This window comes from Parashewanella tropica (assembly GCF_004358445.1).
Classification (GTDB): domain Bacteria; phylum Pseudomonadota; class Gammaproteobacteria; order Enterobacterales; family Shewanellaceae; genus Parashewanella; species Parashewanella tropica.
The window spans coordinates 1796745-1854415 of the sequence record NZ_CP037951.1 but is presented as its reverse complement, the minus strand read 5'-3'; the positions used below and the strand labels follow the sequence as shown (position 1 = coordinate 1854415).

Annotated in this window: 54 protein-coding genes (2 of these 54 cut by a window edge); 22 read left to right on the top strand and 32 right to left on the bottom strand. The window is 39.7% G+C overall.

What is annotated here, in order from left to right; genetic code table 11:
• The 5 genes from pepN to E2H97_RS07875 form a co-directional block, all read right to left on the bottom strand.
• Positions 1 to 1850, bottom strand: partial view of an aminopeptidase N gene (gene pepN / locus E2H97_RS07895; protein ID WP_133406646.1) — the 5' portion only. It extends 703 nt beyond the left edge of the window; the window shows 1850 of its 2553 coding nt (coding positions 1-1850); the start codon lies at positions 1848 to 1850; its stop codon lies off the left edge, out of view.
• Positions 1851 to 1940: 90 nt separating this feature from the next.
• Positions 1941 to 3986 (bottom strand): carboxy terminal-processing peptidase, encoded by a 2046-nt coding sequence (gene prc / locus E2H97_RS07890; protein ID WP_133406645.1) that lies wholly within the window; start codon positions 3984 to 3986, stop codon positions 1941 to 1943.
• Between the two features lie 24 nt (positions 3987 to 4010).
• Positions 4011 to 4679 (bottom strand): RNA chaperone ProQ, encoded by a 669-nt coding sequence (gene proQ / locus E2H97_RS07885; protein ID WP_133406644.1) that lies wholly within the window; start codon positions 4677 to 4679, stop codon positions 4011 to 4013.
• A 250-nt stretch (positions 4680 to 4929) separates the two neighbouring features.
• Positions 4930 to 5388, bottom strand: a complete 459-nt coding sequence (locus E2H97_RS07880) for a GAF domain-containing protein (protein WP_133406643.1) — start codon at positions 5386 to 5388, stop codon at positions 4930 to 4932.
• A 26-nt stretch (positions 5389 to 5414) separates the two neighbouring features.
• Entirely contained in the window at positions 5415 to 5690 is a 276-nt protein-coding gene (locus tag E2H97_RS07875) for a YebG family protein (protein ID WP_133406642.1), read from the bottom strand.
• A gap of 149 nt (positions 5691 to 5839) precedes the next feature.
• On the opposite strand from E2H97_RS07875, the gene E2H97_RS07870 reads away from it, so the two are divergent.
• From E2H97_RS07870 to E2H97_RS07860, 3 genes are read left to right on the top strand one after another with little or no spacing between them, the layout of a single operon-like run.
• The gene (locus tag E2H97_RS07870) at positions 5840 to 6478 is read left to right on the top strand and encodes a paraquat-inducible protein A (protein WP_133406641.1); all 639 of its coding nucleotides are present in this window, start codon (positions 5840 to 5842) and stop codon (positions 6476 to 6478) included.
• Positions 6465 to 7109, top strand: a complete 645-nt coding sequence (locus E2H97_RS07865; protein ID WP_425466802.1) for a paraquat-inducible protein A — start codon at positions 6465 to 6467, stop codon at positions 7107 to 7109. Before E2H97_RS07870 ends, E2H97_RS07865 begins: the two co-directional genes overlap by 14 nt.
• Positions 7096 to 9711 carry a PqiB family protein gene (locus E2H97_RS07860; RefSeq protein ID WP_133406640.1) on the top strand — a complete coding sequence of 872 codons (2616 nt, stop codon included), beginning with the start codon at positions 7096 to 7098 and terminating at the stop codon, positions 9709 to 9711. Before E2H97_RS07865 ends, E2H97_RS07860 begins: the two co-directional genes overlap by 14 nt.
• A gap of 61 nt (positions 9712 to 9772) precedes the next feature.
• Here the strand turns inward: E2H97_RS07860 and E2H97_RS07855 are convergent, their stop codons facing one another.
• Positions 9773 to 10138, bottom strand: coding sequence for a diacylglycerol kinase (locus E2H97_RS07855; RefSeq protein WP_133406639.1), 366 nt, complete (start codon positions 10136 to 10138; stop codon positions 9773 to 9775).
• A 214-nt stretch (positions 10139 to 10352) separates the two neighbouring features.
• On the opposite strand from E2H97_RS07855, the gene E2H97_RS07850 reads away from it, so the two are divergent.
• On the top strand, positions 10353 to 10652 hold the full coding sequence (locus tag E2H97_RS07850; protein WP_133406638.1) for a hypothetical protein: 300 nt from the start codon (positions 10353 to 10355) through the stop codon (positions 10650 to 10652).
• A 377-nt stretch (positions 10653 to 11029) separates the two neighbouring features.
• Positions 11030 to 12445 carry a 16S rRNA (cytosine(1407)-C(5))-methyltransferase RsmF gene (rsmF, locus tag E2H97_RS07845; RefSeq protein WP_133406637.1) on the top strand — a complete coding sequence of 472 codons (1416 nt, stop codon included), beginning with the start codon at positions 11030 to 11032 and terminating at the stop codon, positions 12443 to 12445.
• Between the two features lie 241 nt (positions 12446 to 12686).
• Here rsmF and E2H97_RS07840 read toward each other — a convergent pair whose 3' ends face one another.
• Positions 12687 to 13469, bottom strand: a complete 783-nt coding sequence (locus E2H97_RS07840; RefSeq protein WP_133406636.1) for a TatD family hydrolase — start codon at positions 13467 to 13469, stop codon at positions 12687 to 12689.
• A 60-nt stretch (positions 13470 to 13529) separates the two neighbouring features.
• Complete coding sequence (locus tag E2H97_RS07835) at positions 13530 to 14567, bottom strand: AI-2E family transporter (protein WP_133406635.1); 1038 nt, start codon at positions 14565 to 14567, stop codon at positions 13530 to 13532.
• Positions 14568 to 14750: 183 nt separating this feature from the next.
• Between E2H97_RS07835 and E2H97_RS07830 the strand changes: the two genes are divergently transcribed.
• Positions 14751 to 15650, top strand: a complete 900-nt coding sequence (locus E2H97_RS07830) for a TIGR01777 family oxidoreductase (RefSeq protein ID WP_133408591.1) — start codon at positions 14751 to 14753, stop codon at positions 15648 to 15650.
• Positions 15651 to 15657: 7 nt separating this feature from the next.
• Here E2H97_RS07830 and E2H97_RS07825 read toward each other — a convergent pair whose 3' ends face one another.
• Together E2H97_RS07825 and E2H97_RS07820 are read right to left on the bottom strand one after the other, a co-directional pair.
• Entirely contained in the window at positions 15658 to 18120 is a 2463-nt protein-coding gene (locus E2H97_RS07825) for an ABC transporter permease (protein WP_133406634.1), read from the bottom strand.
• Positions 18120 to 18818, bottom strand: coding sequence for an ABC transporter ATP-binding protein (locus E2H97_RS07820; RefSeq protein WP_246029070.1), 699 nt, complete (start codon positions 18816 to 18818; stop codon positions 18120 to 18122). The genes E2H97_RS07825 and E2H97_RS07820 overlap by 1 nt, the downstream gene beginning before the upstream one ends.
• Positions 18819 to 18846: 28 nt before the next feature.
• Between E2H97_RS07820 and E2H97_RS07815 the strand changes: the two genes are divergently transcribed.
• Positions 18847 to 19443, top strand: a complete 597-nt coding sequence (locus E2H97_RS07815; protein WP_246029085.1) for an arylesterase — start codon at positions 18847 to 18849, stop codon at positions 19441 to 19443.
• 135 nt (positions 19444 to 19578) lie between these two features.
• On the opposite strand, the gene ushA is transcribed toward E2H97_RS07815, so the two are convergent.
• The 12 genes from ushA to trmJ form a co-directional block, all read right to left on the bottom strand.
• On the bottom strand, positions 19579 to 21339 hold the full coding sequence (ushA, locus tag E2H97_RS07810) for a bifunctional UDP-sugar hydrolase/5'-nucleotidase UshA (protein ID WP_133406632.1): 1761 nt from the start codon (positions 21337 to 21339) through the stop codon (positions 19579 to 19581).
• A 273-nt stretch (positions 21340 to 21612) separates the two neighbouring features.
• Positions 21613 to 23292, bottom strand: a complete 1680-nt coding sequence (locus E2H97_RS07805) for a hypothetical protein (RefSeq protein WP_133406631.1) — start codon at positions 23290 to 23292, stop codon at positions 21613 to 21615.
• A gap of 184 nt (positions 23293 to 23476) precedes the next feature.
• Positions 23477 to 23908 (bottom strand): nucleoside-diphosphate kinase, encoded by a 432-nt coding sequence (gene ndk, locus E2H97_RS07800; protein WP_133406630.1) that lies wholly within the window; start codon positions 23906 to 23908, stop codon positions 23477 to 23479.
• A 143-nt stretch (positions 23909 to 24051) separates the two neighbouring features.
• Positions 24052 to 24390 carry an ISC system 2Fe-2S type ferredoxin gene (gene fdx / locus E2H97_RS07795; RefSeq protein WP_121839902.1) on the bottom strand — a complete coding sequence of 113 codons (339 nt, stop codon included), beginning with the start codon at positions 24388 to 24390 and terminating at the stop codon, positions 24052 to 24054.
• A gap of 12 nt (positions 24391 to 24402) precedes the next feature.
• Positions 24403 to 26265: a Fe-S protein assembly chaperone HscA gene (gene hscA / locus E2H97_RS07790; protein ID WP_133406629.1), complete on the bottom strand. Its 1863-nt coding sequence runs from the start codon at positions 26263 to 26265 to the stop codon at positions 24403 to 24405.
• A gap of 202 nt (positions 26266 to 26467) precedes the next feature.
• On the bottom strand, positions 26468 to 26995 hold the full coding sequence (gene hscB / locus E2H97_RS07785; protein WP_133406628.1) for a co-chaperone HscB: 528 nt from the start codon (positions 26993 to 26995) through the stop codon (positions 26468 to 26470).
• A 179-nt stretch (positions 26996 to 27174) separates the two neighbouring features.
• Entirely contained in the window at positions 27175 to 27498 is a 324-nt protein-coding gene (iscA, locus tag E2H97_RS07780) for an iron-sulfur cluster assembly protein IscA (RefSeq protein WP_121839899.1), read from the bottom strand.
• A 15-nt stretch (positions 27499 to 27513) separates the two neighbouring features.
• Positions 27514 to 27909, bottom strand: a complete 396-nt coding sequence (gene iscU / locus E2H97_RS07775) for a Fe-S cluster assembly scaffold IscU (RefSeq protein ID WP_133406627.1) — start codon at positions 27907 to 27909, stop codon at positions 27514 to 27516.
• A 12-nt stretch (positions 27910 to 27921) separates the two neighbouring features.
• Positions 27922 to 29136: an IscS subfamily cysteine desulfurase gene (locus E2H97_RS07770; RefSeq protein WP_133406626.1), complete on the bottom strand. Its 1215-nt coding sequence runs from the start codon at positions 29134 to 29136 to the stop codon at positions 27922 to 27924.
• 87 nt (positions 29137 to 29223) lie between these two features.
• Positions 29224 to 29685, bottom strand: a complete 462-nt coding sequence (gene iscR / locus E2H97_RS07765) for a Fe-S cluster assembly transcriptional regulator IscR (protein WP_121839896.1) — start codon at positions 29683 to 29685, stop codon at positions 29224 to 29226.
• Positions 29686 to 29939: 254 nt separating this feature from the next.
• Positions 29940 to 30761 (bottom strand): serine O-acetyltransferase, encoded by an 822-nt coding sequence (gene cysE / locus E2H97_RS07760; protein ID WP_133406625.1) that lies wholly within the window; start codon positions 30759 to 30761, stop codon positions 29940 to 29942.
• A 167-nt stretch (positions 30762 to 30928) separates the two neighbouring features.
• Positions 30929 to 31648 carry a tRNA (cytosine(32)/uridine(32)-2'-O)-methyltransferase TrmJ gene (gene trmJ / locus E2H97_RS07755; RefSeq protein ID WP_133406624.1) on the bottom strand — a complete coding sequence of 240 codons (720 nt, stop codon included), beginning with the start codon at positions 31646 to 31648 and terminating at the stop codon, positions 30929 to 30931.
• 296 nt (positions 31649 to 31944) lie between these two features.
• Here trmJ and nirK point away from each other — a divergent pair, with 296 nt between their 5' ends.
• The 8 genes from nirK (at position 31945) to ggt (ending at position 40108) form a co-directional block, all read left to right on the top strand.
• Positions 31945 to 33105 carry a copper-containing nitrite reductase gene (nirK, locus tag E2H97_RS07750; protein WP_133406623.1) on the top strand — a complete coding sequence of 387 codons (1161 nt, stop codon included), beginning with the start codon at positions 31945 to 31947 and terminating at the stop codon, positions 33103 to 33105.
• A gap of 67 nt (positions 33106 to 33172) precedes the next feature.
• Complete coding sequence (locus E2H97_RS07745) at positions 33173 to 34048, top strand: hypothetical protein (protein WP_133406622.1); 876 nt, start codon at positions 33173 to 33175, stop codon at positions 34046 to 34048.
• A gap of 13 nt (positions 34049 to 34061) precedes the next feature.
• Entirely contained in the window at positions 34062 to 34703 is a 642-nt protein-coding gene (locus tag E2H97_RS07740) for an SCO family protein (protein ID WP_133406621.1), read from the top strand.
• A 12-nt stretch (positions 34704 to 34715) separates the two neighbouring features.
• Positions 34716 to 35177 carry a copper chaperone PCu(A)C gene (locus tag E2H97_RS07735; protein ID WP_246029069.1) on the top strand — a complete coding sequence of 154 codons (462 nt, stop codon included), beginning with the start codon at positions 34716 to 34718 and terminating at the stop codon, positions 35175 to 35177.
• An 89-nt stretch (positions 35178 to 35266) separates the two neighbouring features.
• Positions 35267 to 36019, top strand: a complete 753-nt coding sequence (locus tag E2H97_RS07730; RefSeq protein ID WP_133406620.1) for a Crp/Fnr family transcriptional regulator — start codon at positions 35267 to 35269, stop codon at positions 36017 to 36019.
• Positions 36020 to 36124: 105 nt separating this feature from the next.
• On the top strand, positions 36125 to 36928 hold the full coding sequence (suhB, locus tag E2H97_RS07725) for an inositol-1-monophosphatase (protein ID WP_133406619.1): 804 nt from the start codon (positions 36125 to 36127) through the stop codon (positions 36926 to 36928).
• A 117-nt stretch (positions 36929 to 37045) separates the two neighbouring features.
• Complete coding sequence (locus E2H97_RS07720) at positions 37046 to 38218, top strand: NnrS family protein (protein ID WP_133406618.1); 1173 nt, start codon at positions 37046 to 37048, stop codon at positions 38216 to 38218.
• 156 nt (positions 38219 to 38374) lie between these two features.
• The gene (ggt, locus tag E2H97_RS07715; RefSeq protein ID WP_133406617.1) at positions 38375 to 40108 is read left to right on the top strand and encodes a gamma-glutamyltransferase; all 1734 of its coding nucleotides are present in this window, start codon (positions 38375 to 38377) and stop codon (positions 40106 to 40108) included.
• A 5-nt stretch (positions 40109 to 40113) separates the two neighbouring features.
• On the opposite strand, the gene E2H97_RS07710 is transcribed toward ggt, so the two are convergent.
• The 4 genes from E2H97_RS07710 to E2H97_RS07695 all read right to left on the bottom strand — a co-directional run bounded on the left by E2H97_RS07710 (position 40114) and on the right by E2H97_RS07695 (position 44600).
• The gene (locus E2H97_RS07710) at positions 40114 to 41730 is read right to left on the bottom strand and encodes a GMC family oxidoreductase (protein ID WP_133406616.1); all 1617 of its coding nucleotides are present in this window, start codon (positions 41728 to 41730) and stop codon (positions 40114 to 40116) included.
• Positions 41727 to 42218: a sugar dehydrogenase complex small subunit gene (locus E2H97_RS07705; protein WP_133406615.1), complete on the bottom strand. Its 492-nt coding sequence runs from the start codon at positions 42216 to 42218 to the stop codon at positions 41727 to 41729. Before E2H97_RS07705 ends, E2H97_RS07710 begins: the two co-directional genes overlap by 4 nt.
• 73 nt (positions 42219 to 42291) lie before the next feature.
• Complete coding sequence (locus E2H97_RS07700) at positions 42292 to 43545, bottom strand: NAD(P)/FAD-dependent oxidoreductase (protein ID WP_246029068.1); 1254 nt, start codon at positions 43543 to 43545, stop codon at positions 42292 to 42294.
• Positions 43546 to 43559: 14 nt separating this feature from the next.
• Entirely contained in the window at positions 43560 to 44600 is a 1041-nt protein-coding gene (locus E2H97_RS07695) for a proline racemase family protein (RefSeq protein ID WP_133406613.1), read from the bottom strand.
• A 208-nt stretch (positions 44601 to 44808) separates the two neighbouring features.
• On the opposite strand from E2H97_RS07695, the gene dapA reads away from it, so the two are divergent.
• The 6 genes from dapA to E2H97_RS07665 all read left to right on the top strand — a co-directional run bounded on the left by dapA (position 44809) and on the right by E2H97_RS07665 (position 50688).
• Positions 44809 to 45720 (top strand): 4-hydroxy-tetrahydrodipicolinate synthase, encoded by a 912-nt coding sequence (gene dapA, locus E2H97_RS07690; protein ID WP_133406612.1) that lies wholly within the window; start codon positions 44809 to 44811, stop codon positions 45718 to 45720.
• A gap of 27 nt (positions 45721 to 45747) precedes the next feature.
• Positions 45748 to 46746 carry a 4-hydroxyproline epimerase gene (locus E2H97_RS07685; RefSeq protein ID WP_133406611.1) on the top strand — a complete coding sequence of 333 codons (999 nt, stop codon included), beginning with the start codon at positions 45748 to 45750 and terminating at the stop codon, positions 46744 to 46746.
• 15 nt (positions 46747 to 46761) lie between these two features.
• Entirely contained in the window at positions 46762 to 48309 is a 1548-nt protein-coding gene (locus E2H97_RS07680) for an aldehyde dehydrogenase (NADP(+)) (protein WP_133406610.1), read from the top strand.
• A gap of 106 nt (positions 48310 to 48415) precedes the next feature.
• A complete protein-coding gene (locus E2H97_RS07675) occupies positions 48416 to 49087 on the top strand; it encodes a GntR family transcriptional regulator (RefSeq protein ID WP_133406609.1) in 672 nt (223 codons plus the stop codon).
• A gap of 40 nt (positions 49088 to 49127) precedes the next feature.
• Complete coding sequence (locus tag E2H97_RS07670) at positions 49128 to 50204, top strand: ketoacyl-ACP synthase III (protein ID WP_133406608.1); 1077 nt, start codon at positions 49128 to 49130, stop codon at positions 50202 to 50204.
• Positions 50205 to 50400: 196 nt separating this feature from the next.
• Positions 50401 to 50688, top strand: coding sequence for a hypothetical protein (locus E2H97_RS07665; protein ID WP_133406607.1), 288 nt, complete (start codon positions 50401 to 50403; stop codon positions 50686 to 50688).
• Positions 50689 to 50691: 3 nt separating this feature from the next.
• Here the strand turns inward: E2H97_RS07665 and E2H97_RS07660 are convergent, their stop codons facing one another.
• Positions 50692 to 51258, bottom strand: a complete 567-nt coding sequence (locus tag E2H97_RS07660; protein ID WP_133406606.1) for a hypothetical protein — start codon at positions 51256 to 51258, stop codon at positions 50692 to 50694.
• Between the two features lie 184 nt (positions 51259 to 51442).
• Here E2H97_RS07660 and E2H97_RS07655 point away from each other — a divergent pair, with 184 nt between their 5' ends.
• A complete protein-coding gene (locus E2H97_RS07655) occupies positions 51443 to 53521 on the top strand; it encodes an ankyrin repeat domain-containing protein (RefSeq protein WP_133406605.1) in 2079 nt (692 codons plus the stop codon).
• A gap of 48 nt (positions 53522 to 53569) precedes the next feature.
• On the opposite strand, the gene E2H97_RS07650 is transcribed toward E2H97_RS07655, so the two are convergent.
• The 5 genes from E2H97_RS07650 to nadE all read right to left on the bottom strand — a co-directional run.
• Positions 53570 to 54190, bottom strand: a complete 621-nt coding sequence (locus tag E2H97_RS07650; RefSeq protein ID WP_246029067.1) for a thiol:disulfide interchange protein DsbA/DsbL — start codon at positions 54188 to 54190, stop codon at positions 53570 to 53572.
• Between the two features lie 14 nt (positions 54191 to 54204).
• Positions 54205 to 55023, bottom strand: coding sequence for an SDR family oxidoreductase (locus E2H97_RS07645; RefSeq protein ID WP_133406604.1), 819 nt, complete (start codon positions 55021 to 55023; stop codon positions 54205 to 54207).
• 13 nt (positions 55024 to 55036) lie between these two features.
• Entirely contained in the window at positions 55037 to 56242 is a 1206-nt protein-coding gene (locus tag E2H97_RS07640) for a cyclic di-GMP phosphodiesterase (RefSeq protein WP_170308262.1), read from the bottom strand.
• 77 nt (positions 56243 to 56319) lie between these two features.
• A complete protein-coding gene (locus tag E2H97_RS07635; RefSeq protein ID WP_133406602.1) occupies positions 56320 to 56793 on the bottom strand; it encodes a DUF2919 domain-containing protein in 474 nt (157 codons plus the stop codon).
• A 299-nt stretch (positions 56794 to 57092) separates the two neighbouring features.
• Positions 57093 to 57671, bottom strand: partial view of an ammonia-dependent NAD(+) synthetase gene (gene nadE / locus E2H97_RS07630; RefSeq protein ID WP_133406601.1) — the 3' portion only. The gene runs 270 nt beyond the window's last position; only the last 579 of its 849 coding nucleotides appear in the window; its start codon lies beyond the right edge, outside the window — the gene reads right to left on this strand; its stop codon occupies positions 57093 to 57095.

Below are 57671 nucleotides of genomic sequence, written 5' to 3'. Positions count from 1 at the left end.
TCAACTTGTTCAACAAGAGAACTTATCGATGGAACGGACATCACTTCGGCAATCAGCTCTTCATCTAGGTTTTCATCAAGAATAACGCCCTTGAAAGCATCTTGAACTATGGAGTTCAGTTGCATGGTTTTGCCTTCTGATAATGCTTTAACATTATCCCATACAGCTTTACTGAATAATGATACCGACGCTTCCCAACGTGCGACTTCACTATTTGCATAGCGCATTAAATGGGCAAGATGTTCGTCTTCATACTGGTATTCGAGTTTTACTGGTGCTGAAAAATCTTGCAGTAACGAAACCACTGGTTTTTGTTCTAGACCATCAAATGTAAATGTTTGCTTATGCTCGGTAAAGTTAAGGACTTTTGAAGTAATACTGTTACCTTCAGCGTCGAGTAACTCAACATCAAACGGAATGTGCATAGGCAAATCATTATTACCCGCAATCTCTGGGCGAGACTGAGTCAAGGTTAATTGATAACTGCCATTTTCGAAGCTTTCGTTTACCGCTACGGTTGGCGTGCCAGCTTGGCTGTACCATTGGCGGAACTGTTTTAAATCAACACCAGAAGCATCTTCCATTGCCGCGACAAAGTCATCGCACGTTACAGCTTGACCATCATGACGCTCAAAATATAACTTCATTCCAGCTTGGAATTTCTGTTCGCCCAATAATGTGTGCATCATACGAATAACTTCAGCACCTTTGTTATAAACCGTCACAGTGTAGAAGTTATTCATTTCAATGACGGACTCTGGGCGAATCGGGTGTGCCATAGGTCCTGCATCTTCAGCAAATTGATGATTACGGATAACTTGAATAGCTTGAATACGGTTTACAGGACGAGAGCCAACATCAGAACTGAATTCTTGATCACGGAATACCGTTAACCCTTCTTTTAAACTCAATTGGAACCAGTCACGACAAGTGACACGGTTACCCGTCCAGTTGTGGAAGTACTCATGACCAATTACAGACTCAATGCCATGGTAATCATCATCAGTAGCGCTTTCTTTATCCGCTAACACATACTTAGTGTTAAATACGTTCAGACCTTTATTTTCCATTGCACCCATGTTGAAGAAATCAACAGCGACAATCATGTAAATATCTAAGTCATATTCAAGATCAAAACGCTCTTCATCCCATTTCATGGATTTCTTTAGCGATTCCATTGCATGGTGAGCTTTATGTAAGTTGCCTTTATCAACAAATACTTGCAGTTTTACATCACGACCAGAACGAGTAATAAAATTATCTTCTAATAGATCAAAATCACCTGCTACTAGAGCAAAAAGATAACTTGGTTTTGGGAAAGGATCTTGCCAGCTTGCAAAGTGACGTCCGTTTTCTGTGTCCCCTTTTGCGGTTAAATTACCGTTACTCAGTAAAAACGGAAATTCGGCTTTATCAGCTTCAACTCGTACATCAAACTTAGCCAAAACATCAGGGCGATCTAGGTAATAAGTAATACGACGGAAACCTTCGGCTTCACACTGTGTGCAATAAGCACCGTCTGACATATATAAACCTTCAAGCGCCGTATTTTCAGCAGGCTTAAGATGAGTAATGATTTCTAGCTCAAAATTATCGAGTTCAGCCTCAATAAAAAGTTGCTTATCTTTGACTTGGTGAGTGGCTGATTGCCCGTTAATTTTAACACTCACTAATTCAAGCTCGTCACCTTCAAGTACTAATTGAGTGGCTTGTTTTGATTTTCTTTCAACTTGACTGACCGCTACCACTTCTGTGGTTGGGATGTTCAGCTGGAAGTCTAATGATAAGTGATTAATCGTGTAATCTGGTTGCTTATAATCTATTAGGTACTTAGCCTGAAGTTCTGACATGATTACCCTCTTTCGTTATTTAGTATTGTTAATTTGTATGAAACCAAAAACGCGCCGAAGCGCGTTTTTAAATGTTGTTCTGGTTGAAGCTTAGTTCTTTTTCAAGTCATCGACTAAATTGAGCGTGATGTCTGCTGTTTGCTCAAGCAGTACATCTGGCAGCTCATCTTTTTCATCAAGCTTAGCCAATTCATCTAAATCTTTAACTGGCTTTTTGCCCATGGCAATTCGTCTTTCGTTGGCACGCTTTAACGCTTTAGCGTCTTCTTCTTCCTGCTGTGCTTCTCGCTCTGACTCAACAAGTGAAACGCTCTTTTCATCACGGTGTTTGCGGAATTCAGCAATATCTTCTTTGATATATTCGAATTCAACATTCCCCTTAACACGCTGCTGATATTTAGCGATTAAATCTTTGATGATTTTAGGCGTAATATCATTCACTTTGTTGTAGTTTGCTACAGGAACTTGATCCCAAGGCAATGCATTGTCTTCTTTAGACTCACCATATTCACCCGGCTTTAAAGCACTTGGGTACATGATATCTGGGGTTACGCCTTTTAGCTGAGTACTGCCACCATTAATACGATAAAACTTAGCAATGGTGTATTGCACATGTCCAATTGGCTTTTGATACATATCGTAAATACGAGATAATCCACGATGTTGCTGAACCGTACCTTTACCAAAGCTTGATTCACCAACAATTAATGCTCTGCCATAATCTTGAAGTGCTGCTGCGAAAATTTCAGAAGCTGATGCGCTGTTACGATTAATCAAAACCGTTAGTGGACCATCGTATAAGGTCACACCATCATTATCACGATTCTCAACGATTTTACCATTGGCATAACGAACCTGAACTACAGGTCCCATATCAATGAATAAACCAGTTAGTAACGTCGCTTCAGTAAGTGCACCACCACCATTATCACGTAGATCAATGATGATACCTTCAACTTTCTTTTTCTTAAGCTTGGCGAGTTCTTTAGCTACATCACGAGAAAGATTCATATAAAAACCAGGAATAGTGATAACACCAACCTTACGGTTTTTAAACTGTGGCGAATCACCTTCAATTACCTTAGAGCTTGCAGCGCGGTCTTCTAAACGGATCTTGTCACGCGTAATGGTAACTTCGATAGGCTTGGCATTAGAGCCTGCTTTTTTCTGCAAGATTTGCAGAGTAACTTTACTACCCTTAGGCCCTTTGATCTTATCGACGACATCATCTAAACGCCATCCGATAACATCGATAATTTTTTCACCTTCTTGCCCTACACCAATGATTTTATCACCGTCTGCAAGCTTACCGCTTTTGGATGCAGGACCACCTTTAACTAGGCTACGAATCACTGTGTAATCATCGTCTTGTTGTAAAACGGCACCAATACCTTCAAGGCTCAAATTCATTTCTTGCTGGAAACGTTCGGCATTTCGAGGTGAAAGATAACTGGTATGAGGTTCAACAGTGCGAGCAAATGCATTCATAAACATTTGGAACACATCTTCACTGTTAGTTTGTGACAGACGCTTTAAGGCATTGTTGTAACGCTTAGTTAAAACCTCAACGATTTCAGGCCATTTTTTATCTGTCATGGCTAGGTTGAGCGCATCAAACTTTACACGTTCACGCCATAATTCGTGAATTTCACTTTCACTTTTTGGCCAAGGTGCATCTTCGCGATCGTAAACATACTTATCACCGGCTTTCTCAAAGTTAAATGGCTTTTTTACATCCAACAGTGATAATGCGTAAACCAAAGCATCATAGCGACGCTCTTGGGTTACGTCATACATTTTATAAGCTTTGCTTAGATCACCGCTTTTCAGCATATCATCAAAGTCGTCTTGATATTGTTTAAAACCATCAACGTCTTTTTGGGTTAATACATTGCGACGGGAATCTAGATAAGATAAATAACGATCGAAAATTTGCTCAGAAAAAGCATCATCCAGCACAAAATGGTGATAGTGAGAACGTAAAAACAAATCTGTAACACGCTTACTTGCAACTTTGTGCTGAGGTTCTTGCTTTAGTTGGGGTAACTCGCTGACTTGAATTTTAGGAGCTGTGGCTCCAACATTAAATCCGACCAACAGTGCGGCCAGAGTCACGGCCAGTTTAATTTTTCGCATCAACAAGTTACTCCTTTGTTTCTGTTACAGCAAAATATGTTCGGCTTTCACTTTTACGCTTAGGCCGCTGTCAAGATGAACAGTCACATCATCTTTATTAATGTCAGAAATGGTTCCTTTTACTGGAGACTTCCCTAACTTAACATTGACACGTTGTTCTTTTGCAAGTTGGCTTAGTTCCGCCTGAACTAAGTTAACCGCTGGCTCAGCTTTTTTGGCTGGGCGATTCGATTTAGATTGAACTTGCTTAAAGTTACGATCTTTTCTCGGGCGTTTGGTGTTATTTCTAGGTGATGCTTTTTTATCAGCTCTATCACCACGTTGCTCAGCTGCTTTTGCTTCACGCTGTTTACGTCTTTCTTTCGCACGCTCTTGGCTTTCTTTTAGAGTTTGCTGCGCATGTTCAATGTGCTGCTCTTCTAATTCTCCACATGCATTACCTTCAAGGTCTACTCGAACAGCACCTTTTTTGATGCTTTTTAGGTAACGCCAGCTGCTGGTATAACGACGTAATGCAACTCTTAATTGAGTCTTGCTGATTTTTGACTCTTCCGCCAGTTTTTCAGCTAAATCTTGAAATAAACCAATTTTTAATGGTTTTGCTTCACCTTCAGCAATAAAACACTGAGGAAAAGTCTCATATAAATAAGCCAAAATGGCATTTGTGTCGGTCAACTTATCTGTTGATTCCATTATAACTTCCACGTTTACAAGGACATGAGCCGCATTTTATCAATGTAAATCGGCTGAGGTCGTTTATCTTAAAGCTTATGCTCAATCAACTTTACGCTTACGATTCAATCAACATTGATATAACCATAAAGTACAAAATTAATTACTCAGTTTGCTTGGAGTAAATATAACAATCAACCACAAGCAAGCCGCCTATTATAAGGTGCATCTGAACAATTGCGACTATGTTTTATTAAATTGCGCCCACTTTTTATCCAAATAGGCAAGTTTCTAAACTTGAAAGCAGCAATTCTAGGCCTTTCTGGTCATCTTCATCAAACCGCGAAAAGACTGGACTATCAATATCTAAAACTCCAATAACCTCTTTTCCATGACGAAACGGGATAACAATCTCTGAATTACTGGCTGAATCACAGGCGATATGACCTTCAAATTGATGAACGTCATCGATACGTTGAGTGGTATTTTGTTCAGCAGCCGTCCCACAAACACCTCGTCCCATAGGAATTCTGACACAAGCCACTTTCCCTTGAAATGGCCCCAGTACTAGCTGTTGATTTTCTTTGAGGTAAAATCCTACCCAATTAATGGTTTCAAGATGTTCGTTAAGTAGTGCGGAAAAATTTGCCATAGCGGCAATCTGATTAGTCTCACCTTCAAACAAAGCCAAAACTTGGCGGTTCAGGATATCGTAGAACTCTGACTTCATAGCGCTCTCTATTGAAATTGATTTAATTATGCCGCTTGTTTCTTTTCGGCTTTTTTCGCAGGTGATTTATTTGTAACACCACCTTTAAGTAGGGATAGTAAATCATCTTTATTAGAAGCTAAATAGTAAGCCATATCTTCAAGCTGTTTTTCTTCGATCTCAACTTCAGACTTTTCAAGAAAAGGGACTAGACTATCTGCGATATCCAACATTTTGTCGTATGCATCAGCTTCTTTTTTTGTTGTAAACGTCATCTTTTCTACACCTTCTCTAACCACTACAAATTGAGTTATTACCGCCATGATTTCCTCACACTGTATTTATGAACAGTAATAGAGTCGCAAAAGCTTAAGATTATTGCAACCTTTGAAAGAGAAGTTGTTAGATCATTATGATAAAACTTTGTTATTATTAAGCCATTGGAACTTTGGATTTTATTGGACAACGATTGGTGAGCAATTCTGCTACTCCTAAGCCGCAATCAGTTATTTTGTGTAAATCTTGCGATCTTGCAGTAACTCGTCGCGCCTTACCTTCAAATGTAAGAGCCCTCTGCCCTCGGTGCCATAGTGCGTTATATTCCGAACCTTTTTGTACAATTAATGGTGTTTTAGCCCTTTGTATCACCGCACTTATTTTATTCGTCCCAGCTAATTTGTATCCTGTTCTTGAGTTACATTTCTTCGGAAGTATCCGAACATCGACAGTTTGGGAAGGGGCATACGCCGTAATTGAACAAGGTTTTTACATCGTTGGAGTGGCTGTGGCTCTTGGAGCGATTATTGCGCCAGGAGCATTGTTACTTTCAATTTTGCTTCAAGTTTTAATTGTTAAGTACGGTCTTCATAAGCCGAGAATGCGTAAATATTTTCGATCTATTCTGAAAAAACATACTTTAATTAAACAATTTTCCATGCCTGAAATTTACGTTATCAGTATGTTTGTAACCGCCTTTAACTTGGGCGACTTTGCTGATATTTATCTGGGTATTGGCACATTTTGTTATGTGATGCTTTTTATATTGATGCTTTTTTTACAGCGAGAATACAATATTGACTATATGTGGGAGCAGTTACATGAATTCCAATAAGTCAACATACGAATCAATGACTCAAGGCAGCCATTTAAACCTATTAAGCTGCCCTAAATGTCAAATGGTTTGCTCTAATGAACTTGAAAAATGTCCTCGTTGTGAAAATGAGCTTGCTGTTCGTGACAAGTCCAGTTTACAAAAAGCTTGGGCTCTTTTGATCACAGCAGCGATTCTACTCATACCTGCAAATATTTACCCCATTAGTATTATTACCAAACAAGGTAAAGAAACTCACGATACGATTTTTTCTGGGATTTTACATACCATACATTTAGGTATGATCCCTATTGCAATCATATTATTTATCGCAAGTATTCTCGTTCCTTGGTTAAAAATTATTGGCTTAGCGACTTACTTGTCCGCCATAAGCTTTAACTTACCATTATCGAAACGATTTCTAATGAAGGGTTTCCATATCATAGAATGGATTGGCCGCTGGTCTATGCTTGATTTGTGCGTGATTTCACTCACAGTTGCACTCGTCAATATGGGGCAGTTATTAGACGCAAAACCTGGAATAGCAGCAACTCCTTTTGCATTAGTGATTTTATTCACTCAATTAGCTGCAAAAGTATTAGACACACGACTCCTTTGGGATCGATTGGAAAGCAATCATGACTCAGACTGAATCACCTAAAATAGTTAAAAAGAAATTATTTTCACCTGTATGGCTTCTACCCGTTGTCGCCTTATTACTGGGTATTTGGCTCCTTGCTAAGGGGATAAAAGATGCGGGTGAAGAAATCACCATTCATTTTCCAAATGCTACAGGGATCCAAATAGGAAAAACACTGGTTAAATACCAAGGGGTTAATGTAGGTAACGTTACTGATATTGCCATCGATGATAAACAGAAAGGTGTCATCGTTACGGTCAATATGAATTATCGTGGACAACCATTCTTAAAAGATAAAACCCAATTCTGGTTAGTTAGCCCTAAAGCGAGTATCACAAAAATCGAAGGATTAGATACGTTATTTTCAGGAAACTATATTGCCTTAAAGCCAGGTGAAGGTGAGAAAAGAACCGATTTTGAAGCAGTGCCTGAAGCACCACCTCAAATGCCAGCCAGTGAAGGCATGTTGTTAACCTTATACGCTGACGATTTAGGTTCAATTGATATCGGTGCCCACATTTTTTATCGCCAAATCCCTGTCGGCAAAGTAGTGAGCTACCGTCTAGATAATGCGGATAGAGTTGCTATTAGCGTATTTATTCAAAAGCGTTTTACGAATTTAATCAAACAAGATTCAAAATTTTGGAATATTTCTGGGGTAAAAGTTGATGCTTCTCTTGCTGGTGTAAAACTGGAAGCAGAAAGCCTCGCTTCATTGATAGAGGGCGGCATTACTTTTAGCTCACCTAAAGACAGCCTGTTAGCTGAATCAGGACAAATTTATAATCTTTTTGATTCAAAAGAAGAAGCACTTGGTGGTCAATCATTTATTTTGACCAGTGATAACTCACATGGCTTAAACAAAGGAAGCATGATTGTTTATCGTGGTGTATCTATAGGTCAAATCAATAATAAGCGAGTTACAGATAAAGGCGTTGAATTAGATGCTCGCATTCATTATCAATATGCAAACCTGTTAACGGCAAGTGCTAAGTTTTGGCTTGCGGGAGCAAAGTTATCACTTTCTGAATTCAAACACCCAGAACGACTAATCACAGGTCCTGTTGTTCAATTTTTCCCAGGGAAAGGAGCAAGTAAGAAAGAATATACTTTATTAACTTCGATCCCTGAAGTCGCAAAGCAAAAAAATGTCCCGATTGAAATTTCAAGTGAACAAAACTTTGGGCTCAAAAAAGACACCGTTATCAAATATCGAAACATAACTATCGGTAAAGTAAATGCTGTAAAACTGAGTAAGAACTTTCAGAAAGTACACATTTCTGCTGAAATTTTTCCTGAATTTAAGGCGTTATTAAAATCGGGTTATTATTTTGTACCTCAATCTGCTCTTGAAGTTAACGCGTCTCTGGATAATGTTTCTGTAAAAACGGCTGATTTATCCTCTGCACTTTCAGGTGCTTTAAATCTAGAAACAGACTTAAAGAGTTCAAATAACTACTCTAGTCATTTCAATCTTTATGCATCGAAAGAAGAGGCAAAAAAAGAAGCGACTAAAAACCAATATCTTTTTATTTCACTAACCAGTCCAGATGCTGCTGATTTGCAGAATGGCTCTCCTATTTACTATAAAAAAATGCAGATTGGATCTGTACGAAATATTCGCTGGACAAAACAAAATGATGAGTTCGATATCGTAGTTGGTATTCATAAAGATTTTAATAGTCTCATTAATTCTAAGACCGTGTTTTGGAAAAATAGCGCAGTATCGGTAGATGCCAAATTATCAGGGATTAAGGTTAATGTAGCCCCATTAAAAGGAGCAATTAAAGGGAGTATCAGTCTTGGGCTTGCGGAACACTCATCCAAAATAAAGCGCAAGCCGCTTTATGCCACAAAAACGCTAGCAATGGCGCAAGCAACTCCAATTGAAATCACTTTTAATACAGGTACTCGGCTTACCAAAGGCGCCGCAATTAAGTTTCAAAGTCACCCTATAGGAATGGTAGCAACGGTTCGGCTCAATAAAGATTTGAAAACAGTTACCGCAACCGCTTTCCTGTATTCTAAGTTTGCAAATCACTTCAAACGAAGAGACACACAGTATTACATTGTTGACGCTCAAATTTCTCTTGCAGGTATTAAGTCGCCAGAAACATTAATTTCAGGTGCGTATATAAGCGCAATTCCAGGACAAGCACATCAAATAACAAGTGAATTTAAAGGAGAGCTTTCGGAAGAGGCGCTTGCTCTTATTCCACAAGGTGCGACAGAGATTACTTTGGTAAAAGACGAGCTAGGTTCTATCCAAGTAGGAACCGGTATTTATTTTAGAGGAATTAAAATTGGTCAAGTTGATGGCTACCGACTTGCAGTGAACGGTAATCAGGTTCGGATCAAAGCACACATTAATAGTGATTACCGCCGCTTTATCAATAAATCTAGCCGTTTTTGGGAACAATCAGGTATTAAAATTGACGCCGGAATTTTTTCAGGCGTTCACTTGAGTACGGGTTCATTTGAGAACATTCTGGCTGGTGGCATTTCCGTTGCTACAGAGCAACTAACCAATACAAGCAATGAATTAGCTGAAACAGAGTCCTTTGAACTGTATCCAGAATCAAACCCAGACTGGTTGGAATGGAAATTTAACTAAAGCTTCAATATAAAAATGGCTCGCAAACGATAGCGAGCCATTTAAAGCCTTTCCCTCTGCTTTAATTAAAAAGCACGTAAGCCCATATTAATCCAGCGATAGCAAAACTGATCATCACAGCTAAAGAGCCTAAGTCTTTTGCAAGCCCTGATAAATCGTGATGTTCATAACCTATCCTATCAACGACTGATTCTATAGCTGTATTTACGATTTCTGAAAACAGTACGAATAACAACGTTGACCATAAGATAAAACGTTCCCCCCAAGTAATATCAAGTGCAAAAGTGATCATCACTAACACTAAACTTAGAACTAATTCTTGTCTGAAGGCAGCTTCATTTCGCGCTAACCAAACTAAAGCACGTATTGAATTTGAGAAAGCAAGTACGATTCGTTTTAGTCCTTTAGGTTTATTCGAGTAATCCATAACTCATCCTTTGCCTGCATGGAAATAGTTTTTTTGACCATAAAAAACACAAAAACATAATAGTTCAAGTCACAACAAAGCGCTTGATCTATTTTGTCAAAGTAGATAGTTTTAATTTAACAGGGATTTAACAACAAGATTGATATCATTTGTTAATGCTTAACTACCATTTCCCTTTAATCCAATGTAAAAGTCATTATATTAAGGACGTAAAATGAGAAAGACTTTACTCATATCAATGTTATCGGTTTTAGCTATTGGATGTACCAACGCCACTAGCGGTGGCTCGTATGCATTTCACAATGTGGACAAACAAAAAGATGGTACTTGGCACCTAAGCCTTGTTGGAGATATTGCATACAGTAAAAAAGAACTAATAGAAATAACAAAAGTGAAGGCAACAGAAGTCTGCAACAGTCCAAATATTAGTCTAGATTCGAAAGAAAACACTTTTGATGTAGGATATTACAATATTAAATATCCAAAGATTGATAGCATCGTAACTTGTTTATAGTCTTTATAATATGCAATTGAGCCTTTTCGGAGGCTTTTATGCTTTCTACGTTCAAAATCAATTACTTCCTTAGAAAATAGAATAATCGCTATCCATTAGCCTAAAAACATCATTTGAGCACGCTCTCAAGCGCAGATAAAACGCTTGATAGCAAGGCGAAGCTTGCAGGAAGTAGTTAATCTACTTGCAAAAGTTTCAACGCAGCTAGCAGATGTTTTAGCCAGCTTGTGAGCGTGAAGCGATTCGCCTAACAGATGAATAACCGAAACAATAAAACCATTGATTTTTATGTGGTTATCGGAAACTCTAGCGTTCAACTGATGTTTTTAGGACTAATCGCTTCGTGGTACAATTTACCTTTTGCACGACTTTGAGCAATGAATAAAATCAGCGAACATTTTATAAATCACATTCGTCAGCAACTTCCCAGTCATTTATCACTTGATGATTTCCTTACTATTAATGATAAGCCTCTTAGGTTTTCGGTCCGGGTTAACACCTTAAAAATTTCAATTAAAGATTTCAAAGAGTTAATGTCAAATAAAGGTTGGGAGCTCTCTCCTATCCCTTGGTGCGATGAAGGCTTTTGGGTAACCACGCCATCCCAGCAAGATATTGGTAATAGTATTGAGCATTTACAAGGTCTATTTTACATTCAAGAAGCAAGTTCAATGCTTCCGCCGACAGCCTTGTTCGATACAAAAAAGGAATTTGATTGTGTGCTAGATATGGCAGCGGCTCCAGGCTCCAAAACCACTCAGATTGCTTCATTGATGGAGAATAATGGCTTATTAGTTGCCAATGAGTATTCTTCAAGTCGTGTAAAGATGCTTCACGCTAATTTAGTCAGAATGGGAGTATACAATACAGCAATTACGCATTTCGATGCTGAAGTCTTCGGACAATACTTATTTGAATCATTCGATGCCATTTTATTAGATGCACCATGTGGTGGTGAAGGCACTGTTCGTAAAGACCCAAATGCTTTGAAAGATTGGCACTTAGAAGATGTACATTCAATCGCAGAAAAGCAAAAGCAATTAATTCTATCAGCATTCGAGGCACTTAAAGTAGGCGGCACATTAATATATTCAACCTGTACTTTAAGCCGTGAAGAAAACCAAGAAGTTTGTCTCTTCTTAAAAGAAACATTTGATGATGCGGTTGAATTTGTTTCATTAATAAATCTATTCGAGGGTGCAGAGAAAGCCACAACAAGTGAAGGGTTCTTACATATCTGGCCACAGATTTATGATAGCGAGGGTTTCTTTGTCGCGAAAATTAAAAAATCCAAAGCAGTAATAAGAAGTAAACCTGAGCCCCGAATTAGCAAAAACTTCCCCTTTAAAGAACTTTCTCCTAAACAAGAAAAAGACATTAGGCATTGGCTAGTCGATAATTATTCTATTTCTATTCCTTCATCATTGTTTTTGGTTATTAGAGATAACCAATATTGGCTCTTTCCTAAAGGCATAAAACCTTTTATTGGAAAAATTCGCTTTCAGCGTATTGGATTAAAAATAGCTGAACAAAAAGGGAAGCATTTAAAAATAACTCACGAAGCTATTTCAGTTTTGTACCGATATCAAACTGGTACAATTGACCTAAATGAGGAGCAAGCTGCTGAATATTTCAAAGGGCGTGATATTCAATTAGACAACAATTCGAAACCACAAGGTGAAAAGATAGTTTGTACAAATAAAGTGGCGTTGGGATTAATTAAGCACCTAGGAACAAAATTAAAAAATAATTTACCAAGAGATTTAGTCCGAGACAATGCAGTAAAACTCTAGTGTCTTGGTATTAATAAATAAACTATAACATTTTGTTAATGTTTATTTATTGTGCAAATAATTATATTTGTTCTAGGATTACTATATCGGAATTCTCGATGGTAGAAATTCTGCCATCGAAAACCGCGTAGCGCACGGCTCGAAAGAGCCATTTCCCAACGCCCAATTCTATATGGATTGGGCTTTTTTTTATTTATATGAGTTTAGAAATTATCTAAACAAAATGGATTGTTCGAAAAGGCTAAATTAATTCCTTAGCGTCTTTAAATAAATTAAAAAAGTTCTCACCGGTATATTCGACTAAATCCTGATATTTTTCCCCACGTAGTTCAGCGACAAACTCAGCGACATCACGAACAAAAGCTGGCTGATTTTCTTTACCTCGATGTGGCACTGGAGCTAAATACGGAGAATCCGTTTCAACCATCAACCTGTCTTTTGGCACTTTACGAATAACACTTCTTAATTCACCTGCATTTTTAAAAGTAACAATGCCTGAAACAGAAATGTAGAACCCCATATCAATCGCAGCTTTTGCCATTTCCCAACTCTCAGTAAAGCAATGTAATACGCCACCTACTTTATCGGCATGACCAGCTTTTAACATGTTAAGTGTGTCTTCTCTGGCATCTCGAGTATGGATAATAAGCGGTTTGTTTACTTTCAAAGCCAGATCTATTTGTTGCTCAAAACAAGATTGTTGTTGGGGTTTTGTTTCAGGAGAATAGAAGTAATCTAGACCGGTTTCACCGACTGCGACTACCCTTTCATCTTGTGCTGATAACAATAGTTGTTTTGAATCTAAACCTGAATCGACATCCAACGGGTGAACACCTGCGGATAAAAAGACATTAGGAAAGGCCTGCACCTTTTGTTTCATCGCCGTAAATTCGTTTTGACGAACATTAACACAAAGCATGTACTCTACATCACGCGCTTTGGCAGCATCCATGATTTGTTGCAAACAGACATCATCTGGTGCTGCTTTTAGTCGATCTAAATGGCAATGTGAATCAATTAACACGTTATGCATTTCCTACAAATTAATAAAACGGCGCAAGGATACAGTTGTCGAAATTCAAGGTCAAACTTCCTCAACATCATCGGACAACAATACGGCTAACCAATTACCACTGTCACTTGATTCTAGGCCAATTTTTACAATCATAGTTAAAGGCACTGATAACAGCATCCCAACCGAGCCCAATAGCCAGCCCCAAAAGATCAAAGATAAGAATACAACTAAGGTTGATAGTCCTAAGCCTTTACCTAGAAATCTAGGCTCAACGATATTACCCATGACCATATTGACCGCGACATACAACACAGTAACCCCACCTGCAGCTGTAGGACCTAATTGAATTAATGCTAAAGAAATAGCTGGAATGGCCGCAATTATTGAGCCTATATTTGGAATATAGTTGAATAAAAAGGCAACAACAGCCCACAGCATGGCGTAATCAACACCAATTAAATACAGCCCCACACCTACAATTGTACCAGTGGCTAAACTTACTAAGGTTTTAATCACCATGTATTGATTTACTGAGTTTAAAAACTTATCAATTTGCTGTAAGCGCATTTCAGGATCATCAAGCGCGAAATGAAGACGTTTTGAAATTGAGCCAGCTTCAAACAACATAAATACAACCGTTAGCATGATCAAAAATGCATTTGCCATTACGTTACCAAGCCCAGATAACATATTGGTAGTAACAGACAAAGCCACACCAGGATCAAAATAATTGACTATTTGGTCTTTAGAGATTTGCACATTATATTTTTGTAGCAATTCTATTACCCAACTGAACTGATCTATCAGTTGTCCACGGTATTGAGGTAGTTGTTTTGAAAACTCATTTATTGAGCTACTTACCACGCTCGCCAACCACATTCCTGCCAATACAATCGACAGAATTAATAAAATCACCGAAAGCCACTTCGGAATACGCCATTTTGACATCCATACAATGGCAGGATTACAAATTACAGCAATAAATATAGATAAAACAAATGGAACAACAATAGTACTGGCTGTTTTTACACCTGCTAATACCACTACTAAACTCGCCAATAAAACAAACGTTTTTAAGGCTGTAGTATTTTCACCAAATCGAGGCATCCCTTTTATCTCATATCAAATTTGTGGATGGTAATTGTAAACTGAATTTCAAAAATTAATCATCATTTTATTTTTCTATTATCTGCATAACTGAGTATATGCACTACAATTTAAGTTCGGAATAATGAACGAACGCCAACGGAACGGCGTATATTGTCTTGAATTTAGTCGTATTGAGGCATGATGAAAATTTTAATTACTGGCGGAACTGGCTTTATTGGTCAGGCCTTGGTGCCTTTGTTATGCACCGAACATAAAGTCACTGTTTTAACTCGTAACCTTAATAATGCAAAAGCAAAATTAGGGGATATCCCTCGTTTCATTTTGAATTTAGACCAATTCAAAAACCTTGATAATTTTGATGTGGTAATTAATTTAGCTGGTGAACCCATTGCCGATAAGCCTTGGACTCGAGAACAAAAAGCCAAGCTTTGCCACAGTCGTTGGGATGTGACTGCAAGATTAGTGGACCTATTCCAAAACAGTGAAAACCCTCCTCATTGTTTGATCAGCGCCTCAGCAGTTGGTTATTACGGTCGACAAAAAGTCACCCCAATAGACGAAGATTCAGCACCTCATAATGAATTTACTCATCACTTATGCCAAGAGTGGGAGAGATTAGCATTACTCGCACAAACAGAGCTCACTCGTGTATGCACTATGCGAATTGGTGTCGTTTTAGATAGTAGTGGCGGTGCGCTCCAACGAATGTTAACACCATTTAAATTAGGGCTTGGCGGAAAAATAGCTTCTGGACAACAAGGAATGAGTTGGATCCATCGGCGTGACGTTATTCGAGTCATCCAGTATTTAATGAACACACCATCATGCCAAGGTGTTTATAACACAACGTCACCAAACCCAGTGAGCAATAAACTGTTTTCGAAAACATTGGCAAAGTCGCTCCATCGACCCGCTCTTTTTCCGTTACCCCGTTTTGTAGCTGAAAAAATGTTTGGGGAAATGTCTGACATCCTTACCGAGGGACAGTATGTCGTCCCTCAACGATTATTGGATGAAGGCTTTAAGTTTAGTTATCCAACGATTGATTCAGCCATGACGCAAATATTCCCAAAACAGTGAGGGCTTATTAGCCCTCTTTCAATAGATTTGAGCAACTTTGAGTAAGTAGATGCCAGCAACACCATAAACCTAGGCTGGCAACCACTGCTGCACCTGACAACGGCGCTAGCCACCACCAATTCCAATGCATGTAAGTCGTTAATTCAAAAACTTGGGTTTTTAATAGATATAGAGCAAACTCTGTTACCCATACTGCCAATAACCCAGAAATCGCTCCTAATAACGCAAATTCAAAAAATGTCGATAACCGTAAAAGCCAACCTGAACCACCAAATGTGCGAAGTACTGCGAGTTCTCGTCGACGACTTGCCATCCCCGCTTCTGTTTGAGCTAATAACACTAACGCGCTAGCCAGCAACACCAATACTAAAACTAACGTTAAGGAAAGAGAAACTTGTTCAATAATCTCTCTCAATTGTCCGACCATGGCACCAACATCAATAATAGAAATAGTTGGAAATTGTTTGATCAATTGAATGATTAGCTCATTATTACTGGTTTTGTTTTGATCCAAATAAAAACTGGCAATCGAAGTATAATCAAACGAACCTAAGGCTTGCTTTGAAAAAATAAAGTAAAAGTTTGGCTGTAAGGTCTCCCAGTGGACCTTTCGTAAACTGGTGACTTTTGCTGTTACAGGCTGATTTTCAATCATAAAAGTAACAGTATCACCCAGTTTTAGATTAAGACGTTCAGCCACTTCAGACTCAACTGAAACGTCATTGGCTTCGCTATTAAACTTACCAGCTACAATTTCATTGTTTGGTGGAAGAGTATTACGCCAAGTTAGATTCAATTCTCGGGTAATGCCTAAACGCCCTTCTTCACCTGCTTCTTGTTGTTTTCGAGTCACGACTTTTTCCCCATCAATCGCACTCATACGCCCACGAATCACAGGGTAAATATCCGTCGATTTTACTCCTTTATCATTAAAAAAGTCTTCTAAAGGCTTTGAGTCTTCAGGCGCAATATTCACTAAGAAGTAGTTAGGCGCTTCTTTGGGTAATTGTTGCTGCCATTCATTCAACAAGTCTTGGCGTAATGCAAAGATGATAAGTAACAGAACCAATGCACTACTAAAACCGACTAATTGCACGGCATTTTGTTTGGCTCTTCTTCTTAATCCTGCAAACGCTAACTGTACGGGATTGCTGATTTTCAAGCCTGAACTATGCCCTAAACGGATCATAACAAATCCAACAACTAGCAAAAGCACAGCAAGCATCACCACACTCGCCATTACAATCAAAGTCAATGTCAGACTTTTTGAATACAAATAGCCTAATAAGCCCAGTGCTAACAAACTCAAAACGATATTAAACCACTGCCCAACGGTATGGCTCTCTAGTTGTCGTTGAAGCACTCGTAGTGGTGGAATTTTCAAAAGGCGCATTAATGGATATACAGAGAACATGAATGCACTCAGTAAGCCTGTCACAACACCTAAAATAACCGGTCGCCAAATAGAGGGATCGTAAGCGGCAATATTCTCGGGTAAGAATTGCGTCAATCCAATATCTAATAGCCAGCCACCTAATAAACCTAAAATTACCCCCAAAAAAGATACAAACAGTAAATGAAAGGTAAATATAAAGCGGATTTGTTTGGCACTAGAGCCAAACGTTTTTAGCATCGCTACAACATCATAATGCCGCTGACAATAACGCTGAGCTGCGATTCCAATAGCAGTACAAGCCAAAGCAATACCGAGTAAACTCGCAAGTAACAAGAAACGCTCTGCCCGTTTAATTGCCCCAGCTAGTGGTGAGTCTCCGCTTTCGACATCTCGCCAACGCTGCGTTGTCAGAAGTTGAGGAGTAACATAATCCTCAAATTCTTTAAGTTGATCAGGCGTACCAGTAAACTGATATCGATAATCAAGTCGACTTCCTGGTTGAACGATTTGAGTTTTCGCGACATCTTCCATCCGCATTAACACTACCGGCGATGATGCAAACGGATTAAAGCCAGCGTCTGGCAAGCGCGAAATGGCTTTATCCATTTTGAAAGTGGCGACACCAATTTCAATTTGCTTGGGATTCCCTAAAAGCCCTGCTAAACGCGTTTCGTACCAAACCGAGCCAAGCGGGGGCAACTGATGTGTTTCACCTGTAGTAAGCTCAATATTGCCTTTTAAGGGGTAAGTGTCTGAAACCGCTTTAACTTCTACTAATTGCAGGTCATCACCAGAGTAAACCATAGAATTAAACTCTAGATTAGTCGCATGCTTTAAACCCAGTTCTGTAGATTTTTGTAAAATTGCAGGTTTAAGTTTCTCAGGAGAATCAATGATTCTATCTGCTGCTATAAATTTACTCGCTTCACCAGAAATTGCCGTTTGCAGTCGTTCACTCACTCGAGACAAACCACTTACTGACAATACTGCCAAAGTGATGGCTAATAAAATGAGAACCAATTGCCCTTGTAAAAGTTCACGCTTAAACAAGCGCCATGCTAAATTTAATTCCATTAAGCCACCTGCTCTTCAACAAGTGAACCATCATGCATGGTCAGTTGACGCTGACATTTTCGAGCAAGATCCATGTCATGAGTAACAATAACCAAGGTAGTATCACTTTCTTGGTTCAGCTCAAACAACATTTGTTCGACTTTACTGCCATTAGCTTCATCTAAATTACCGGTAGGCTCGTCGGCGAACAAAACTTTAGGTTCACAAATAAATGCCCGAGCAATCGCAACTCTTTGCTGCTCTCCACCAGAAAGTTGTTTCGGAAGATGATTAAGACGATGGGATAACCCTACTTTTTCAAGCATGGCTAATGACTTTTCTTTGGCGTTTGGAACGCCAGAAAGCTCCGCAGGCAACATGACGTTTTCTAGAGCCGTAAGCGTATCAACCAACATGAAAGATTGAAAAATGAAACTTACTTTTTCTTTTCTCAGTGCCGCTTTTTGCTCTTCATCTAACTTAGACAAACCCACACCATCTAAATAGACCTCTCCTGACGTTGGATTGTCGAGTGCCGCAAGTAAACCGAGCAAACTGGATTTACCTGCTCCAGATGGGCCGACAATAGCTATACTTTCACCATGCTTGACTTCGAGGTCAATGCCCTTGAGGATAGTCAGCATTCCTTCTTGTGTTTTTACTGATTTTTCGAGGTTAACAACTTTTATGGCTGGTTTGTTCTCTACACTTTCACTCAAGGCTCAATCCTTATTCTCTCGTCTTAAAATCTCTGTCGCTATATTAGCAATATTTACTACGATATTTGCAACCCTTCCGGCTCACGCTGCAACTGTTTTAATTTTGGGTGATAGCTTGAGTGCTAGCTATGGAATGGATAAAAACGAAGGCTGGGTAGAAAAACTTAAAACTGAATTGCCGCAACATACAATTATCAACGCCTCTGTAAGTGGCGAAACCACTGCAGGTGGACTACGTCGTCTACCTTCTGTTTTAAAATCGAGTCGACCAGATTTGGTACTGATTGAGTTGGGTGGTAATGACGGACTCCGTGGCTTTTCCACTAAAAAACTGAAATCAAATCTTACAAAATTGATCTCATTATCTGAGCGTTCGGGCGCGAAAGTCCTAATGAGTGAAGTGATGGTGCCACCAAACTATGGACCTAGATATAGCAAAAGCTTTAATGCGGTTTACCATGACATTGCTGACGATGAAAATATTATGCTGATGCCATTTTTTATGACAGAAATTGCTCCTAATCCACAGCTAATGCAACGAGATGGAATTCATCCGAATCAAAAGGCGCAATCTAGAATTGTTGAATTTATAAAACCATGGATAGAAAAAGCCTTAAAAAAGTAAACAGCTGACACTTCGGAGTAGGTTGAGTGTTAAGAGCTTTCAACCTTGAAACACCGCTCTTAACTGATCAGAAATAAGATACAAAAACGGCGATATTTCAAATATCGCCGTTTTATTTAAACCATATGGTAAGCCTTAATTGAGCTTACAGCCTCGAACGTCTTTACTGTTTGAATAAATAACGTCAGTTGTTGATGGTTCAAACTCATCAATATTGATGGTTTTTGTGTTGTTTTCCGACTTTTCAGTAAGGAATTGATACATGACTTTTTCATCGATTAAGCCTGAGTTATCAATCACCTCAGCATCAGGATATTGTTTCGAAGATCCAACTAAAATCGGGAAACCGTCACCACCCGCAGCATTAAAGCCCGGAACAGTAAAGGTATAAGTATCATTCTTACTAAACGTTTTGCCGTTAATTTCAGCTATATTTACTGTCTTACGCTTACAGTTAACATTCATTTTTAAACCAATCAGCTGGGCGTAAGCACCAGATTCTATCTGATTCGAAGCCACTTTCCCAAGGTAGTCGGCAACATCTTCACCCTTCATAGTAATTTTATAAACTTCATTACCGAAAGGCTGAACCGTTAATACGTCCCTATAGGAAACATCGCCTTTTTCAATCGAATCACGTACACCACCAGAGTTCATAATACCGAAATCAGCGTTATGAGCTTCTTTATGAGCCGTCGCAATTAACTGACCCAAGTTAGTTTGTTGGAAACGAACCTTTTTGCGGTCACCATCTAGTCGTTTGCTAATTTTGGCGATTTTTACATCCAGCTTTTCTTGACCTTTATCTTGGTAAGGTTGCAGCTTTGCCTTCACTTCAGGGTCTGGCTCAATATAATCTTCAATAAACTTACGCTTACTATAAGAATCTTTTTCAGTGATATTCACTGGAACTAATTCATAATTTGCGAGATGAAGCTTGTTATCGAAATATTCAAAATCTGCTCTGCCTACGTATTTTCCCCACTCGTAGGCTTGCATAATGAAAGTACCGTTTTGGATATCAGGCGTACATTCCTTACCCGCTTTAAAATTTGAATAGCGGTTTGAAAACGGCTCCATACAAACTGGATTTTGAGAATGGCCACCAATAATGGCTTGAAGATCACCCTTGTTTAACCCACGCGCTAAAGAAACATCACCAGGTGCATTACTACCGTGATTCCCAATAATAAAGTGACCCATATGAGTTACTGCCATGATTAGGTCAGCTTTATTACCTTGTTTAATTTCTTGGATGACTTGCTTCATCTCAGTTAGGGGATCTGTAAAGGTTAGACCTGCAATAAACTGTGGGTTACCAAGTTTAGCCGTATCTTTTGTTGTAAGTCCTACAACAGCCACCTTTAAAGGGCCAACGTTAAAAATCTTATAAGGCTCAAAATAACGAACAAGCTCGTTCGTGTTTGGGTCGGTTTTATAGATATTGGCAGAAAGCATAGGAAACTCAGCAAGCTTTCTCTGCATTTCAAGCACACTCAGTTCATTATCAAATTCATGATTACCAACAGCCATAGCATCATATTTCATCAGGTTCATACCGATGAAATCAGGTACCGCATCTTGCAAGTCTGATTCAGGAACGCCAGTATTAATATCACCACCAGAAAGCAGCAGTACATCGTTACCTTGTTTGCTCACTTCTTCGCGGATCGATTTTATCAATGATGCTCTGGCAGGCATGCCGAACTCATTGTGCTTATTGTGCCAAAAACGACCATGATTATCGTTTGTGTGCAAGATTGTGAATTTTACACATTTATCCCCGAAGTCTTCACACCTTGGCTTATCGTTTGCCTGATAGTGTTTAAACCCTAGAAATATCACAGAGAAACAAAAGGATGCAGCTACAAATCCTTTAACTAACGTGGTACTCATTTTTCGACCTTCTCTATTTTTGATTATTTAGAGTATTTTGAAGTCGACAAGATATCAGCAACACATAAAAGCGCAATACTAAAAGTGAATATTTTGTTAGCTTTTGTAGACACTGTTAACCATTACGCATATTTTGGAGCGATAAATTTACCTTAATATAAGATCTCACTTGTGAGGTGAACTTTCCGTGCATAACCGAAACTGTCAATCTAAAAAGACTGAGGGCAACTGTTCAAGATTCAGGGAATTAAACCCAGAGGTTACAATGAGTAACTAACGGCAATTTTTCAGGCTGGTGGTACACCCATCACCATTCCCACCGATAATTTTATTAACGGTAAGGTCATTGTAGATACCACAGATTGCACTGCAATCAGAAAGAGAAGTATTATCCTGTAGCATTAATCGAGTATTGTCGTCGGAAACTCTTATCAAACCTAAATTATTTAAACCTTCTAACGACTTCAAGCTTTTATTTCTTGATACATATAAGCTGCCTTTAGCTAAAAGTAAGTTCTTCAAACTTTCGATTTGAGTCAATTTAGAGTCATTAGTAACCGTGACTCCACCTCCGACTTTTTGTAATTTAGAGAAATTATCTAAATTAGTTACCGATGTATCACTAACCTCAAAATCTTTGTTGACCTCTGCCAAAGAACTAAAACCTTGTAAATCTTGAAGCTTGTCTGAGTATTCTATTGAAAAGGATCCATTGACAGTATTTAAATTTGAGAATCCTTTTATGCTAGTTAAGTTATCATTGAATGATACTTCCAAATCACCACCCAAGTAGCTCAAAGCTTGAAACCCTTCAATAGACTTTAAAAACTCACTATCAGCTGTTCCACCATCTACCACGCCTCCTATAGTTAGATCCTGCCCAATGCGGGTTAAACTATTTAAGTTATCAATTGCAGCTATTCCATTTCCATGAATTACCATATTTCCTTCTATAGCAGTCACATTATTTACACCAGTAATATCCGTCAATAATGGATTACTAATCAAATCAAGATCACCAAAGACATGAGTGATGTTTGTTAAAGCACCGATATTTGCTAATTTAGCATTCTTCGAAATTGAAATATCACCTGAAACAGTCGTTAAGCTATCCAGCCCTGATAAGCTCTCAAGGGAATCGTTCTGTATTATGTCTAAATCTCCCCAGATTTCGTTTATGCCAGATAGTGGTGAAAGATCTGAGATATCAGAGTATGCAATTTGTACGTCTTTTGAATTGATATAATGGCAATTTTTATATTTTTGTCCAAAGTAGTTAACGTCATCTTGAGATCGCAATACCAACTCGGGAAATATGGTTAACACCCCATTTTTGCATATATCATCTGGTACTGAGGTAGAATTATTTGTTAACAATAACGAGGAAGGTTTTAGCATTGCCGCTGACTTAACAAGCTGGCTTTTACTATTCCAGTTAATTATGTCATGCGATGTTAAATTCCCCAAAAGCGTATGTATAGTATCCTGCTTCTTTTTTGAACGAATATCTTGCCAAGATAAAGTAACCTGCTTTTCGTCAACTAGAATTTTGGGGGATACACCATAAACATCCTTGGGCAATAAATTTCGTTCGCTTTGCCATCTCACCCTCCCGTTATTAATATCTCCGCGTTTAACAATAACTTGACTCAAATTATTTGAACTCGGTTTTACATAGGTAAGAAATACTGTATTTGAATCAGGAGTGATAACAACATCAGGACTTTTCCCATGTCCAATCTCAATGACTTGATGCCAGCTAATTTGTTTCTTAGCAATATTTCCAACTTTATAAAAAATCTTTGGGTTAACGGTATTTTCCTCAAAAACAGCAATAACTGTCGACTTTGCAGCAGAAACTTGTTCACTGTGTTGCTGTGTAACAGAAGCCTGAGTATTTACAGAAAAAAGTGCAATTAATGAAACGAGGACACTTAGGTACTTTCTAGACATGACAACTTAACTCCGATAAGTAGCGGTACCCATCTAGAATCAATAGGTAGAATCAGGAGCAGCTTAGAAAATTTGGTATTAGAAACCTAGTTAATTTGAATTAAACAAAATTAATATAATTCACGTAGATTTGCATAAAAAAACCCGCACGTGGCGGGTTTTAAAATTCGTATAATCGTTAAAATTAGCGAGTACGTGGGCAGAGTTCTTCTGGGCTGAAGAAGTAAGCAATTTCACGTGCTGCAGATTCTAGAGAATCAGAACCGTGTGCTGCGTTTTCATCGATGCTGTTAGCGAAATCTGCACGGATAGTACCTTCAGCAGCTTCAGCTGGGTTAGTAGCACCTAGGATATCACGGTGAGCTAGTACAGCGTTTTCGCCTTCAAGTACTTGAACCATGATAGGACCAGAAGTCATGAACTCAACTAGAGCACCGAAGAAAGGACGCTCGCTGTGCTCAGCGTAGAAACCTTCAGCTTGTTCTTTAGTTAGGTGCAGCATTTTTGCAGCGATAACTTTTAGACCAGCTTCTTCGAAACGGCTGTAGATTGCACCGATTTTGTTTTTAGAAACAGCATCTGGTTTTACGATAGAAAAAGTACGTTCGATTGCCATCTTAAGCTTCCTGTAATTAGCAATATTTGAAATTCGCGCGGATTATACGAGATTTTTTCAAAGAATCCTACTTTTATCACAGTTTTCAATTTACAAAAAAATACCAGCTAACTTGTAGCTGGTATTTTTATGAAGATAATGGACTAATGCCCTTCACTCACAATGTTGATCGTGTACTGAGGAATATCCACCACCATATCACTATCAACAACCTTTGCTTGGCATGATAAGCGGCTTTCTGGCTCTAAGCCCCACGCTTTATCAAGCATGTCATCTTCAAGATCGTCACTTTCTTCAAGTTCGTCAAAACCTTCACGGATAACTACGTGACAAGTGGTGCACGCACACGATTTTTCACAAGCATGCTCAATGTGAATACCATTTTTAAGGGCTACATCAAGCACTGTTTCACCAACTTCAGCTTCTACAACGGCTCCGTCAGGACAAAGCTCTTCGTGTGGAAGAAATACAATTTGTGGCATAGCGTTTACGTCCTAAAGTTCATCTACTGAGTGGCCAGTCAAAGCGGCCTTAATTGAGTTGTCCATACGTTTAGCGGCAAAAGCTTGCGTTTGTACATCTATAGCTTCAATCGCTTTTTCAATGGCATCTACATCGTCGGCAGCTGCGCACTGTGCCAAACTTGTCATTCCGGATTCTACTTGCTGACGCTCTGTTTCAGTAAGTAAATGCCCGTCTTTTTCTAATGCTGAATTCAGACTTTCTAACACACGTTGTGCCTCAACCTTTTGCTCGGTCAGCATACGGCGCTCAATGTCTTCTTTGGCGTGAGCCATCGAATCTTTAAGCATGGTAGCGATTTCATTGTCAGATAAGCCGAACGATGGCTTCACTTCGATGCTGGCTTTTACTTCGGTAGACTTTTCCATGGCAGTCACACTGAGCAAACCATCAGCATCGACTTGATAAGTCACGCGAATGTGAGCAGCACCTGCGGCTAATGGTGGGATGTCTGTGAGTGCGAATTTAGCCAGAGAGCGACAATCATCAACGAGCTCACGTTCACCTTGCACTACATGGACCATCATCGCAGTTTGACCATCTTTAAAGGTGGTAAACTCCTGAGCACGAGCGACTGGAATGGTAGTGTTTCTTGGTACCACTTTTTCCACTAATCCTCCCATGGTTTCAATACCCAAAGACAATGGAATGACATCAAGCAACAATAAATCTGATTCAGGCTTGTTACCCACTAAAATATCAGCTTGAATGGCTGCGCCAATGGCAACTACGCGATCAGGATCGATTGAAGTTAATGGCACTTTGCCAAAAAACTTTTCAACTTGTTCACGCACAAACGGAACTCGTGTAGAACCACCAACCATAACCGTTTCTAGCACTTCATCAACGCTAACATCAGCATCACGCAAAGCACGACGACAGCTAGCAATGGTCTTTTTGACCAATGGAAGGATCAGTGCGTCAAAATCAGTTTTACTGATTTCAGCTTCAAGCTGTTGCTCATTATCTAATGTTAGTGATGCAGTTACTGAATCACTATCGGTTAAGGCTTCTTTAATACGACGAGATTCGATTTGTAAACGACGAGATTCAGTCGTGCTTAACTCGGAAAGCTGCCAATGTTTAACAAGGTGGTCTTGTAATAAGTGATCAAAATCATCACCACCAAGCGCAGAGTCACCACCTGTAGCAAGTACTTCAAACACGCCTTTATTCAAGCGTAAAATCGAAACATCAAAGGTGCCGCCGCCTAAGTCATAAACAGCAATTACACCTTCTTGCTTGGTATCTAAACCGTAAGCAATAGCTGCCGCTGTTGGCTCATTCAATAGACGTAAAACGTTAACACCTAATAATGAAGCCGCATCTTTGGTGCCTTGGCGTTGAGCATCATCAAAATAGGCAGGAACAGTAATTACGACACCTTCTAAATCACCATCAAGGGTTTGTTCAGCGGTTTTAATTAAAGGCTTTAAAATTTCTGCGGATACTTGAATGGCGTTAACCTGACCTTGGGCGGTATTAAATACAGGTAAACCTTGTTCACTTGCCGACAAGTCATAAGCTAAATTTGGGTATTTGCTTTGAACATCTTCAAGGCTACGCCCCATAAAACGTTTTACGGAAACAATGGTATTTTTAGGATCAGCTGCCGATGCTTGTGCCGCTTCTTTACCAACAAGAATCGTATCTTGTGAATAATGAACAACTGAAGGTAAAGAATGTTGACCTTGCGTGTTAGCCAAAGTTTGTGCTTCGCCACTACGAACCGCAGCCACTAGCGAGTTAGTCGTTCCTAAATCAATACCTACAGCTAATCGATGCTGATGAGGTGCCGCGCTCTGTCCCGGCTCGGCAATTTGCAAAAGTGCCATAAATTCTCTTTAAATGATTTAAAGGTTACTCAATAGATGAATAAGTTTAATTATGTTTAAGGAGCGATAGTGTGAACGACAACTGAAACGCACATCCATGTGCTAACGACCGTGACGTCCTGTCACGGACGGTTGTCTTATCACACTATCACTCCATCAAATATTCACTGATATAGTTCAGCCTAAAAGATCACTAGTCACATCAAAGATCAAATAAGTCATCTTCGATACGTGTTAGTTCATCCTGCAATTTTGCCATAAATTTCAGCTTACGTATCTGATCAGCCGCCTCTAAATTGGCATCGTCACTATTAATTTCTAATTTAGAAACCAATACAGAGGAATATTCCGCTTCGTGCTGCTTAAATGACGTTTGAAGTTCATCAATACCTTGATGAGGGTCGGTAGCTCCAGAAATATCTTCCAACGCTTCACGCCATTCCATTTGTTGCATTAAAAAGCTGGTATCTTTAACCGTTGTGGTTTCATGGCTTAAATCGATACCACGAAGTTGTAAGATATGCTCTGCACGACGAATAGGATTTTTTAGAGTTTGGAAACCATCGTTAATCTGTGCTGTTTTTTGCACTGCCAGTAACTTTTCTTGTTCGCTACTATTGGCAAATTTATCAGGATGGACGGTTCTTTGAAGCTCTCGATAACGCTCAGAGAGTTGAGCGCTATCGATTGAGAAGTTTGTTGGGAAGCCAAAAAGCTCAAAATAGTTCATCTAAGTACCTAACCACAAGTTTATTCTATTTTTTGATGCCCATTTCAAGCACTCTACTGCGTTATTCTTGTTTGAATGACTACTCGTATTCCTGCACAAGAATGCCTTGTATAGTACTTAACCTGAACATCAAAATTATTAAAAAACTCATGCTCAGGTACTTATGAATTTTGGTGTAATTAAACGGTAAAACTTTCACCGCAACCACACTCTCCCTTCGCATTTGGGTTATTAAATTGGAAGCCTTCGTTTAAGCCTTCTTTAACAAAATCTAATTCAATACCTTGCAGGTAAATAAAGCTTTTCGCATCAATAATGATGTTTACGCCTTCAATTTCATAGATTTCATCATCGTCATTAAGCTCATCAACGAACTCAAGAACATAAGACATCCCTGAGCAACCCGATGTCTTAAGACCTAAACGCAGTCCAATACCTTTACCGCGATTTTTTAAAAATGCCTTTACACGATCTGAAGCCGCAGCTGTCATGGTAATAGCCATTTAATACTCCAATGACTAACCTTCAGCTAGCGCTTGTTGCTTAGACTTAAAATCTTCCAAAGCTGCTTGAATTGCATCTTCAGCCAAAATTGAGCAGTGAATTTTTACAGGTGGTAAAGCCAGCTCTTGCGCAATTTGGGTATTTTTAATTTGGGCAGCTTCTTCCATCGTCTTACCTTTAACCCACTCTGTAACAAGTGAACTAGAGGCAATTGCACTACCACAACCATAAGTTTTGAATTTAGCATCTTCAATAATGCCTTCTTCATTAATCTTAAGTTGCAGCTTCATTACGTCACCACACGCTGGTGCACCCACCATACCTGTCGCAACGTTTGGATCGTTCTTGTCCATGGAACCAACATTACGAGGGTTTTCGTAGTGGTCAATTACTTCTTCACTGTACGCCATAATTAGTACTCCTTAATGGTGAGTCCATTGAACTGAATTTAAATCAACACCGTCTTGATACATTTCCCATAGCGGAGACATATCACGTAATTTACCGATAGACTTGTTAATGATGTCGATGGCGAAATCAATATCTTCATCTGTGGTGAATCGTCCGATTGAGAAACGAATCGAGCTGTGAGCCATTTCATCGTTCAAACCTAACGCACGTAGAACATAGCTAGGCTCAAGGCTTGCTGATGTACAAGCTGAACCAGAAGAAACAGCTAAGTCTTTAAGTGCCATCATCAACGATTCACCTTCAACAAAGTTGAAGCTTACGTTTAAAGCACCACAATAACGGCTGTCGAAGTCACCATTAATGTAAGTTTCTTCGATGTCTTTAATACCAGACCATAGTTTGTCACGAAGATGACGGATACGGTCGTTATCTTTGTCCATATCGGCTTTAGCAATTGCCGCAGCTTCACCTAAACCAACAATTTGGTGAGTCGCTAGCGTACCTGAACGCATACCACGCTCATGCCCACCACCGTGAACCATAGCTTCTAGACGAATACGAGGCTTACGACGTACATAAAGTGCACCGATTCCTTTAGGTCCATACATTTTGTGACCTGAAATTGAAATCAAATCCACTTTCATGTCTTGAACGTCGATTGGTAATTTACCCGCACTTTGTGCAGCATCAACGTGGAAAATAATTTTCTTTGAACGACAAAGCTCGCCAATAGCTTTAATATCGTGGATAACGCCAATTTCGTTGTTCACGTGCATCAAGCTCAGAAGAATGGTGTCTTCTCTCATTGCACCTTCAAGGCGTTCCATTGGAATAATACCGTTAGCATCTGGCTCAAGGTATGTAACTTCAAAGCCTTCACGCTCTAACTGACGGCAAGTATCAAGTACTGCTTTGTGTTCAGTTTTGCTGGTGATAATGTGCTTACCTTTTTTGTGGTAGAAGTGTGCAACACCTTTAATTGCAAGGTTGTCCGACTCCGTAGCACCTGAGGTAAAAATAATTTCACGAGGGTCACCGTTGATCAAATCAGCGATTTGATTACGCGCGATATCTACCGCTTCTTCAGCTTGCCAGCCATAGCGGTGAGAACGTGAAGCAGGGTTACCAAAGACTCCGTCCATGGTCATGTACTGCATCATCTTTTCAGCAACACGAGGATCAACCGGCGTTGTTGCTGCATAGTCCAAATAGATAGGAAGCTTCATTACACACTCCGTACACATTTGTCGTTACTTCGACACAAAAGGTACAAACATCAATTATTATTACGCAAAAATCTTAAGGCTAGATCTCTATAAAGAAAGCCTATGTTCTTGCTGCATTTTATCTTGTTTTACAGAGATATACTGGACATCTCTTTTATTCATAAGACCTTCAAGACTGATACCGTCTAAAAAGTCTGAAATCTGTTTACTTAAATCACCCCATAAAGAGTGAGTAAGACAGCGGTTTCCACCTTGGCAATTACCTTGACCATGACAGCGTGTCGCTTCCACAGATTCATCTACTGCGTGCACAACCATGCCAACAGAAATTTCAGCTGCATCTTGACCAAGGCGATATCCACCACCTGGACCACGTACACTGGCAACTAAACCTTTCTTTCTTAACTTGGCAAAAAGCTGTTCTAAGTAGGACAGAGATATTCCCTGCCTTTCTGAAATGTCTGCCAGTGGAACAGGACCGCTCGCAGAGTGGATCGCAACGTCAAGCATTGCTGTAACGGCATAGCGTCCTTTTGAGGTAAGTTTCATTACTAAACCTGTTCCTACTAATCTTATAGTGTGAATTTAAACATACCTGACTAATTTAGTCAAGTATTCTAAAATGTGATCTAGGAAGAGATTTACAGGAGATATGTGAGGTTTCAGCCGCGTATTTAACCTTGTTCGTACGCTAAATTCAATGAAAAAATGGATTTTATTTTGATTTAACAGTTAGATGTTAAATTAAGGTTACAAACAAGGGAGGTTGAGGCTTTTAACTAGCTTAAAAACCTCAATAATTGCTAGATCATAGGATCAAACTCATCCATCTGCTTCTTACGTTTTTCAGCAGCAGCAAGTTCGTCTTCTGAAAATTCCTCGATATTCAATTCAGGCAACTTATCAGTGCAGACTTCACCACCCATTTGTTGAACTTCATGACAAACATCTTGGAGCTTAGAGTCCATTAAATGCATATGATCCATCAACTGACCAATAGCATTGGCAACTGGGTCTGGGTTATCTGGAGAAACAGCATAAGCGTCAAAGCCGTATTTTTTCGCCATTTCACTTCTACGGCGTGTCGTTTCTTCGGCTTGTTCGGTTTGCGTAGCAACTTCCCTACCCGGAATACCCACAACCGTTCTTTCTTTATTAACGGTTTTCACCACTACTGAGTTTGAGCCAACCCTAGCGCCGTCTTCTATCAGAATAGGACCAAGAACTTTTGCACCAGCACCGATAACGACATTGTTACCTAAAGTCGGGTGACGCTTACCGCTATTCCAGCTTGTACCACCTAAAGTCACACCATGGTACAAAGTACAGTCATCACCAATCTCGGCAGTTTCACCAATTACGACCCCCATACCGTGGTCGATGAAGAAACGTCTACCGATTGTGGCACCGGGATGTATTTCAACCCCTGTTAACCAACGTGAAAATGTTGAAATCACTCGCGCTAATAGAAACCACTCGTTTTTCCATAGCTTATGGCTTGCACGATGTAACCAAATCGCATGCATTCCAGGGTAATTTAATAAAATTTCCCAAGTACTTCTTGCTGCTGGGTCTCTATGGTAAATAGAAGCAATATCTTCTTTGATTCTAGAAATCATACCCATGATGATAAGTATCCATGCAAATTTAATCGAAGAATTTTGGTGTTCATTTTAAGTGCTGAGCAAGGCGCTACTGCGAAGGAATACCGGCAGTCTTTCAAGCAATAGGAACGCGGCGCAGTGCTTAAAAGGGGCATCAAAAAATATGTTTTCATTAGCATGGGTACTTACTAATCCTTCTTAGTGGCTTTGTCGATGGAGGTCAAAATACCTCTCAAAATATTCATTTCTTGAGATTCAATCCTAGCTCGGGTGAACAAACGACGAAGCTTTGTCATGATCTGCCCAGGGTGATTCTTGATAATAAACCCAGTATTTGAAAGTGTATTTTCAAGGTGTTCAAAAAATCGCTCTTGATCTTTTTGCAGAGGATATTCAGGGATATCTTGTGGCTCACGAGTGGCATTTAACATCGCCATACGAGTTTCATAACAAACGATTTGAACAGCTTGAGCAAGATTTAAAGAGCTGTAATCAGGATTAGCAGGGATCACTACATGATAGTGGCACTTCTGTAGCTCTTCATTAGTTAAGCCATGATTTTCACGCCCAAATACGATAGCAACATCATGGCTTTGCCCTTCTTCCACCAGCTTTTCACCCGCTTCTCTTGGCTCTAGTACAGGCCAATCGAGCGTTCGACTTCTTGCACTTGTAGCGACGACTAAACTGCAATCCTCAATCGCTTTATCGAACGAATCAACCGTTACGGCATCTTTTAAGATATCCGCAGCTCCAGCCGCTAACGCTATAGACTGCCCATCAGGCTCGACTCTCGGTTCGGCTAGATATAACTTAGTTAGCCCCATGGTTTTCATTGCTCTGGCTACTGAACCAATATTTCCCGGATGAGATGTTCCGACAAGAACGATACGAATATTATCAAGCATGTGGATTCGACTTTACTTCTTAAAGAATATAAAGCGGGATAGTAACATAATGCTCCGTTAAGTGTGTATATCTAAGATATTGTTTGTTTTATAAGGGTTATGACAGTATTCAGTTTACATGCGCTCTCCCCCTTCAAAATGTGCTAAAAGTAACTTAATTATTTAAATTTCGTTATCAAAATTGACTAAAGTCAATTCAATTTTACTTGCTGCGAATATTCTTTACACAACAGCGCAAACGAGCATCAATTTATTTTTAGTTTGCGTCACGTTACAAACAATATTCGGAGCAGGTCATGGAAAAGAAAACAAACGATATCAACACCCAACGTCGTAACTTCTTAGGCGGTTCGGTAGGTGTAGGTTTAGTAGGTGCAGGTTTAGCAGCAGGGTTAGTATCAACCTCAGCTTCTGCAAGTCATCATAAAAAAAGTGACCGTATGGCGAGGTATACGGCAGACCAACTAGAGCGTGTCACTCAAGAACTCGTTCCTCCACCATTCGTGCCTAAACATGACCAAGTGGCAAAAGGAAAGCCAAAAGTAGTCCAAGTCACTCTGACTGTTGAAGAAAAGCAAGTTGAGCTTGAAAATGGTGTTAAAGCTTGGGTTTCTGCATTCAATGGTAGTGTTCCTGGGCCACTCATTGTATGTCACCAACACGATTATGTTGAATTAACGCTTAAAAACCCTAAAACCAATGCATTAGCACATAACATCGATTTACATGCGTCAACGGGTGCATTAGGTGGTGGTGAACTCACTCTTGTTTCTCCAGGTGAAGAAGTCACATTCCGCTTTAAAGCAACTAAAGTAGGCACCTTCGTTTACCACTGTGCACCAGGCGGCATCATGATCCCGTGGCACGTTGCAATGGGTATGGCGGGTGCAATTATGGTTCTTCCACGTGATGGCTTAAAAGATGGTCATGGCAACCCAATCCGTTATGACAAAGCCTACTATGTTGGCGAGCAGGACTTCTATGTACCAACAGATAAAAACGGTAAGTACAAAGAATACTCAACCGTTACTGGCAGCATGAACGATACCTTAGAGGTAATGAAGACACTTACCCCATCACACATCGTATTTAACGGGGCTGTAGGCGCATTAACAGGTAAAAATGCCATGACTGCGAAGGTTGGTGAAACCGTCATGTTCATTCACTCTCAGCCAAACCGTGATACACGCCCACACATTATTGGTGGTCATGGCGATTACGTATGGGCAACAGGTCAGTTTAATGATGCACCTCAAACAGACCTTGAAACTTGGGGTATCCCAGGTGGCTGTGCTGGCGCAGCAATTTACACCTTCTTACAACCAGGTCTATACGCTTATGTGAACCATAACTTGATTGAAGCCATCATGAAAGGCGCTGCGGGTCACATTAAAGTAGACGGCGAGTGGGATGACGACCTAATGGTTCAACTTAAAAAACCAACCAAAATGGCATAACACCATAACGCCAAGCTAATGAGGGCGGAAACGCCCTCTACTTTCATTCTAGAAAAGGGAGCCAACCATGATAAATGTTCTTAAGCAATGGCGGCGATTCACTCTTCTCACTGTATGTCTATTGCTCACCCTCACCCCAACCTTAAATGCAGCCGAAAAGCGAATTGATTACCCATTAAACAGTGCCGTTTATCAATGGTATGGTTTCCTTGACTCCCGAAACCTCACCAAGGAAAAACAAGCTCAATATCCCAATGTAGACTTTCAAGAATTAAAAGATGCAAAGGTAATCCAAGGCGCCCATCACCTTTTATCTATTGTCCCTATAAAACAAGATAATAAAATTGCTGAAGTGGAGGTAGAGCTAGAGTTTCTCCCAAAAATAACCGATACCAATGAGGTCTATGGTTACTATTTAATTCAAACACTAAAGCTTGATAAGCAATCGGGAAAAATATTAAGCAGTAAAACCCTTACTAATGAAAAAGACGATTTTACCTCTAAGTTTCGAAGTGCTAGTGCACCAAACTTAATCAAAGCATTTATTTATCAATGGACACAGCACCTAGACAACTTAAGCGTCAATCAGCCTAACAGCCATATTTCTTGGAATAAGCATTTTACAGCTAATACTAAATTTAACGCAGAAGAGGCTTCAACATCTTCTCTTGCGGATTACTTTAACCTTTTAGCAAACACAAAAGCTAAAACCAGCAGACGTGCGATTCGAAATCTGAATATAAAACCCATCAGTGGAACTGATCAATTTCAAATTGATTTTGAATATCAATGGAGTCTTCTAAACCAATACGATGAAGATGAGCTTGCACAATTAGGGGTTAATCTTGTCGTTAGCATCGAAAATGGCGTGGTAATTGTGCACGAATATAAAGCTAAATATTTACCACCAGTTACTGATCTTGGCGCTGAAATTCGTTGTTAATAAGGAACTTTAAATGAACAAATTCATTAAATTATTTAAGCAATCTTCACTTATTGCAGCGATTGCATTAATCACCTCAATTTTACCCGCTCAGGCGAAGATGCCAATCCTAAAAGGCATTGGTGGAGATTTCACTCTCAATAGCAGTAAAGGAGAACAAGTTAGCCTTTCAGATTTTCGAGGCAAAGTCGTTCTCATGTTTTTCGGCTATACCAACTGTGCCGATATTTGCCCTACTACCATGGCTCATGTTGCACAAATGGTAAAAAAACTCCCACCCGAGCAACAAGCTAAAGTGCAAGTTCTGTTTGTCAGTATCGACAGTGAATACGATACCCCTAAGCATCTTAATAAATATCTCAGCTATTTCGATCCAAGTTTTATCGGCTTAGTAGATGACAAAGAAAAAATTGATCATGTTGCCAAACTCTACAGTGCAGAATACTCAAAGCTAGCGGATGAAAGAGTAACCACTGAGTTTAAAAAACTCAGCTTGGAAGACAAAAATGCACCGAAGAAAAAAGGCTATTTATTTTCACACACCGCCAAGATTTTCGTGATAGACGGTAAAGGTCGTATGCGTGGTTATTTCTATACAGGCACTCCACTCAAAGAAATGCGTGATGATGTCGCACAATTACTTGCTACTAAATAAAGGAGAATAACAATGAAAAAATCCCTTTTGATTTTCTTAGCCATTTTAACTTCCATTGTTAGCCATTGGACTATGGCTCAAGACGTTATGGTAGAAAACGCATGGATCAGAGCTATGCCCCCTACTTCCAGAGTCGTACCAATTTATTTGACGATGAAAAATAATGGTGACCAACCAATCAAGTTACTGGCGATAAATAGTCCCAATGGCAGAATCGAGCTTCACCAAACCGTCATGAAAGATGGTGTAATGCGCATGACGCCAGTGCAGAAAATCATGGTTGATTCAAAGGGAAAAACGCTAATGGCGCCAGGTGGTTACCACGGTATGATGATGAACTTTACTCAAGGAGTTCCAACTAAAGGCGATTCTGTTCCATTAACACTTACCTTTAATAATGGGGAAAAATTGAAAGTAATGGCTGCGGTGAAAATGAATAATGATGAAGACATGCATCACCACCATCATCATTAATTATTTCATAACTTTGATCTGACGGGGTGTTTTTTCATATTAATTGGTTTATGTTATGAGGCTAATAATTATAACGATATTAGCCTCTTATGATCACCGAACCATACATTCATCGCGTCGTCCACCAGCACCACTTATTTTCGAATCTAGCGGAAAGCGAGCTTTCAATGCTGATGAGTAATGCCGCATTGATCAATTTAAAAGCTCACGAAAATTTGTTCTTTCAAGGTGAACCTGCTAAACGTTTTTATTTGTTATTGCATGGAAACTTGCAACTTTATCGCACTAACCCACAAGGACAAGATAAAGTCATTGATGTAGTGCGTGAAGGTCACACATTCGCTGAAGCATTAATGTTTAATAAGCAATCCATGTACCCTGTGTCGGCTCAAACCGTATCGGAATGTCAGCTCATCAGTTTTGATTGCGAAAAATACCTCCACATGCTCAAACATAATACCGAAGCCTGCATGGCTGTTATGGCAAATATGAGTATGCGCCTTCGCAAAAACATTAATGAAGTAGAAGTCCTTTCATTGCAAAACGCACAATCTCGATTACTGTTGTTTTTAATGCATCATATGAAGCCAACGGCTGAGAACCAAGGGCAAGTGTATCTCGATATCCCTAAGCGTGTTCTAGCTTCTAGGCTATCCATTCAACCAGAAACCTTTTCTCGTTTGATCAAAAAAATGACCAACAATGACCTCATTGAAGAATCTGGTCACGACATTATCATTAAAGATGTTCGTAAATTATACGCGAGTGTGAACGTACCTTTTGATCCTTTGGTTTCAGCTGATTCGAATGACAAACAAAGCATTCCCATCATCAATATGTAAATTATGAAAACAATCAGGTTTTGCGATAATTTTGGTTGCTGTATTTAGGCAGCTTACGTATAATCCGCTCGCTATTTTTCGTTCTTTAACATCCAGGGGATTGCAATGCATCCAATGCTGACTATTGCCGTTCGCGCTGCTCGCGCTGCCGGTCAAACTATCATGCGCGCTTACGCCGAATTAGACCAAGTTGAAGTTACAGCTAAAGGTCTCAATGACTTTGTGACTAACGTAGACAAAGAAGCTGAAGCGGCTATTACATACCAAATCCGTAAGTCTTACCCTGACCATACTATCGTTGGTGAAGAAGGTGGTGAAGATCGCGGTAAAGATAAAGATTACATGTGGATTGTTGATCCTCTAGATGGAACGAATAACTTTGTCCGTGGTATCCCTCATTTTGCTGTATCTATTGCACTTCAAATTAAAGGCAAGACTGAAATTGCTGTAGTATTTGATCCTGTGCGTAACGAGCTATTCTCTGCTGTTAAAGGTCAAGGCGCTAAGCTGAACGATTACAGACTTCGCGTAACTGACGCAAAAGGTCTAAGTGGCACTATTTTAGCAACTGCATTCCCATTCAAAGCTCGTCAGCACACTGAAACTTATATGAACATTATCACTGAAGTATTCAATGAGTGTAATGACATCCGTCGTGCTGGTTCTGCAGCTCTTGATTTAGCTTATGTTGCAGCTGGTCGTGTTGATGGTTACTTCGAAATCGGTCTTAAGCCTTGGGATATCGCAGCAGGCGACCTAATTTGTCGCGAAGCTGGCGGTACTGTTACCGACTTTACTGGCGGTCACAACTACCTTGTGTCTGGTAACATTGTTGCAGGTGCACCTAAAGTAACGACTGGTCTAGTGAAATTAATGCGCCCTCTTCTAAATGAAGGTTTAAAGCGTTAATAAGCAAGTAAAATTATTACTTAAGCGGGCTTTATGCCCGCTTTTTTGATCTTCATTAAAGTTTTTTTTAGCAACTAGAGTAAAATAACCGAGTAAAATACTCAGGTACTAGTTGTTATGATCAATATTGATGAACCCGCACATAAGCAATTTCGCCCTGCTATCTTCAGACTTGGCTTTCGCCCATTCTTTCTATTTGGCAGTATTTTTAGTGTCTTCGCCTTAGGCTTATGGGCAATGACTCTATCAGGCAAAATAAACTTTCAGCCTCATGGCAATCCAATTTGGTGGCATGGACATGAAATGATCTTTGGTTTTGTTTCAGCCATTGTTGTGGGCTTTTTATTGACAGCAGTTCAAAACTGGACCGGACAACCAGGATTAAAAGGCTGGCCGCTGATTGGTTTATTTACTCTGTGGTTACTAGGAAGACTTGTCTTGCTCAGCTCTTCATTGCTACCACTCTCTGTTGCAGCAACTATCGACCTACTGTTTTTACCTATGGCGAGCTTAGTGCTCTTCAATTCAGTCTATAAAGTGAAACAGTGGCGCAATTTGATTTTTGTGCCTGTGCTATTGCTATTAACACTGATGAATTTACTTTCCTATCTTGGTTCTTTTACCGCTGATATAGCTCTGATGAATACAGCTTTGTATGGCGCAGTCATTATCATTACTTTCATCGTAGCTTTGCTGGGTGGACGTGTTATTCCATTTTTTACAGACAGAGCAAGTGATTGGCAACGTACTCCAAGCATTCCGGCCTTAGAAATCGCGACAATCGTTACTCTTGGTATGACGTTGCTCGCCTTCTTTTCTGGTCATGAATTAGTACTTCAGATCACATCAGCACTAGCTGGGTTAGTTATTTTAATCCGTTGGAATCGCTGGGGCTGGAAGCATACCTTTAAAGTACCATTACTCTGGTCATTGCACTTCAGCTTTATCTTCATACCAATTGGACTATTTTTAATTGCGGCAGGGCTACCGATTAGTGTTGGTCTTCACTCATTAACCGTTGGCGGTATGGGCGGAATGATTTTAGCCATGATGGCAAGAGTCAGTTTGGGTCACACTGGTCGTCAATTAGTACCACCAAAGCCTGTCATTTTTGGGTTTGCGTTAATGATTTTAGCGACGATTGCTAGAATTGTTGCTGGTATAGTACCTAGCCTGTATCTACCTCTGATTGCAGCCGCAGTTGTCTTCTGGTGTATTGCATTTGGGCTATTTATTCTGTTTTATGCACCAATGTTAATGCAGCCAAGAGCAGATGGAAGACCTGGGTAGGTTTCTATAAATTACTATAAAATCTAAGTGTTGTGGGCTTAACACCCACAACTTTCCAAACTTAGAAAAAGTTTTACACTCCCCGCTATTCTTCAAGTGACAAACCCTCGCACTTATGGCACATTCTTCTGCAAAACAACAATATAAGGACTGATAATGCGTACAACTAAGCTGTTAAAAGTACTTTCATTTACTTTAGCTTGTTCATTTGCCCCGCTTTCTCAGACAGTGCATGCCAATCAATCAGCCATTTACAGCAATATGGCTGTAGCGCAACCAGTTTGGGCAAAACATGGGATGGTATCTAGCCAAGAGGCATTAGCCAGTAAAATTGGTGTCGAGATCCTTAAAAAAGGCGGCAATGCGGTTGATGCTGCTGTTGCTGTTGGTTTTGCGCTATCTGTTACCTTGCCACGTGCTGGTAACATTGGTGGTGGTGGCTTTATGATGGTACACCTTGCAGATAAAAACAAAACCATCGCAATCGACTACCGTGAGATTGCGCCAATGAAAGCACATAAAGACATGTATCTTGATGAGCAAGGCAATGTCATTAAAAAATTGAGCCGTGAGCACGGTCTTGCGGTGGGTGTACCGGGAACCGTAATGGGGTTGAGTCAAGCTCTTGAAAAATACGGAACCATGTCATTAAAAGAAGTGATCCAACCTGCTATTGATTTAGCGAAAAACGGCATATCTGTAACTGCTGATTTAGCTACTTCATTAGCGGCACTAAAACGTCGTATTTCTCAATGGCCAAGTTCTGCCGAAATTTTTTACAAATCCGACGGTAGCAACTTCAAAGTTGGAGATAACCTAGTTCAAAAAGACTTAGCCCACTCTTTACAATTGATTGCAGATAGAGGTGTCAACGGCTTTTATAAAGGTGAAACTGCAAGAAAAATTATCGAAGCTGTAAAAGATGCCGGTGGTAATTTAACCATGCAAGACTTTGCTAATTATAAGGTTGTTGAGCGTAAGCCTATTTTTGGAACTTACCGCGGTTATAAAGTGGCTTCTATGCCACCGCCTTCTTCTGGTGGAGTTCATATTATTGAAATGCTCAATGTATTCGAGAATTTTCCAATAGATAAATACGGTGCTAATACTGCACAAACCATTCATATAATGGCGGAAACCATGAAACATGCTTATGCTGATCGCAGCGAGTATTTAGGTGATCCAGCGTTTTACAAGGTTCCCGTTAAGCAACTAACCAGTAAAGCGTATGCAAAATATATCGCTAAACAAATTTCGATGAATAAAGCTACACCTTCTTCTGAAATTAAGCCGGGTAAGTTAGCACCGTACGAGAGCGATCAAACTACTCACTATTCCGTTGTTGATAAATGGGGCAATGCTGTTTCTAATACCTATACACTTAACTTCAGCTATGGCTCTGGTTTAGTTGCTCAAGGAACGGGTATTTTGTTGAATAATGAGATGGACGACTTTTCTGCTAAACCAGGTGTGCCAAATGGTTATGGCTTGATAGGTGGTGAAGCTAATTCAATCAAGCCTGGCAAGCGGCCTCTTAGCTCAATGACGCCAACCATTGTATTTAAAGATGACAAGCCTTTCTTAGTAACAGGTAGTCCAGGTGGTTCTCGCATCATTACGACTGTTTTACAGTTGATAATGAATGTGATCGATCATGATATGAATATACAAGAAGCTACCAATGCACCTCGTATACACCATCAGTGGTTGCCAGATGAAATCCGTGTAGAACGCAGTTTGAATCACGATACTATTCGATTGTTAGAATCTATGGGACATAAGGTATCTGTTAAACCCTCAATGGGAAGTACACAATCCATCGAAGTGACAGAACAAGGTTTGTTTGGTGCTAGCGATCCAAGACGTGGTGGCGAGGCTGTAGGCTATTAAACATTTTATTTAGATCTTAATTCATTCACTAACAAATCGGCAGCCCTTAATACCAATGCCACTATGGTCAATGTAGGGTTTGCCGTTCCTGCTGTAGGGAATACACTTGAACCTAAAATGAAAAGATTTGAACATTCATGGGTTCGGCAATTCCTATCCACTACCGATGTGCTAGGGTCATTTCCCATTTTACATGTTCCCATTATATGGCCTGAGCCCGAAGGCTGTTGAAGCTGAGTAATTTCTGTTGCTTTCATGGTTTGGAAAATAAAATTAAGGCACCTTTTAGCCCCATTAATCCCTTTTCTTTCATAGTCTGTAAAATGATAAAACAGTTCTGGCCTTGGTATACCTAGAGCATCTACATGACTGTTACTCAGTGAAACTTGGTTTTTTACATGAGGAAGCATTTCCACATCCGCGCCTAAGCACATTTGTCGTTCCAATTTCCTTTTAAGCGTCTGTCTCTGGTTATTGAATTCCACCACATTCTTCGATACTTGCTTAAGATCCGAATAAGGTGACTGATTAGGTACCCACCAGCCACAATTTAAAATATTGATCCTATAAGCAGAACTAAAACATCTAAAGTTGCCGTTTCGCATTGTATCTATACTACAGGTAACTTGGGGCCCCCGAAATCCATATACAGGTTCCTTTGAGAGTGCATTACCGACAACCCAAATATGATCCATCAGATTTCGACCAACCATTCCACTAGCATTTGCTAACCCATTAGGGCAGCTCTTAGAAGAAGACATTAAGAGAATTTTTGGTGTTTCTATAGCATTGGCAGCAAGGACATAATACTTAGCTTTTAGACCATGCTCGTTCCCTTTCCAATCTAAATATTTAATAGAGTGAACTTTGCCATTCTTCTCAATAACTCTATTTACAACAGCCTTGCTTATAACAACTGCCCCTAGCTTTTTCGCTAACTCAACATGAGTATTGGCTTCATACTTAGCACCAGTTGGACATAGCGGAATACATGAACCACTTCCCTGACACCATGGCTGGCGAGCCTGAGGGATATTTTGTACGAATAGCCTTTTGCCTTTAAAGCTAGTGCCATCTATATGGCTTGCTATAACTTTATCCGTGTAAGTTTGTTTAATTGGAGGATTGGAAAATTCGGCACTACGCGGAGAACCATAGTTAATACCTGAATCACCAGAAACAGATAATACATGTTCCGCTTTTACGTAATAAGGTTCAATTTCAGAATATGTTAATGGCCAATCTGTCGCTACTTGGTAATGACTGTGCATTGCAAAGTCATCAGGCAATAACCTTGGACATAAGCCTAACCAGTGCCAAGTTGTCCCGCCTACAACACGTTCAAATGTTGAATAAAATTTTTCTGGGCCAGTTTGAATGTAATAGTTAGAATTATCCATTGCATTAGGCCTAGGAGCTTGGGGGGAGTTAGGATATGGCGTATTTATGGTTTGCGCTGGCCCTGCTGCTCTCAATGCTTTAACCATTTCATCTCTATCAGGTAAGTATGGCCCAGCTTCTAGCACGATAACTTTTATCCCCTGCTGGGCTAACTTCCAAGCAGTGATTGCTCCCGCGACACCAGAGCCAACAATGATAACTTCAGCATCGTAACCTCTCATGATAGAAATAAATCTGATTTCGGTGGTTCAGACCAATCTTGAACACTTGGAACAGCTGGCGGTGTTGTCATGATCAACTGCCAAACTAACCCTTTTCGATAAGCTAGATCCCGAATGTCAATGCTGGGGTTGGTTACTTTAAAGTGACCTAAATACCAAAGATTAATTATTTGGCTATACACATCATTGTGTTTTAAAAGAACTTCTTGTAATTGTTTTATGTTGTTATGCTCAGAAATGGCACGTTGAAATTCATTTTGCGCTAGTTGATACTGCTGTTTACCAAAAGTAGCTTCTATTTCTGCTTGGTAGTAATCAGTCAGTTGTGCTTCTACTTTACTAAAGCCTGTTAGGTAATATGACAATTCTAAAAAGTGAGCTGATTGACTAATTAGTTTATTACTAGCTTGTGCGAGTACATCAAAAGGCGCAACACTTGCTCCAAAACAACCTATTAATAATGTAAGAATTTCTCTTCGAGAAAGCATACGCCACACTCAAGATTCATTTTTATAGAGACTACCAACCTTGTGCTTAAGTGCAGCTGAATTTAGATTGGTATTAAAACCTATCGATTCGATATGGCTTAAGATCAAAATCGGCTTTTTGCCCACTAACTTGTTGCGCTACTAGTTTAGCTGTGATTGCAGACCAGGTTAATCCTAGGTGTTGATGCCCAAAATTAACAAAAACATTCTTGTGTTTAGTCGCACCCAATACAGGTAAACTATCTGGTAAAGAAGGTCGGAATCCCAACCACTCTTCTCCTTCTTTACAACTCAAAATTGCTGCTAATTCAGGTAAAATTGCCTGCCCATGAATGAGAAATCGTTCTGAAATACCACTGGTAGCTTTCTGAGATAAGCCACCAAATTCGACCATTCCTGCAAGTCGTGTCCCCTTTGCCATTGGCGTAATAATGAATTTTCGCTCATAAGAGGTTACTGGTCGCTTAAGCTGGCTTTGGTGTTCTAGCATCAAGTGATAACCTCTTTCGGTTTCAAGTGGCACCTTATGTCCCAACTGTTCGACCAAAGGTTTACTCCATGCGCCAGTTGCGATAATGGTCCTTTCTGCTGATATTGTTACCATGTCATTGTTTTGCGATTCATTTCCCCGTACGAATATTTGCTCACCAACGTCTATTGATGTGACTTCTAATTGGGTAATTCGCCCTCCTTCACTTCTAATTTTATCGGCAAATACTTCACAAATTTGCTGAGGATCAGGCGTATGTGCTGTATCAGTAAAATACAATGCATGATGAATATTAGGAGATAAGCTTGGCTCAAGTTCTCTTAGCTCTTCAGCTGACAATAACTGCACCGGAATACCTTGGTTTTTATAGGCTTCATATTGAGTTCGAACCTCTTTAAAAGGTGTTGATTCAAATACGAGAAGGCTGCCTTTTTGTTTTAGTAGCTCAGGGCGTTCACAATACTCAAGTAGACTTTTCATTTCTTTAATGGCTTGGCTATTCAGAAGAGCGATGCCACTTGAGTTTTTAATTATTTTGTCTGGACACAACTCCCCTATAAATCGCTTAAACCAAGGAAGTGCTTTAATGAAATAGTTGGGTTTTATTCTAAATGGACCAAGCGGATCGAGTAACATTTGTGGCACTTTTAGCAACAATTCAGGACTGGCCAAAGGGAATACCTGCTCAGTAGCAAAGTTTCCTGCATTTCCATAAGAAGCTCCAGCTGCCACACCTTCTTTATCAACCACGGTTACTTGATAACCCAACTTTTGAAGCTGTAGAGCTGTTGCTAACCCGACGACACCAGCCCCCACAACCACGACTTGATTTTCCATTAGCTTAGTTTCCATTAACGCAGTAAAAAACCATATTTAAAAGGATCATTGTCATCGATAATAAACTCGTGACGACCTGTAATAAAAGCAGTGCCAGAGACTTCAGGAGTCACTGATTGTTTTCCATAGAAATCATTTTCTGAAACAGCAGTAACCGTCATCGCTCCCCCAACAATACTCTCTATGGTAATGGTTTGATCTAGGCTGATGTCACCACGAGCTTTTAATAGCGCAACACGAGCTGACACTCCTGTTCCAGTAGGAGAACGATCGACTTCGCCATCGGCAAATATACATACATGCTTTGAATGGGAACACTCATGCTCTACTAACTTAGAAGTAAAAATGGTGCCATACAGAAAGCTCAAATCTGACTCTGTTGGATGTGTAATCACATACTCTCGAAGTGCCGCTTGTTTAATTGCTCGTCCGAGTTCAATCAGTTGTGCCACATTTTCAGGAGTGCATTTAATACCGTATTTATCAGCATCAATAAAGGCGTAATAAGCACCACCAAATCCAATATCAAATTCTATTTTGCCTAAGCCTTCAACCTCAAGTTCACAATCTAACGCCTCTGCCCAAGAAGCTACATTTTTAAAGCTTGCCGAAACCTTACCTTGAGTATTTCTTTGTGCTTCTGCTGAAATTTGCCCAGCTGGGGTATCGATTTTGTAGTGCTTTTTACCATCAATCCATCCATTTTCTTCAGCTTGGCTTGCGACTGTGGTCAACCCCAAAATGGCATGACCACACATGCTACTGAAGCCTTCATTATGAATAAACAGTACTCCATAATCTGAATCTGAACGTTCAGGTTCAGTAATAAGCGCACCATACATATCAGCATGCCCCCTCGGCTCAAACATCAAAGCTTGTCTAAGGTGATCTAAGTGCTTATTGGCGTAACGCCGCTTTTCTAAAATCGTTTTTCCTTCTATTGTTGGAAAACCACCCGTAATGATCCTTAACGGTTCACCTTCGGTATGCACGTCTAATGTTTTAATGCTCTGTAAGCTTGTTTGTTGAGATTCTGAAATTGAAAATGAAACCATAGTTCGTCCTAACTCTATGCTTTTAATAAAATAAATAGACTAACGGGAAAAACTCTCACTATCACCAACTATCTGAGTATCTAACCTAATATCTTAGGTTTAAAAGCACTATAAATATCCATTTCATAATTGTGTTGTGATTAAAATTAATGCATTATTGTATACAATATCCAAACAATAAAACAAATATTTACCTACGAGGATTAAAATGACAGTTAATTGGCAAGGGGTTTATCCTGCAATTTCGACCCAGTTTAATGATGATGGCAGTATCAACTTTGCATCTAATGCGTCCATGCTTGAAGCCCTCATTGCAGATGGCGTAGATGGCATCATTGCTCTCGGCACTATTGGCGAAAACGCTTCTTTATCTGCAGATGAAAAACGACAATTCATTGAGCATACAGTAAAAACAGTAAATGGAAGAATTCCTGTAATATCCGGCTGTACTGAATATACAGCAGAGCTAGCAGTTCAGTATGCCAAAGACGTTCAAAAACTTGGTGTTGATGGTTTAATGCTACTACCTGCAATGGTTTACCACGGAACTGACCGAGAAGTAGTAACCCATTATCAAACCGTAGCCAGAGCAGTACCAGAACTGCCTATCATGATCTACAACAACCCTGTTGGTTATGGTGTTGATATCAATCTTGATATGACTGAAACCTTAGCCAATGAGCCTAATATTGTTGCAATTAAAGAATCGACTACAGACACGCGCCGTTTAACGGAGCTTCAAAGTCGATTTGGTGATCGGTTTATTTTATTCTGTGGTGTAGACGATATCGCTTTAGAAAGCATCCTACTTGGCGCAACAGGTTGGATTTCAGGACTCACCAATGTATTTCCTCGTGAATCAGTCGCTTTATTTAAACTTGCTCATCAAGGACGAATTGAAGAAGCCAGAGAAATTTACCGCTGGTTTATGCCGTTATTAAGACTAGATACAATTCCAACTTTGGTTCAATGCATTAAGTATGCAGAGCAACTCGTAGGTCGTGGTAATGAAAATGTTCGTTTACCCCGCTTAAAACTGATTGGTAAAGAGCGAACCTATGTTGACAAAGTCGTTTCAGAAGCTCTAGAAAATCGGTTAGATTTAAGCAAGTTTCAATAACTTAAGGCGTATGGTTAGGAGTTAGCAATGATCCAAGGGACGTTTTTTTGTATTGATGCTCATACCTGTGGAAACCCCGTAAGGCTTGTCACCACTGGACACCCTAACTTAAAGGGTGAAAACATGAGTGAAAAACGACAAGATTTTTTACGCCATTATGACTGGATCCGTACTGCGCTTATGTTTGAACCTCGTGGTCATGACATGATGTCCGGCGCATTTCTTTATCCACCTTGCAGCGCTAACGCAGATGCTTCTATCTTATTTATTGAAACCAGTGGCTGCCTACCTATGTGTGGACATGGAACTATTGGTACCGTTACTGCAGCAATCGAAACTGGATTATTAGCCTCGAAAATACCGGGTAAGCTCACTCTTGATGTTCCAGCGGGTCAAATTCAAGTTGAATATCAACAAACTGGTAATACAGTCGATTGGGTAAAAATATACAATGTCGCTTGTTACCTCGCCCATCAAGACGCCGAAATCGATGTCCCTGGTTTAGGCAAGTTGACGGTAGATGTAGCATACGGTGGAAATTATTATTGTATCGTCGAACCTCAAGCTAACTTTCCTGGTTTAAGAGAATGGACAGCGAGTGACATCTTACATTGGAGTCCACTGGTAAGAGAAGCGGCTTGTTCACTAAAGTGCATCCATCCTGATGATCCTACTGTTAATGGTGTCACTCACGTCTTATGGACAGGTGAAACACTTAATGAAAATTCAGATGGTGCAAATGCGGTTTTTTACGGCGACAAAGCCATCGACCGTTCTCCTTGTGGTACAGGCACCAGCGCACGATTAGCGCAATTACATGCAAAAGAACAGCTCTCAGTTGGTGATACTTACACTCACGAAAGTATTATTGGCAGTCAATTTATTGGAAAAATTGAATCTAAAACTCAAGTCGGGGAATACCCAGCTATCCAGCCAAGCATTCAAGGTTGGGCAAGAATTACAGGTCATAACAACATTATTATTGACGATGACGATCCATATGCCCACGGCTTCCAAGTCGTTTAACAGGAACACTAAACAATGACAATTTTATCTCAAGACATTTTAGGTCAACACTTTATTAGTCAACAATGGATCGCAACACATACAAATTTTCCAAGTTATGATCCTGTCGCTAATGAAAAAAGTCCTTGGACCTTTAATCAAGCAACCGCATCATTAGTCGACCAAGCGGCACAAGCCGCCAATAACGCTTTCGTCAACTATAGACAAACGACGCCAGAACAAAGAGCTAGTCTTCTTGAAGCAATTGCCCAAGAAATCGAAACGTCTAAAGCTGACATAATTAAAGTCGCTATGCGAGAAACGGGGTTACCCGAAGCGCGATTGCAAGGTGAAACAGGTCGTACATGTAATCAACTTTTGATGTTTGCCAATTACTTGCGCCAACCTAATACTAGTGTAGAAATCGATATCGCCGATCCTAATCGCAGTCCCCTTCCTAAACCCGATACTCGTTTAAGTCAGCTACCTATAGGTCCAGTGGCAGTATTCGGCGCATCGAATTTTCCTCTCGCATTCTCTACTGCAGGTGGAGACACGACATCGGCATTAGCGGCTGGCTGCCCTGTTATTGTTAAAGGGCACCCTCTTCACGCTGCCACTTCAGAATTGGTAACCAAAGCTATTGAGAAAGCCATCATCAAAACGCAAATGCCATCTGGGGTATTTAACTTAATACAAAGTAACAAACCGGAAATAGCAACGGCTCTGGTTAAACATCGTTTAATTAAAGCTGTCGGTTTTACTGGATCATTAAAAGTTGGACGAATCTTAGCTGACTTATGTGCCCAGCGTGATGAGCCAATTCCATTTTTCGGCGAACTTGGTTCAGTCAACCCTCAAGTCATACTACCCAACCAACTTGAAACTGAAGCGCAAACATTAGCTGAGACTCAAGTACAATCTATGATGATGGGACATGGGCAGTTTTGTACAAGTCCTGGTTTGATCATTGCACTAAAGGGCAATAGTTTAGAGCGATATAAAGAAACAATATCAAAGGTAATGGGCCAACAGAGCTCAGCACCAATGCTATCAGCAGGCATAGCCTCGCAATATCAACAGCAAACGACCCGACTTGCCGAAAACCATAAAACTCAGCTTATTGCTAAGGGAATTCCTCCAGAGATGGAACATCACACTCAGCCTAAATGTTTTTGCGTGACAGCTGCAGCACTGTTGCAAGACAAATTATTTCAACAAGAAGTTTTCGGCCCTTGTGCAATCATTGTTGAATGTAATGATAATCAAGAGTTACTACAAATTATCGCTCAATTGGACGGTCAGTTAACCGCAAGTATTCATGGTAACGACAAGGATATTGAACAATATCAGAGCATCATCCACGAGCTCAGTTACAAAGTTGGCAGAATAATATTCAACCAAATGCCAACAGGTGTTGAGGTATGTTACTCCATGAACCACGGTGGCCCTTTCCCTGCCAGTACTGATGTAAAAACAACATCTGTAGGCGTAAAAGCCATCAATCGATTTTTAAGGCCGATTTGTTTTCAAAACGCTCCAACCTCTATGTTGCCTAATGAATTACGCACAAATAATCGCTGATCTAACAAAATTAAAGGGAAAACTGGCGTTTCCCTTTATTTATCTTTTCTTAAGGGGTATCTTGGAACGAAGAATATAAAATATATATAAATTTATTACTTAGCTCATGAGTCGAAAAACACCCATCGTTCATAAAACTAGAACCCAAGTTGTCGTTGAAGTACTAAGAGAAAAAATTCTATCCGGTGATATAGCGGCAGGAGAGCCACTAAGACAAAGTGCTCTGGCTGACGAACTCAGTGTAAGTCGTATACCCATAAGAGAAGCTCTACTACAATTAGAAGCTGAGGGATTAGTAAAATTTGAAGCCCACAAAGGTGCGACGGCTACCGTTTTATCAGTTGATCAAGTAACTGAATTATTCGAACTTCGAGCTATGGTTGAAACTGATTTGCTCGCTAAAGCTATTCCTAATATGCAACGCACTGATTTTTCAGAAGCAGAACAAGTGCTTGAATTATTGGAATCAGCTTTCAAGCAAGAGAATGCTGTAGCAAGTTGGAGTGAGCTTAACACTCAGTTCCATACTTGTTTATATCAAGCGGCAAATCGTCCACATACATTAGAAGTCATTCAATCTCTCAACACCAATTGTGACCGTTATATTCGATTACAATTATTGCTAGGTGGTGGTATTCCTAAAGCTGAGCAAGAACATAGAGATTTGCTTGAACATTGTAAAAACGGCGAAACAGATAAAGCTTGTAACTTGCTAAAATCGCATATATTGAATGCCGCAGAAACCATAAAAAGTATGGTTGCACAACAAGTTAACTAATAGATAATAATTACTAAGACAGTAGTAAAGAGAACCTAATATGCCAAACGCTATGATCACTGGATGGGGAAAATGTGTTCCTCCTGCAGTTCTGACCAATGATGATTTAGCCACATTCATCGAAACTTCAGATGAATGGATAAAAACCCGAACCGGAATTAAACAGCGTCATATCAGTCACGTTAACACTTCTGAGTTAGCGACAGTTGCCGCGAAAAGAGCACTAGCTGCCGCGGGTATTGACGGAAGCGAGCTTGATATGATCATCCTTGCCACTGCCACGCCTGATACGTTAGTGCCTAATATCGCTGCTACCGTACAAGCGAATGTTGGCGCGAGTTGTGCGGCGTTTGATATTAATGCAGCATGCAGCGGCTTTTTATACGGTTCAGGTTTAGCCACTGCACAAATTGAAAGTGGCCAATGTAAAAAAGTGTTGGTGATTGGTGCAGAGCGTTTGACCTTCATGATTGACTGGTCTCGTCGTGAAACTGCTGTATTATTCGGCGACGGTGCTGGGGCTGCGGTCTTTGAAGCAACAGAAGAAGATTGCGGTGTAAAAGCTTATGCACTAAATAATGACCCTGAAGGTAGAGAAATCCTTAAAGCTTCATTTGGTACCGGAATGGATCGCTTTGATCCTAAATCTTTGGACTTTTATATCCAGTTTGATGGACAAGAGATCTTTAAACGCGCAATCAACGGTATGAAAAACTTAAGTGCACAGGTTTTGGAGCGCTGCGGTGTTGAAAAAGACGACGTTGATATTGTGATCCCTCATCAAGCTAATGAAAGAATCATTGATACACTTGTCGCTAAAATGCGCATCCCTAAAGAAAAAGCATTTGTTAACATTGCTAACTACGGGAACACTTCTGCTGCAACCGTACCAATTGCTATCTGCGATGCAATTGAACAAGGTCGATTGAAGCCTAACCAAACCATATTATCTTGCGCCTTTGGTGCAGGCCTAACTTCGGCTGCAATGCTTCTAAAATGGGGTGACAGAGTGACTCCAATCGATGAAAGCGATGCTGAGTTACCACCTTGTGATCAATCAGGGTTAGAGCTGGCAAAAAAAGCTGTAGACCATTTTTGTAAGAAGAATAAAGACTAAAAATTCTACTCTAAAAAAGCCCTGAATATCAGGGCTTTTTAATACTTGTGATACTTGATAAGACATTATTTCTGAACTAAAGTTTTTAAGATATGCAGTAATACCAATTTGCGTTTTAATACGGTTTTTCTTGAATGTGAATTGGGATAAAAGAAGTAGAGGTAAACAACAACTCAAAATAGATTAGGGATAAGCTATGAAACGATTAAAAGAATCGCAACAAACCCTTGAGCAAGAAATACAAGCCTACAATAAAAAAGCCAAGCGCCCTATCGACTTGCAAGACAATAATGACCCTGTCGAACTTGAATCAATTCTTGATAAAATCACTCTAAGCGAATCAAATCATCATCGCCGCACAGGTAAAAGCTCAAAAGAACACGCCACATTAAAAGCAGCTATTGCAGATGTTCTTTTGCTACTTGATGGCTTTGACTTAAAAGACAAAAAACCTAAAGAAATGACAGAAGAAGATGGGATGTAATTTCTATATATAAATTAGCTCATCCCAATATATATCTTGTTTAAAATAGTTAGCTAATTGCTGGTTAAGTTCAGTAAAGCTAGATATTTTTACTTCTTCTCCACTCAAACAAAACCAAGTAAATCGGTAGCAATTATTTGCTATCAAATCATATTTTCTAAAGCTAAATATCAGCTCCTTAGCATTATTAGCCGCAATTTTACTTGCCAAAGGTTCCGCTTGAGAGTTACAAGCGATATAAATAGTTTCTCCGCTTCTCTGCTTTAAGAAACGCTCAGGTGATACAACACGAACCAAACCTGAACCATGTAGTTCGATTATTGCATCATCACACCAAATCCCAACATGACAAACTAGCCCGTAAACATGACAACAAACCATAGCACCTGCAATTGGCTTTACTTTTGTATTTGAAGAATGAATAAGGCTTGGGGAGTATTTTAGTTCAGCTTTCTTCGAGTTAGCTCTAGGATAATACCGATTGATTAACGCTTCTTTTCTCTGCTGTTTGTATTCAGCCAAAACTATCGCGCTAACAGCACCGCCCAGTAAAAATAAAGGTAACGGCATAGTGATTCCGTGCAATTTAATCCATAGGAATAATCTAGTTCCCATTCAGCAATGGTTAAAGCCTTAAAATGTAACCTTTTTTGTATTTTTAATTAATTACCTCAACTGATAAAAGAAAATTAATGCAATTATTTGCCCTTAATTTTGTCAATTCATAATCGTTTATTCATAGAGATTTAGTCTTATGGCAGCATTGACACATAATCAAGCATATCAGCTAGGAACAGCGCTGGTTATAAGCTACGACAAAGGGCAAGATGCATTTGTATTAGAAGGTAACGATCATGAATATGGCGTTTCTATTGCTCTATCACACCTAACAACAGTATGTCTAAGGAATCATACTGTCATTATCCAGTTCCATCAACATCAGCCTAAAAGCCTTAGACCACAGACGTCTACGATTCCTGTTTATATTGAGCACCAACAGAATTTTGGTAAATGCTGGAGAGTTACACACTTAGACAGCGACTCAATTATGTTTAAATCTCTTGAGGACAAAGCAGCAAAATATCTAGATCAAGAGTTGAATATGGAAGTTCTCGGAAACAAGTTTCTACAGGCTATATTACGCAAAGATACTGATAAGGTTCACTCATATTTAGAAGTTGGAATAAATCTCACCTGCTTTGTATACAAAGGTAATTTCCCTGTCAAAGAAAGCGACGCTGACCAAGAAAAAGGCTTCGAAATGGCCTTTTATCGAACGTCCCCTTGCGAAAATCGCCCAGAACATAAACTGGGCGATTGTCATAATGATGTAAAAAAACCTTTTTGGGGACACAATCTAAAGTACTTATTCAAGGATTTTAATACTAAAAGGTATACACCTTTACATATAACAGTAATGGTAAACCATCTACCAATCACTAAATTACTCACAGATGCTGGAGCAAGACCAGTATTGAAAGATGTTGATGGTAATACTGCTCTGCATTTAGCTTGTACTCTAGAATTTCACGCACAATTACCTACACTGTTGAGGTCATGTCGCCCTCAAGATCTAGACATAAAAAATGCACAAGGTAATACAGCACTCCACCTAATGATAAGTTTAAATAAACTTGAACGAGTTAAAGAGTTATGTGAGGCAGGCGCAAATAAAGAACTCAAGTCAGCAGATGGCTTTATGCCTCTGCAACAAGCCTGCACACTTAGGCATCATCAAATTGTGGAGTATTTACTGCAAAGCGGAGTAGAAGTTGACACCCTCGATTCAAACGGTCGTACTGCATTACATTTGGTTGCGCTTTTTCCGAACACTCAGTGCGCTTCCTCGTTGTTGAAGCACCATGCTGACGTAAATAAACGTGATAACAATGGTTGCACACCTTTATTTTTAAGTGTTGAAACATCACCCAGCAATGCAATAAATCAAACATTAATATTAAATGGCGCTGATCCATTTATAAAAAACAAAACAGGTCTAAGCCCGGCTATCCTAGCAGCAAGAAAGAAAAGCCACGTGAAATTACTAAAAAGCTTTTTGGAAGCAAATATCAAATTTGACGATGAAGAAGAGCGAAAGGCGGTAATCAATGAATTGTATAAAGAGGCTCAAGCTGCAGACAATATCGAAGCCATGCATCAACTCTTTAAATATTTACCTGAAGATGCATTCAAAGAAAAAGTCTGTGAGGTTCTAAATGTCGCCACAATAAATCATGAATATAGCACCATAAGTAGATGCATAGCTGCAATGAAAGATGCCGGAATGAGAGTGCCAGGCTACATAATAGCTAGGGCAATAACAAAAGGCCCGCATTCGATTAATGAGCATTTAAAAATCATAACTTGTTTACTTAGTATTCCTGCCGAGCTAACCAATATAAAAGACGGTAAAAGTGCCATTGTTTTAACTGCTACAGAGCTTAGCTCACAAGCCGATAGAGCCGAAAGAATATGCATACTTTTATTTGCTTCTTGTTTTAGAGAGCATGATACCGATGCTTTTGAAGCACAACTTGGGAAAAAGACGACCTTCCAAGTTTTAAATTCAAAGCTCTCTCCATTAGTTGCAAGGCAGTTTATGGCAGCATACCGAAGAACAGTTTCTGCGCAGGTAAAAGCCGTTGAAAAAAGCAAAGATTGGAATAAATTTGATGAAGAAGAGTCTGAAGCATGGGCAAGTGTTCCCAAAGAACTTCCTGATGAAGAACAAGAAAAACTTACACTGGCAGAAACAGGGAAACTTCCACTATCAACTGAGGAAGGTATATCTTTGGTGGATATGCAAACAAGTAATGAGGAAGAAGACAGTTAAACTTGAAATTTTTGATGCCTAGTCGATTTTTTCGATTAGGCATCACACTCATTTTTTAGGCTTTAACTTCACTAAATAATTGACAATGGCCACTAGCTCAGAAGCTGACTTTCCACTCGGATTGACTTCATAAATGCCATTAATTAAAAATGTAGGTACACCACTAATACCTGAGAGCTGCACCTGAATGCCGTATTCGCTAAACGCTGATTTCTTTTCAGGAGAGTTGTATACCTTATCAAACTCAGCACCTTTAACCCCTTGAGTTATAAAAAATGCTCTAAGTTGAGAGGCTGAAGTAAATGGCCCTGCTTCTTCATGAATGTAATGAAAAATTTGGCTATGCACTTGATTAGTAATTCTAAGCTTTTGCGCCACATAATACGCTTCTTGCCCTAATATCCAACTCGGACGCCCTGCTCCTACCGGAGTACGAACAAACGCCACCTTACCCTTCAACATCGTAGCCATTTTTTCAACGCTAGGCTCAGCATGATAACAGTGAGGACAGTTGTATGAGAAAAACTCTCTTACCACAGGCTTATGGGTTTCTGGGAAACCCTCAACTTTAGTATAGTCTTTACCTTCTACGTAATTAGCAGCTAACGCTTGATTACACAAAAAAGAAAATGCACAAATAAAAATAGATGCATAGAGCTTTTTTATCACAATATTCCCCTTAATCAACAAGCTTTAAGTGCGACAAATAGATCATCAAACTGATATGAAAATCCCAATTCACAACTAATTTTAGATCCACTCACCTCTTTTCCATGAACACCATCATTTAGGAATTCAGGTAACTCAACCCCCAACTCACGAGTAGCTTGTGTATAAAATTCGCTACGAGATGGATGATGAGGTGAACATACATTATAAACTTTACTAGCTGAATCAGCTGTTAACAAAGAAACCATCGCCTGAATACAATCAGTTTGATGAACTAAGTTCACCACCTTATCACCAGCGGGAATTTGAGTTTTGCCTGCAAAAAAACGACCCGGTGGCCGTTGAGGCCCCATTAAACCGGAGAATCGCAAAACATAGCCATTATTATGCTTTAAAAATAAATCTTCAGCTGCCAACATGGTTTCGCTTGATTCAGAATGCGATGTAGCGTCTTCTTCGACCATTATTTTATCAATATCAGGATAAACAGATGTTGAGCTAGTAAAGACGATTTTGTTGTACTGTTCAACGTCAATAATCTGCATTAGCTTTTTTAACTGAGATAAAAAAGTCGATGATGTTTGCCTTCTCAACCTTGGAGGCACGGTAACAATAAGGTATTCCGATTGTAAAAAAGGAGCAATAGTTTCAACAGTACCAGTCAGTTCTTGCTCTAAATCCAAAGTAAAAGCTTTGATACCTTCATCTTTAAGTGATTCTAGTGATGAAGCTTCGCGTTTACTTGCAGAAACTTGAAAGCCTAATTCCAGTAAATGCTTAGCTAAAGGAAAACCAAACCAACCACAGCCAATGATAGTAACTTTTTGATTCATGAAGATTCTCTTATTACTCTGAACAAAAATAAAAACTTACAGCCTGATCGCCACCCAGTGCTTGAAGAACATTTTCTGGTAACTCTCCTTTATTTACCACGCTATCAATAGCCACTTGCTCATCTTCTAAACATCGCATTTTTGCTTTTGAGCCTGATTCAGTGCAGCTTAAAACATCAGGGAAATTGCTATGGTTTTTATTAACTAAAACCTTTGCAAAACACCCGTCTTGCAACTTGACTATTGTGCCTGGTGGGAAGACTCCAATTGTTTTAATTAACGCTGCCAATAATTCAGGATCGTGTCGTTTCGAACCGTTCTTGTAAAGATAACCCAGCGCCAGTTTTGATGAGCTGAATCTCGAGTCGTTTAATAAGTTTTCAAACTCATTTGCAAGACTGACAACCTGAGTTGTTATTGGGATTTGTTTTCCTTTTAACTGCTTGGGAAAACCACTGCCATCAATAAATTCGTGATGTGATCCAACAATACTCAATACCGCTTCAGACCAAACACCCTGTGGCTTTAAGATATTAACGCCGTAGGTTGGGTGTAAGTTGAGAAAGTTCTTTTCACTGTTCGTAAGTTCACCTGTTTTCCTAACAATACTATCTGGGACCTTACTTTTTCCATAATCATGTACTAACGCCCCTTGAGCAACATCTCTTATTTGTTCTTCACTCAAGCCTATGACTTTAGCCAACAGCATAGAAATCACAGCAACAGATACACAATGCTGACTCACATCTCTATGAGACTCAGGCTTTTTAACCGTACAAAGGTGTGTATCCTCTGTCTCTGTCAGGTGTTGATAAAGTTGGTCTGCAACCCCAGCTGAAAGACGATAAGCGCCATCGGGATCAGTAAGTAACTTACTATGAATGACTTGGTTTTCATTTATATTAAACGAAAATCTTTTCTGGCTTTTATGAATGGCTTGTTTAATTTCTTTACTGTGGTCAAAAATGCTTTGCTCAGAATATGACTCTTTACCCTGAACACTGAGTTCCTCAGGTTTTTGAACTTGTTCTGTGACTTGATAGTGTCCTTCAAGCAAATACACATAAGGTAAGCCTAAGCCTTTAATAACTTGGAGTTCTTTATTGGTTTTTATCCAAATACTGCTTCTAAAAAAAGGATGGTCTTTCCATGATGTAGGGATCTTTACCTTCATCCCTAATTGAACGTCAGAAACGGGAATTTTTACTAAATTCGGCATGCCAAAAAACCACATCCATTATGAGGTATACAAAAATTGAATACGTTATTCTGTATAAACAGTTGCAGAGAATACCGCTATTCTCTGTCGAGTGTCCAGTTTTTGACATAATACTCTAAATGTTGTGATTTAATGATGAACAGCCAACACCAAAAGAGCCCTAAAACTTCCAAACCGCTTTGCCAACTAAACTGAAACTGTAAATGGGATAGTTTGACATATATGAGATAAACTTCTGCGACTAAGGTAACAAATAGTCCCCATTTAATCCGTTTAAATAGTGGAATAAGAAACGTTGGCTTGCCTCTTCGTTCAAAAGTAATCAGAAAAAAAATCACAACCGCAATAGAGCCTGCAACCAAGCCCGAAATGAAGTCAGTTTTTTCAGGATAAAAGAGTTTTACTAAAACATCACGTTGACCAGATTGAGTCAATGACATGGCAAAAACACACCATGATCTAGCCAAAAAAGCCAAAACGATATACAAAGTTAAAGGCGGTTTTACCCGCCCTTTATCATCAAGCCAACGAATATGAGAAAAATCTAGCACGTTATATACCCATGATACTTGAAGGTGCAACTTTCAGGGCTTATTCAGCGTTGCATTATTCGAGGCGTGAAAGCGCAGAAATAGCGGGCTAATTTAAGCTTTCACAACAAAGAAGAATCAACGCTGAAAAGCCCACTCCGTGCGAGTTTAATTGCCATTTATTCTGCGATACTTACCCTTGAAATAGACTAACTATGACCGACATACAAAACTGTCGTTACTGCGTTTACCGCGGATAACTAACTTGCCTAAATGGCAATACTCTTAATAAAAAGTATTCTCGCTGAAATCCTGCATCTTCAGGTATCATGAGTATAGTTATCGTATATGGTAGGAATGGCTTTTCGCTTATGTTGGGTTCTTTTATAAATTCCAATCAAGGTTTCTTCTACATCAGAACTAACGTGTTTACCTTCTAAAAAGTCATCGATTTGATCGTAGGTTAAACCTAATGCAACTTCATCAGCTAATTGAGGCTTGTCTTCCTCTAAATCAGCAGTAGGAGCTTTATTTACCAAGAGATCTGGAGCGCCTAAATAGCTTGCTAGTTGACGAACTTGGCGTTTACTTAACCCAAATAAAGGCGCTAAATCACAAGCACCATCCCCCCACTTGGTATAAAAACCTGTGATGTTTTCGGCACTGTGATCCGTACCAACAACTAAACCGTTTACCAGACCCGCAATTTCATATTGCGCGATCATACGTTGGCGAGCTTTCACGTTACCTTTTACAAAATCAATATTGATTCCGTCATCAACATTTACATTGGCATTTTCTAAGCTTGCTAGTACTTCTGAATGAATGCCATCTGCACCATAAGCAATATTCACAGTCACTTGCTGAGAAGGTTGAATAAATTGGCAGGCCAATTGAGC

What these genes read in the sequence shown, in the direction of transcription:
- prc (WP_133406645.1), bottom strand. Translation starts at nt 3,986, where the DNA reads ATGCGAAAAATTAAACTGGCCGTGACTCTGGCCGCACTGTTGGTCGGA.
- proQ (WP_133406644.1), bottom strand. Translation starts at nt 4,679, where the DNA reads ATGGAATCAACAGATAAGTTGACCGACACAAATGCCATTTTGGCTTAT.
- E2H97_RS07880 (WP_133406643.1), bottom strand. Translation starts at nt 5,388, where the DNA reads ATGAAGTCAGAGTTCTACGATATCCTGAACCGCCAAGTTTTGGCTTTG.
- E2H97_RS07875 (WP_133406642.1), bottom strand. Translation starts at nt 5,690, where the DNA reads ATGGCGGTAATAACTCAATTTGTAGTGGTTAGAGAAGGTGTAGAAAAG.
- E2H97_RS07865 (WP_425466802.1), top strand. Translation starts at nt 6,465, where the DNA reads ATGAATTCCAATAAGTCAACATACGAATCAATGACTCAAGGCAGCCAT.
- E2H97_RS07860 (WP_133406640.1), top strand. Translation starts at nt 7,096, where the DNA reads ATGACTCAGACTGAATCACCTAAAATAGTTAAAAAGAAATTATTTTCA.
- E2H97_RS07855 (WP_133406639.1), bottom strand. Translation starts at nt 10,138, where the DNA reads ATGGATTACTCGAATAAACCTAAAGGACTAAAACGAATCGTACTTGCT.
- E2H97_RS07850 (WP_133406638.1), top strand. Translation starts at nt 10,353, where the DNA reads ATGAGAAAGACTTTACTCATATCAATGTTATCGGTTTTAGCTATTGGA.
- rsmF (WP_133406637.1), top strand. Translation starts at nt 11,030, where the DNA reads ATGAATAAAATCAGCGAACATTTTATAAATCACATTCGTCAGCAACTT.
- E2H97_RS07835 (WP_133406635.1), bottom strand. Translation starts at nt 14,567, where the DNA reads ATGCCTCGATTTGGTGAAAATACTACAGCCTTAAAAACGTTTGTTTTA.
- E2H97_RS07830 (WP_133408591.1), top strand. Translation starts at nt 14,751, where the DNA reads ATGAAAATTTTAATTACTGGCGGAACTGGCTTTATTGGTCAGGCCTTG.
- E2H97_RS07825 (WP_133406634.1), bottom strand. Translation starts at nt 18,120, where the DNA reads ATGGAATTAAATTTAGCATGGCGCTTGTTTAAGCGTGAACTTTTACAA.
- ushA (WP_133406632.1), bottom strand. Translation starts at nt 21,339, where the DNA reads ATGAGTACCACGTTAGTTAAAGGATTTGTAGCTGCATCCTTTTGTTTC.
- E2H97_RS07805 (WP_133406631.1), bottom strand. Translation starts at nt 23,292, where the DNA reads ATGTCTAGAAAGTACCTAAGTGTCCTCGTTTCATTAATTGCACTTTTT.
- ndk (WP_133406630.1), bottom strand. Translation starts at nt 23,908, where the DNA reads ATGGCAATCGAACGTACTTTTTCTATCGTAAAACCAGATGCTGTTTCT.
- fdx (WP_121839902.1), bottom strand. Translation starts at nt 24,390, where the DNA reads ATGCCACAAATTGTATTTCTTCCACACGAAGAGCTTTGTCCTGACGGA.
- hscA (WP_133406629.1), bottom strand. Translation starts at nt 26,265, where the DNA reads ATGGCACTTTTGCAAATTGCCGAGCCGGGACAGAGCGCGGCACCTCAT.
- hscB (WP_133406628.1), bottom strand. Translation starts at nt 26,995, where the DNA reads ATGAACTATTTTGAGCTTTTTGGCTTCCCAACAAACTTCTCAATCGAT.
- iscA (WP_121839899.1), bottom strand. Translation starts at nt 27,498, where the DNA reads ATGGCTATTACCATGACAGCTGCGGCTTCAGATCGTGTAAAGGCATTT.
- iscU (WP_133406627.1), bottom strand. Translation starts at nt 27,909, where the DNA reads ATGGCGTACAGTGAAGAAGTAATTGACCACTACGAAAACCCTCGTAAT.
- E2H97_RS07770 (WP_133406626.1), bottom strand. Translation starts at nt 29,136, where the DNA reads ATGAAGCTTCCTATCTATTTGGACTATGCAGCAACAACGCCGGTTGAT.
- iscR (WP_121839896.1), bottom strand. Translation starts at nt 29,685, where the DNA reads ATGAAACTTACCTCAAAAGGACGCTATGCCGTTACAGCAATGCTTGAC.
- cysE (WP_133406625.1), bottom strand. Translation starts at nt 30,761, where the DNA reads ATGGGTATGATTTCTAGAATCAAAGAAGATATTGCTTCTATTTACCAT.
- trmJ (WP_133406624.1), bottom strand. Translation starts at nt 31,648, where the DNA reads ATGCTTGATAATATTCGTATCGTTCTTGTCGGAACATCTCATCCGGGA.
- nirK (WP_133406623.1), top strand. Translation starts at nt 31,945, where the DNA reads ATGGAAAAGAAAACAAACGATATCAACACCCAACGTCGTAACTTCTTA.
- E2H97_RS07745 (WP_133406622.1), top strand. Translation starts at nt 33,173, where the DNA reads ATGATAAATGTTCTTAAGCAATGGCGGCGATTCACTCTTCTCACTGTA.
- E2H97_RS07740 (WP_133406621.1), top strand. Translation starts at nt 34,062, where the DNA reads ATGAACAAATTCATTAAATTATTTAAGCAATCTTCACTTATTGCAGCG.
- E2H97_RS07735 (WP_246029069.1), top strand. Translation starts at nt 34,716, where the DNA reads ATGAAAAAATCCCTTTTGATTTTCTTAGCCATTTTAACTTCCATTGTT.
- E2H97_RS07730 (WP_133406620.1), top strand. Translation starts at nt 35,267, where the DNA reads ATGATCACCGAACCATACATTCATCGCGTCGTCCACCAGCACCACTTA.
- suhB (WP_133406619.1), top strand. Translation starts at nt 36,125, where the DNA reads ATGCATCCAATGCTGACTATTGCCGTTCGCGCTGCTCGCGCTGCCGGT.
- E2H97_RS07720 (WP_133406618.1), top strand. Translation starts at nt 37,046, where the DNA reads ATGATCAATATTGATGAACCCGCACATAAGCAATTTCGCCCTGCTATC.
- ggt (WP_133406617.1), top strand. Translation starts at nt 38,375, where the DNA reads ATGCGTACAACTAAGCTGTTAAAAGTACTTTCATTTACTTTAGCTTGT.
- E2H97_RS07710 (WP_133406616.1), bottom strand. Translation starts at nt 41,730, where the DNA reads ATGAGAGGTTACGATGCTGAAGTTATCATTGTTGGCTCTGGTGTCGCG.
- E2H97_RS07705 (WP_133406615.1), bottom strand. Translation starts at nt 42,218, where the DNA reads ATGCTTTCTCGAAGAGAAATTCTTACATTATTAATAGGTTGTTTTGGA.
- E2H97_RS07700 (WP_246029068.1), bottom strand. Translation starts at nt 43,545, where the DNA reads ATGGAAAATCAAGTCGTGGTTGTGGGGGCTGGTGTCGTCGGGTTAGCA.
- E2H97_RS07695 (WP_133406613.1), bottom strand. Translation starts at nt 44,600, where the DNA reads ATGGTTTCATTTTCAATTTCAGAATCTCAACAAACAAGCTTACAGAGC.
- dapA (WP_133406612.1), top strand. Translation starts at nt 44,809, where the DNA reads ATGACAGTTAATTGGCAAGGGGTTTATCCTGCAATTTCGACCCAGTTT.
- E2H97_RS07685 (WP_133406611.1), top strand. Translation starts at nt 45,748, where the DNA reads ATGATCCAAGGGACGTTTTTTTGTATTGATGCTCATACCTGTGGAAAC.
- E2H97_RS07680 (WP_133406610.1), top strand. Translation starts at nt 46,762, where the DNA reads ATGACAATTTTATCTCAAGACATTTTAGGTCAACACTTTATTAGTCAA.
- E2H97_RS07675 (WP_133406609.1), top strand. Translation starts at nt 48,416, where the DNA reads ATGAGTCGAAAAACACCCATCGTTCATAAAACTAGAACCCAAGTTGTC.
- E2H97_RS07670 (WP_133406608.1), top strand. Translation starts at nt 49,128, where the DNA reads ATGCCAAACGCTATGATCACTGGATGGGGAAAATGTGTTCCTCCTGCA.
- E2H97_RS07665 (WP_133406607.1), top strand. Translation starts at nt 50,401, where the DNA reads ATGAAACGATTAAAAGAATCGCAACAAACCCTTGAGCAAGAAATACAA.
- E2H97_RS07660 (WP_133406606.1), bottom strand. Translation starts at nt 51,258, where the DNA reads ATGCCGTTACCTTTATTTTTACTGGGCGGTGCTGTTAGCGCGATAGTT.
- E2H97_RS07655 (WP_133406605.1), top strand. Translation starts at nt 51,443, where the DNA reads ATGGCAGCATTGACACATAATCAAGCATATCAGCTAGGAACAGCGCTG.
- E2H97_RS07645 (WP_133406604.1), bottom strand. Translation starts at nt 55,023, where the DNA reads ATGAATCAAAAAGTTACTATCATTGGCTGTGGTTGGTTTGGTTTTCCT.
- E2H97_RS07640 (WP_170308262.1), bottom strand. Translation starts at nt 56,242, where the DNA reads ATGCCGAATTTAGTAAAAATTCCCGTTTCTGACGTTCAATTAGGGATG.